General features: G+C 67.1%; 52 protein-coding genes, 1 tRNA gene and 1 pseudogene. 21 read left to right on the top strand and 33 right to left on the bottom strand.

From position 1 onward, the window contains the following. Nucleotides 1–128, top strand: a pseudogene (locus HHL27_RS20645) (IS481 family transposase); the annotation flags it as partial. A gap of 60 nt (nucleotides 129–188) precedes the next feature. Then, a protein-coding gene (locus HHL27_RS20640; protein WP_169495277.1) for an IS5 family transposase occupies nucleotides 189–946 on the top strand; the annotation gives its coding sequence in 2 pieces (ribosomal slippage) (nucleotides 189–522 and nucleotides 522–946; 759 coding nt in all). A 405-nt stretch (nucleotides 947–1,351) separates the two neighbouring features. Here the strand turns inward: HHL27_RS20640 and HHL27_RS20635 are convergent. Continuing rightward, nucleotides 1,352–2,155, bottom strand: coding sequence for a winged helix-turn-helix domain-containing protein (locus HHL27_RS20635; RefSeq protein ID WP_169495276.1), 804 nt, complete (start codon nucleotides 2,153–2,155; stop codon nucleotides 1,352–1,354). A gap of 373 nt (nucleotides 2,156–2,528) precedes the next feature. Between HHL27_RS20635 and HHL27_RS22580 the strand changes: the two genes are divergently transcribed. Beyond that, nucleotides 2,529–4,088 carry a sugar transferase gene (locus HHL27_RS22580; protein WP_240960127.1) on the top strand — a complete coding sequence of 520 codons (1,560 nt, stop codon included), beginning with the start codon at nucleotides 2,529–2,531 and terminating at the stop codon, nucleotides 4,086–4,088. 84 nt (nucleotides 4,089–4,172) lie between these two features. On the opposite strand, the gene HHL27_RS20625 is transcribed toward HHL27_RS22580, so the two are convergent. The 3 genes from HHL27_RS20625 to HHL27_RS20615 form a co-directional block, all read right to left on the bottom strand. Beyond that, nucleotides 4,173–4,832, bottom strand: coding sequence for a GntR family transcriptional regulator (locus HHL27_RS20625; RefSeq protein ID WP_338114977.1), 660 nt, complete (start codon nucleotides 4,830–4,832; stop codon nucleotides 4,173–4,175). Nucleotides 4,833–4,898: 66 nt separating this feature from the next. Further along, the gene (locus HHL27_RS20620) at nucleotides 4,899–5,984 is read right to left on the bottom strand and encodes an aromatic ring-hydroxylating oxygenase subunit alpha (RefSeq protein ID WP_169495275.1); all 1,086 of its coding nucleotides are present in this window, start codon (nucleotides 5,982–5,984) and stop codon (nucleotides 4,899–4,901) included. Nucleotides 5,985–6,335: 351 nt separating this feature from the next. Beyond that, a tRNA-Gly gene (locus HHL27_RS20615) sits at nucleotides 6,336–6,410 on the bottom strand. A 195-nt stretch (nucleotides 6,411–6,605) separates the two neighbouring features. Here HHL27_RS20615 and HHL27_RS20610 point away from each other — a divergent pair. After that, nucleotides 6,606–7,514, top strand: a complete 909-nt coding sequence (locus HHL27_RS20610; protein WP_169495274.1) for a tetratricopeptide repeat protein — start codon at nucleotides 6,606–6,608, stop codon at nucleotides 7,512–7,514. 5 nt (nucleotides 7,515–7,519) lie between these two features. After that, nucleotides 7,520–8,149 (top strand): LON peptidase substrate-binding domain-containing protein, encoded by a 630-nt coding sequence (locus tag HHL27_RS20605; protein WP_206069759.1) that lies wholly within the window; start codon nucleotides 7,520–7,522, stop codon nucleotides 8,147–8,149. Between the two features lie 8 nt (nucleotides 8,150–8,157). Here the strand turns inward: HHL27_RS20605 and HHL27_RS20600 are convergent, their stop codons facing one another. Next, nucleotides 8,158–8,340, bottom strand: a complete 183-nt coding sequence (locus HHL27_RS20600) for a type II toxin-antitoxin system antitoxin (RefSeq protein WP_169495273.1) — start codon at nucleotides 8,338–8,340, stop codon at nucleotides 8,158–8,160. A 7-nt stretch (nucleotides 8,341–8,347) separates the two neighbouring features. Beyond that, nucleotides 8,348–9,259 (bottom strand): SPFH domain-containing protein, encoded by a 912-nt coding sequence (locus HHL27_RS20595; protein WP_169495272.1) that lies wholly within the window; start codon nucleotides 9,257–9,259, stop codon nucleotides 8,348–8,350. Nucleotides 9,260–9,550: 291 nt separating this feature from the next. Here HHL27_RS20595 and HHL27_RS20590 point away from each other — a divergent pair, with 291 nt between their 5' ends. After that, nucleotides 9,551–9,745 carry an HP1242/YdcH family protein gene (locus HHL27_RS20590; protein WP_169495271.1) on the top strand — a complete coding sequence of 65 codons (195 nt, stop codon included), beginning with the start codon at nucleotides 9,551–9,553 and terminating at the stop codon, nucleotides 9,743–9,745. Here the strand turns inward: HHL27_RS20590 and recQ are convergent. The 4 genes from recQ to HHL27_RS20570 form a co-directional block, all read right to left on the bottom strand. Next, a complete protein-coding gene (recQ, locus tag HHL27_RS20585; RefSeq protein WP_169495270.1) occupies nucleotides 9,729–11,627 on the bottom strand; it encodes a DNA helicase RecQ in 1,899 nt (632 codons plus the stop codon). The two genes, HHL27_RS20590 and recQ, sit on opposite strands and share 17 nt — an antisense overlap. 42 nt (nucleotides 11,628–11,669) lie before the next feature. Then, nucleotides 11,670–12,149: a nuclear transport factor 2 family protein gene (locus HHL27_RS20580; RefSeq protein ID WP_338114976.1), complete on the bottom strand. Its 480-nt coding sequence runs from the start codon at nucleotides 12,147–12,149 to the stop codon at nucleotides 11,670–11,672. A gap of 65 nt (nucleotides 12,150–12,214) precedes the next feature. Then, the gene (locus HHL27_RS20575) at nucleotides 12,215–12,772 is read right to left on the bottom strand and encodes a DUF3592 domain-containing protein (protein ID WP_169495269.1); all 558 of its coding nucleotides are present in this window, start codon (nucleotides 12,770–12,772) and stop codon (nucleotides 12,215–12,217) included. A 25-nt stretch (nucleotides 12,773–12,797) separates the two neighbouring features. Further along, nucleotides 12,798–13,991, bottom strand: coding sequence for a cation:proton antiporter (locus HHL27_RS20570; protein WP_169495268.1), 1,194 nt, complete (start codon nucleotides 13,989–13,991; stop codon nucleotides 12,798–12,800). 268 nt (nucleotides 13,992–14,259) lie between these two features. Here HHL27_RS20570 and HHL27_RS20565 point away from each other — a divergent pair, with 268 nt between their 5' ends. Both HHL27_RS20565 and fumC read left to right on the top strand, forming a co-directional pair. Next, nucleotides 14,260–14,508: a hypothetical protein gene (locus HHL27_RS20565; RefSeq protein ID WP_169495267.1), complete on the top strand. Its 249-nt coding sequence runs from the start codon at nucleotides 14,260–14,262 to the stop codon at nucleotides 14,506–14,508. Nucleotides 14,509–14,596: 88 nt separating this feature from the next. Beyond that, a complete protein-coding gene (gene fumC, locus HHL27_RS20560) occupies nucleotides 14,597–15,973 on the top strand; it encodes a class II fumarate hydratase (RefSeq protein ID WP_169495266.1) in 1,377 nt (458 codons plus the stop codon). A 4-nt stretch (nucleotides 15,974–15,977) separates the two neighbouring features. Here fumC and metH read toward each other — a convergent pair whose 3' ends face one another. Genes metH through HHL27_RS20540 form a run of 4 tightly spaced genes read right to left on the bottom strand, consistent with a single transcriptional unit; the run spans nucleotide 15,978 to nucleotide 21,534 of the window. Next, nucleotides 15,978–18,611 carry a methionine synthase gene (metH, locus tag HHL27_RS20555; protein ID WP_169495265.1) on the bottom strand — a complete coding sequence of 878 codons (2,634 nt, stop codon included), beginning with the start codon at nucleotides 18,609–18,611 and terminating at the stop codon, nucleotides 15,978–15,980. Between the two features lie 36 nt (nucleotides 18,612–18,647). Further along, nucleotides 18,648–19,706, bottom strand: coding sequence for a homocysteine S-methyltransferase family protein (locus tag HHL27_RS20550; RefSeq protein WP_169495264.1), 1,059 nt, complete (start codon nucleotides 19,704–19,706; stop codon nucleotides 18,648–18,650). Next, entirely contained in the window at nucleotides 19,706–20,611 is a 906-nt protein-coding gene (metF, locus tag HHL27_RS20545; RefSeq protein ID WP_169495263.1) for a methylenetetrahydrofolate reductase [NAD(P)H], read from the bottom strand. The genes HHL27_RS20550 and metF overlap by 1 nt, the downstream gene beginning before the upstream one ends. After that, on the bottom strand, nucleotides 20,608–21,534 hold the full coding sequence (locus HHL27_RS20540) for an ArsR/SmtB family transcription factor (protein WP_240960132.1): 927 nt from the start codon (nucleotides 21,532–21,534) through the stop codon (nucleotides 20,608–20,610). Before HHL27_RS20540 ends, metF begins: the two co-directional genes overlap by 4 nt. A 238-nt stretch (nucleotides 21,535–21,772) precedes the next feature. Between HHL27_RS20540 and HHL27_RS20535 the strand changes: the two genes are divergently transcribed. Both HHL27_RS20535 and HHL27_RS20530 read left to right on the top strand, forming a co-directional pair. Further along, the gene (locus HHL27_RS20535) at nucleotides 21,773–22,102 is read left to right on the top strand and encodes a hypothetical protein (protein ID WP_169495261.1); all 330 of its coding nucleotides are present in this window, start codon (nucleotides 21,773–21,775) and stop codon (nucleotides 22,100–22,102) included. A 9-nt stretch (nucleotides 22,103–22,111) separates the two neighbouring features. Continuing rightward, nucleotides 22,112–22,348, top strand: a complete 237-nt coding sequence (locus tag HHL27_RS20530; protein WP_169495260.1) for a hypothetical protein — start codon at nucleotides 22,112–22,114, stop codon at nucleotides 22,346–22,348. Between the two features lie 44 nt (nucleotides 22,349–22,392). Here HHL27_RS20530 and arfB read toward each other — a convergent pair whose 3' ends face one another. From arfB to pabB, 4 genes are read right to left on the bottom strand one after another with little or no spacing between them, the layout of a single operon-like run. Beyond that, nucleotides 22,393–22,776, bottom strand: a complete 384-nt coding sequence (gene arfB, locus HHL27_RS20525; protein ID WP_206069758.1) for an alternative ribosome rescue aminoacyl-tRNA hydrolase ArfB — start codon at nucleotides 22,774–22,776, stop codon at nucleotides 22,393–22,395. Nucleotides 22,777–22,805: 29 nt separating this feature from the next. After that, the gene (locus HHL27_RS20520; RefSeq protein ID WP_420874089.1) at nucleotides 22,806–23,456 is read right to left on the bottom strand and encodes an RluA family pseudouridine synthase; all 651 of its coding nucleotides are present in this window, start codon (nucleotides 23,454–23,456) and stop codon (nucleotides 22,806–22,808) included. Further along, nucleotides 23,456–24,628, bottom strand: coding sequence for a pyridoxal phosphate-dependent aminotransferase (locus HHL27_RS20515; RefSeq protein ID WP_240960126.1), 1,173 nt, complete (start codon nucleotides 24,626–24,628; stop codon nucleotides 23,456–23,458). The genes HHL27_RS20520 and HHL27_RS20515 overlap by 1 nt, the downstream gene beginning before the upstream one ends. A gap of 9 nt (nucleotides 24,629–24,637) precedes the next feature. Next, nucleotides 24,638–26,425, bottom strand: a complete 1,788-nt coding sequence (pabB, locus tag HHL27_RS20510; protein ID WP_169495257.1) for an aminodeoxychorismate synthase component I — start codon at nucleotides 26,423–26,425, stop codon at nucleotides 24,638–24,640. A 173-nt stretch (nucleotides 26,426–26,598) separates the two neighbouring features. Between pabB and HHL27_RS20505 the strand changes: the two genes are divergently transcribed. Beyond that, nucleotides 26,599–28,173 (top strand): helicase HerA-like domain-containing protein, encoded by a 1,575-nt coding sequence (locus HHL27_RS20505; protein ID WP_169495256.1) that lies wholly within the window; start codon nucleotides 26,599–26,601, stop codon nucleotides 28,171–28,173. A 6-nt stretch (nucleotides 28,174–28,179) separates the two neighbouring features. Here the strand turns inward: HHL27_RS20505 and HHL27_RS20500 are convergent, their stop codons facing one another. From HHL27_RS20500 to HHL27_RS20480, 5 genes are all read right to left on the bottom strand, one after another. Further along, nucleotides 28,180–29,685, bottom strand: coding sequence for an ATP-binding protein (locus tag HHL27_RS20500; protein WP_169495282.1), 1,506 nt, complete (start codon nucleotides 29,683–29,685; stop codon nucleotides 28,180–28,182). An 86-nt stretch (nucleotides 29,686–29,771) separates the two neighbouring features. Beyond that, nucleotides 29,772–30,503: a response regulator gene (locus HHL27_RS20495; protein ID WP_169495255.1), complete on the bottom strand. Its 732-nt coding sequence runs from the start codon at nucleotides 30,501–30,503 to the stop codon at nucleotides 29,772–29,774. Between the two features lie 31 nt (nucleotides 30,504–30,534). Then, entirely contained in the window at nucleotides 30,535–31,236 is a 702-nt protein-coding gene (locus tag HHL27_RS20490; protein ID WP_169495254.1) for an EF-hand domain-containing protein, read from the bottom strand. A 214-nt stretch (nucleotides 31,237–31,450) separates the two neighbouring features. Further along, nucleotides 31,451–31,825, bottom strand: coding sequence for a VOC family protein (locus HHL27_RS20485; protein WP_169495253.1), 375 nt, complete (start codon nucleotides 31,823–31,825; stop codon nucleotides 31,451–31,453). 88 nt (nucleotides 31,826–31,913) lie between these two features. Beyond that, on the bottom strand, nucleotides 31,914–33,713 hold the full coding sequence (locus HHL27_RS20480) for an aminopeptidase P family protein (protein ID WP_169495281.1): 1,800 nt from the start codon (nucleotides 33,711–33,713) through the stop codon (nucleotides 31,914–31,916). 73 nt (nucleotides 33,714–33,786) lie between these two features. Between HHL27_RS20480 and HHL27_RS20475 the strand changes: the two genes are divergently transcribed. Together HHL27_RS20475 and HHL27_RS20470 are read left to right on the top strand one after the other, a co-directional pair. Continuing rightward, entirely contained in the window at nucleotides 33,787–35,874 is a 2,088-nt protein-coding gene (locus HHL27_RS20475; protein WP_169495252.1) for a S9 family peptidase, read from the top strand. A gap of 5 nt (nucleotides 35,875–35,879) precedes the next feature. Beyond that, complete coding sequence (locus HHL27_RS20470; RefSeq protein WP_169495251.1) at nucleotides 35,880–36,284, top strand: acyl-CoA thioesterase; 405 nt, start codon at nucleotides 35,880–35,882, stop codon at nucleotides 36,282–36,284. On the opposite strand, the gene HHL27_RS20465 is transcribed toward HHL27_RS20470, so the two are convergent. Both HHL27_RS20465 and ald read right to left on the bottom strand, forming a co-directional pair. Then, the gene (locus tag HHL27_RS20465; RefSeq protein WP_206069754.1) at nucleotides 36,281–38,041 is read right to left on the bottom strand and encodes a sensor domain-containing diguanylate cyclase; all 1,761 of its coding nucleotides are present in this window, start codon (nucleotides 38,039–38,041) and stop codon (nucleotides 36,281–36,283) included. The two genes, HHL27_RS20470 and HHL27_RS20465, sit on opposite strands and share 4 nt — an antisense overlap. An 18-nt stretch (nucleotides 38,042–38,059) precedes the next feature. Further along, nucleotides 38,060–39,175 (bottom strand): alanine dehydrogenase, encoded by a 1,116-nt coding sequence (gene ald, locus HHL27_RS20460; protein ID WP_169495249.1) that lies wholly within the window; start codon nucleotides 39,173–39,175, stop codon nucleotides 38,060–38,062. A 135-nt stretch (nucleotides 39,176–39,310) separates the two neighbouring features. Here ald and HHL27_RS20455 point away from each other — a divergent pair, with 135 nt between their 5' ends. Next, nucleotides 39,311–39,772 carry an Lrp/AsnC family transcriptional regulator gene (locus HHL27_RS20455; protein ID WP_169495248.1) on the top strand — a complete coding sequence of 154 codons (462 nt, stop codon included), beginning with the start codon at nucleotides 39,311–39,313 and terminating at the stop codon, nucleotides 39,770–39,772. Here the strand turns inward: HHL27_RS20455 and HHL27_RS20450 are convergent. The 3 genes from HHL27_RS20450 to HHL27_RS20440 form a co-directional block, all read right to left on the bottom strand. Continuing rightward, on the bottom strand, nucleotides 39,735–40,175 hold the full coding sequence (locus HHL27_RS20450) for a hypothetical protein (RefSeq protein ID WP_169495247.1): 441 nt from the start codon (nucleotides 40,173–40,175) through the stop codon (nucleotides 39,735–39,737). The genes HHL27_RS20455 and HHL27_RS20450 overlap by 38 nt on opposite strands. 214 nt (nucleotides 40,176–40,389) lie before the next feature. Further along, a complete protein-coding gene (locus HHL27_RS20445) occupies nucleotides 40,390–42,816 on the bottom strand; it encodes an FtsK/SpoIIIE family DNA translocase (protein ID WP_169495246.1) in 2,427 nt (808 codons plus the stop codon). A 102-nt stretch (nucleotides 42,817–42,918) separates the two neighbouring features. Then, nucleotides 42,919–43,473: a thiamine phosphate synthase gene (locus HHL27_RS20440; RefSeq protein WP_206069753.1), complete on the bottom strand. Its 555-nt coding sequence runs from the start codon at nucleotides 43,471–43,473 to the stop codon at nucleotides 42,919–42,921. On the opposite strand from HHL27_RS20440, the gene HHL27_RS20435 reads away from it, so the two are divergent. Together HHL27_RS20435 and HHL27_RS22830 are read left to right on the top strand one after the other, a co-directional pair. Beyond that, nucleotides 43,472–44,170, top strand: a complete 699-nt coding sequence (locus tag HHL27_RS20435) for a YggS family pyridoxal phosphate-dependent enzyme (protein WP_169495245.1) — start codon at nucleotides 43,472–43,474, stop codon at nucleotides 44,168–44,170. The genes HHL27_RS20440 and HHL27_RS20435 overlap by 2 nt on opposite strands. Nucleotides 44,171–44,322: 152 nt before the next feature. After that, nucleotides 44,323–45,630, top strand: coding sequence for a diguanylate cyclase (locus tag HHL27_RS22830; RefSeq protein ID WP_169495244.1), 1,308 nt, complete (start codon nucleotides 44,323–44,325; stop codon nucleotides 45,628–45,630). Nucleotides 45,631–45,657: 27 nt separating this feature from the next. Here HHL27_RS22830 and pyk read toward each other — a convergent pair whose 3' ends face one another. After that, nucleotides 45,658–47,151 carry a pyruvate kinase gene (pyk, locus tag HHL27_RS20425; RefSeq protein ID WP_420874088.1) on the bottom strand — a complete coding sequence of 498 codons (1,494 nt, stop codon included), beginning with the start codon at nucleotides 47,149–47,151 and terminating at the stop codon, nucleotides 45,658–45,660. Between the two features lie 83 nt (nucleotides 47,152–47,234). Between pyk and HHL27_RS20420 the strand changes: the two genes are divergently transcribed. Then, entirely contained in the window at nucleotides 47,235–47,558 is a 324-nt protein-coding gene (locus tag HHL27_RS20420; RefSeq protein ID WP_169495243.1) for a DUF1244 domain-containing protein, read from the top strand. Beyond that, nucleotides 47,555–49,558 (top strand): acyltransferase family protein, encoded by a 2,004-nt coding sequence (locus HHL27_RS20415; RefSeq protein ID WP_169495242.1) that lies wholly within the window; start codon nucleotides 47,555–47,557, stop codon nucleotides 49,556–49,558. The genes HHL27_RS20420 and HHL27_RS20415 overlap by 4 nt, the downstream gene beginning before the upstream one ends. A gap of 7 nt (nucleotides 49,559–49,565) precedes the next feature. On the opposite strand, the gene HHL27_RS20410 is transcribed toward HHL27_RS20415, so the two are convergent. Continuing rightward, a complete protein-coding gene (locus HHL27_RS20410) occupies nucleotides 49,566–50,261 on the bottom strand; it encodes an HPP family protein (protein ID WP_206069752.1) in 696 nt (231 codons plus the stop codon). 117 nt (nucleotides 50,262–50,378) lie between these two features. Here HHL27_RS20410 and HHL27_RS20405 point away from each other — a divergent pair, with 117 nt between their 5' ends. Then, on the top strand, nucleotides 50,379–51,314 hold the full coding sequence (locus HHL27_RS20405; protein ID WP_169495241.1) for a 1-phosphofructokinase family hexose kinase: 936 nt from the start codon (nucleotides 50,379–50,381) through the stop codon (nucleotides 51,312–51,314). Nucleotides 51,315–51,402: 88 nt separating this feature from the next. Here HHL27_RS20405 and rpsI read toward each other — a convergent pair whose 3' ends face one another. From rpsI to HHL27_RS20390, 3 genes are all read right to left on the bottom strand, one after another. Continuing rightward, complete coding sequence (gene rpsI / locus HHL27_RS20400) at nucleotides 51,403–51,939, bottom strand: 30S ribosomal protein S9 (RefSeq protein ID WP_169495240.1); 537 nt, start codon at nucleotides 51,937–51,939, stop codon at nucleotides 51,403–51,405. Between the two features lie 3 nt (nucleotides 51,940–51,942). Next, nucleotides 51,943–52,422: a 50S ribosomal protein L13 gene (rplM, locus tag HHL27_RS20395; protein ID WP_169495239.1), complete on the bottom strand. Its 480-nt coding sequence runs from the start codon at nucleotides 52,420–52,422 to the stop codon at nucleotides 51,943–51,945. 132 nt (nucleotides 52,423–52,554) lie between these two features. After that, entirely contained in the window at nucleotides 52,555–53,607 is a 1,053-nt protein-coding gene (locus HHL27_RS20390; protein ID WP_169495238.1) for a COX15/CtaA family protein, read from the bottom strand. A 155-nt stretch (nucleotides 53,608–53,762) separates the two neighbouring features. Here HHL27_RS20390 and HHL27_RS20385 point away from each other — a divergent pair, with 155 nt between their 5' ends. Together HHL27_RS20385 and thiS are read left to right on the top strand one after the other, a co-directional pair. Further along, nucleotides 53,763–54,134 carry a MerC domain-containing protein gene (locus HHL27_RS20385; protein ID WP_169495237.1) on the top strand — a complete coding sequence of 124 codons (372 nt, stop codon included), beginning with the start codon at nucleotides 53,763–53,765 and terminating at the stop codon, nucleotides 54,132–54,134. Between the two features lie 69 nt (nucleotides 54,135–54,203). After that, nucleotides 54,204–55,202: a sulfur carrier protein ThiS gene (thiS, locus tag HHL27_RS20380; protein ID WP_169495236.1), complete on the top strand. Its 999-nt coding sequence runs from the start codon at nucleotides 54,204–54,206 to the stop codon at nucleotides 55,200–55,202. Nucleotides 55,203–55,375 lie beyond the last annotated feature (173 nt).

Below are 55,375 nucleotides of genomic sequence, written 5' to 3'. Positions count from 1 at the left end.
ACTTTGCCCGCCGGCTCAAGACACTCAGCGGGCTCACGCCCTACGAATACATCGCAAAAATCTGGACCTCAGAGCCAGAACGCTTCATCGTCAATCCGATCCACCAAATGCCGGGACTGAACAGCTAGGCTCAGGACCCATTGATTGGCAGAGAGGGATGTGATTCAGGCTCCGCGAGGAGACTGAGTATGAGCGACCTGTATTGGCTGACGGACGAGCAGATGGCGCGTTTGTCGCCTTATTTCCCCAAGAGCCACGGCAAGCCCCGGGTTGATGACCGGCGGGTGCTGAGCGGGATCATCTTCGTCAACCGGAACGGCCTGCGCTGGCGTGATGCGCCCAGAGAATACGGGCCGCACAAGACCTTGTATAACCGCTGGAAACGGTGGGGTGCGATGGGCGTGTTCACCCGGATGATGGAGGGCCTGTCTGCCGAGAAGGCTGAGCCTCAGACCGTCATGATCGATGCAACCTATCTCAAGGCTCACCGCACGGCTTCCAGCCTTGGGGTAAAAAAGGGGATCTTGGCCGTCTGATCGGCCGGACCAAGGGCGGCATGAATACCAAGCTGCACGCTGTCACCGATGCCAACGGCCGCCCCTTGAGCTTCTTCATCACGGCCGGCCAGGTCAGCGATTACACCGGCGCGGCTGCCCTGCTCGATGATCTGCCCAAAGCGCAGTGGATGCTGGCTGACCGGGGCTATGACGCCGAATGGTTCAGGGACGCGCTGGAGCAAAAAGGCATCAAGCCCTGCATTCCGGGCCGGAAATCCAGCTCTTTTCCCGTCAAATACGACAAGCGCCGATACAAAAGGCGCAACCGCATCGAGATCATGTTCGGCCGTCTGAAAGACTGGCGTCGCGTGGCGACCCGCTACGACCGCTGCCCAACGGTATTCTTCTCCGCACTCGCTCTCGCAGCCACCGTGCTCTTCTGGCTGTGATCAACGAGTCCTGAGCCTAGCTGGGCTTCCCTGCAGTCGGTGCTGATGCGGTTAAGTCGAATCCGCCAATTCCGATCAATATATTGCATCTTGCAGATAAACGCCCGGCATCAACTTGAATGCAGGCGCCTTGTTCGTGATCTCGATCTGGAAGATAATCTTGAGATTGAGTCGGTCCAGACGGCAAAATCGTCGTTTGGACGACGCGCGCTTTCCAGGTTTATGAGTGCGAAGGCGTAGGTGGTTGCCCTCGGGCCCCATCTTTCGAGACGAACAGCGGCCCGAGCTTCCCCCCACGCTGCCGCTCCACTTATTGCAATGATCTCGCAGTCCTTGCAGACTTCTGCGCTCAAACTGCCTTAAAGCAACCGGAATTTTTCGTTGCGGACACGCGATGAAGCGCGGTCAGGGCTTCAGTTTCTTCACGCTGCTGAGACTGATCGAGTAGCCTCGACCGGAGTGGGATTTTATCTGCACGCCGGGCACCAGCTTCTTTCGCAGGTGGCACACCAGGACTCGCACGGCGTTGGGCGACATGCCCAACCGATCGCCGGAAAGTGCAGTCGAAATATCGGGCACGGACAGGACTTTCTTGCTCTGCTCGATCAGCAGGGTGAGCAGGGCCAGCTCGCGACGCCTCAGATCCGTGCGAGTAAGGCGCCGGGCCATAGCTTCGGATGTCACCGGCGCGTGATCGGCGCCGTCATTAAGGCGATAGCGTCGCAGGATCGCCTCGGCCCTGGCTCGCGCTTCCGGCATCTGCATCTCTGATATGTCGAAGACATCGTCGAACCCGGCCGCCAGCGCCTGCGCGATGTCACGCGGGCCAGCCTGGCGGACGACATTCATCTTCGGGATATCGCCAATGATGCCCCGCAGATTGCGGAAATGGCGATAGAGGCCGGGCAGGTCGTCACCGCAGACGAAGACCATGCTCAGGAATTCGATCGGCACAGCATCGGAAACGGCTAGCAAGTCCCTGAAGGTCCAAAAAATCGAGCCGGGAAAGCAGGCCTGGGTCCACGCTGTGAGATCTGCATCTTCTGTTGACGATGACGAAAGGATGCATCCCAACGCTGGCGTGGCGAACGATGCGCCGCTTTCGATCAACTCTTCTGTATCGCGCCAACGAGTTCTCGACCCGCCAATGGCAGGCTCTGACGAATCCAACTCGGGAAACTTGCTTGAGAGGTGCACCTGCTCAGGCATCGACGCGCTTTTGTGAGCGGGGGCACTCACGGCTGGCGCTGCGAGGAAGACAATCGGTCACTCCAAGGAGGTCCGTCGCGGACCATCGGAGTCCCCCACAGCCGGCCAACCCAAGATACGCGCGCGCCATCGATCCAACCTGTAATAGTAAGTACCGGACATGGCGGTTATCTAAAGATAACCTCAACCTTTAAACCTCGCCCGAATGTTCTTTCGAGAGCATTATTTGGCGATTTTCGCAAAACTCATCCAATACATCGGGAATTTCTGAAAGTTCAGCTTCAGTACGAAATCCGTCATCGTCCCGGTGCATTGCTGAGAGTGAAGTATAAGCTTATTCTCGTTCAAAAAGGTGTAGCCCTAAAGGCTATTTTTGCACCTGCGAGATGACCCTAGATCTTCTGCTTATTGGATCATCCCGTCACGGTGCTGCCATGCAACATGCGGGCAATATTTCTTCGAATTCATGTCACCTGGAGCGTGTGCCCAGTCACCGGCATCAAGTCCGTGGGCACCACTGCGGCCGACCGAGAACACATCTCTCGGGTTGAAAGAGGTTAGCATGAGCGCTGAAGCAAACAGTCCGAAGCTCGTTTCGTGGCCGAGACTGCTACCCGCGACCGACCTCGTCCCGCCCAGGGCTCTGGCGGCCCTGGCCCTGATCCTCATCGATCTTGTCGCTTTTTACGTCATGGCTGAACTGGTCAGTCGCAACTTCGGCTCGACAAACATCGCCGGCAAGTTCGCGTCGGCCTACTTCGCATATGTCCCGCTCGCGCTTCTAAGCGGGGCATATTCCCCATCCGTCGTCACGAGTGGGCTGCGCGCCTTGCGTGCCGCCGCAATCGCATCGATCGGCGGCGCCATTATGCTGACCCTGATCGGCTTCGGATTAGGCGAACGGTTCCTCGGCGAAACCCTTCTTCTTGCTGCGATGTGCCTCGGTTCGGCCGTGCTCGCCGCGCCCGCGCGCACCCTCGTGGCGCGCATGTCGACCGTTGCGGAATCGGACAAGGGTTATTTGCGGGCCATGGCTTACGATCGCTGGGTCGATTGCTCCCGATCGCCAAAGACCGGCACATTCCCGGTACGCTTCGATCCATCCTGCGCGACAGCCGAAGACTATGACCGCCTCGGCAGGGCGCTGGCTGGGATCGATCGGGTTCTGGTCAATTGCAGCGCCCCCCTGCGACCGCAATGGATCGACGCGCTCCGCGGGATGAATGTCGACATCGAGGTTCCCGTCGAGAATGTGGACCAGCTCGAATCGTGCCCGATGCGCCTGGTTGGCGGAAAGCCGGTCGTGGTGCTGTCGGGTGCGCCCTTCCCGCTTCGCAAGCGTATTCTCAAGCGCATCTTCGATGTCGCGTTCTCGCTGGCGGCGCTCCTGTTCCTCGCACCGCTGATGGCGCTGATCGCAATCGCGATTAAGGCTGAGAGCAAGGGTCCCGTCTTCTTCCGCCAGCCGCGGATCGGCCAGGGCAACCGCCTGTTCCACGTGCTGAAGTTCCGTTCGATGCGCGCTGAAGCCTGCGATACCCGTGGCGCCCAATCCACCTCGCGCTCTGACAACCGGATCACCCGGGTCGGAAATTTCATCCGCCGCACGAGCCTCGATGAACTGCCGCAGCTTCTAAACGTCCTGCTAGGCGACATGAGCGTGGTCGGCCCCAGGCCCCATGCCGTCTATTCAACTGCAGAGGGCAAGCTGTTCTGGGATGCAGACCAGCGGTACTGGCAGCGGCATTCGTCGAAGCCGGGCATCACGGGGCTGGCGCAAGTGAGCGGCTATCGCGGGGCGACCGACCGAGAGGTCGACATCATCAACCGCGTGACCAAGGACATTGAATACACCTCGAAATGGTCGCTGCGGGGGGACATTGGTATCATCCTGGCCACGGCCAAGGTGCTCGTCCACGATAACGCCTACTGAGCTTCGGTTCGCGGGCCAAAGACCGCCGCAGGCCCGAAGCGCTGTCGCCGATCCACATCCGGTGGTGTGGCCCGCCCCTCCACTCTATACTCGCAACCCCTTGAAGATTCGCCCGTTGCTGATGGCGGCCCTTGCGTGGTCACGCATCAGGCGTTCGGCGAGCACCGCGTTCCCGGCGCATATAGCATCGAACACGGCCATGTGCTCCTCGTGCGCATGGCGCAGATGCACGTATTCCGCATCGAGATCGTCCCAATCGAGCGCGAGGGCAGCCGCCGATGCGAACGGCAGATGGTTGTTCCGCTCGAGCGCCAGGGAAATCGACGGATTGCTGCTCAAGGCCAGCAGAAGCTCGTGGAAATCGAGATTGTAGCGATAGAACCGGTCGAGGTCCTCCGAGACGAAATGGCCTTTCTCGAAGATGGCGTTGCCGCAAGCCAGCACCTGCGCCAGACGAACCCGCTCTTCGTCCTGCAAATGCCGCGCCGCCACATGCCGGGCAGCAAGGCCTTCGAGCACCCCGCGCACCTCGATCGCGCCGCGGATTGTTTCCGCGTTCACGGCTCGCGGGGTATAGCCTCGCGCGCCCAGCTTGACGACCAGCCCTTCGTGCTCAAGCGCCCGCAGCGCCGTGCGCACCGGCATGCGCGACACGCCGAGCCTTTCGGCAGTCGCAATCTCGCCGATCCGCATACCGGGCTTGATCGTGCCGTCCGCGATCAACCGTCGCAGCGCGACCAGCACCTGCTGGCCGGGCTTGGCTGACCGCGTCACCCGCGTTGCCTCATCGCGACGCATGCGCGCGCCGGTTCAAACCATTTGGTGGAGCGTATCACGCTCACGCGCAATGGCCCGGTCGATCAGCAGGCGCGACCGCACGCCGCCCGCGTCTATGTTCAGCTTCATGAGCTTGCGATCGGGATGAGACGAAAGATTCTGTTGCTGTCGTTCCAGCATCTCGAGATCCTCGCCGAAGATCCTCCTCTGACCTTCGCGGATGGAGTCCGTCAATGCTGCATCGCCAACGGCGAACCGTCGCGCCATTCCCCAGAAGTAATGGTGCGACGTTGCGCTTTCGGGGGTGATGAAATCGACCACCGTGGCATAGACCCTGACCTCGTCCGGCGCATCGTATCCGCCATGTCCGGCAAGAGCCACGCCCACTTCGATCATCACGTGGCTGGGCAGGTGGAAGTGGCAGATCTGCCAGCGGTCGACCGGTTGGTCATCGGGCAATCCGGCCCCACGCAGCGCCATCTTCCAGAACGGTGGTGCCTCGACACCGTTCATGAAACGCCGCGTGATGACGCGCTCTCCCACGACGTGCGTTTCGACCGGCGCTTCGTCGATCTCCTTCTGGCCGATACTGCTGCCGTGGACGTAAGTCTCGTGAGTCAGATCCATAAGGTTGTCGATCATCAGGCGATAGTCGCTGGCGACGTGATAATATCCGCCCCCATAAGCCCATTGCGGGCTATCCGCCCACGCAAGCGGGTGGAGTTGATCAAGATCGGCGCTCTCGGCGGAACCGGGCCAGATCCAGATAAAGCTGCCGCGCTCGACAACGGCAAAACGCCGCGCGCCGGCGAACTTCTCCACCGTCTGCCCGGGCATGCCCGAAACCTTTCCGGTGCACCCCATCACGAGCCCATGGTAGCCGCAGACGAGTTCTCCGTCGCGCACGAACCCCAGCGATAGCGGAGCCCCCCGATGGGGGCAGAAATCGTCCAGCGCGACCGGATGCCCGTTCCTGTCACGGAAAAACACCACTCGCTGCCCGCAGATGGTCCGCGCCAGCGGGGTCGTGCCCAGCTCCTCGCTCATCGCGGCAACGTACCAGGCATGCAAAGACCAGGGCTGGAGCTGGCCGGATTGGGGAGTGTCGGGCGTGGGCATCTTCGATCCTGGTTGGTGTTATTGGATCCAATAATCGCACCCCGAGCGCTCAGGTCAAGAACTGATGAGGATCAGCGCCGGTAGCCCGCCATCGATTCGCCACCCGTAGGGTCCGCCCTGATCGCAAGTGCCGGTGCGCCATGAGCGCGCGCGACAGGCCGGCCCGCCGCCCAGACGTCGAACATGGATGGTCACCCGGCACGGCAGAGCGATGGGGGTCGCGATCGTGGCCATCTGCAGGCCGAACGCTCGGTGCGGCTATGCCTGCCGACAATCGATAGGAAATGGGCGGCGACCCCGGAGCGGGAGGGAACTCTGCGCTCGATCTTGGGCTGAATGCTGAAGAGAAACTGGAGCGGGCGAAGGGATTCGAACCCTCGACCCCAACCTTGGCAAGGTTGTGCTCTACCCCTGAGCTACGCCCGCTCGTGCGTTTCTGGCCGGTCGGTAATGCCCCGTCCGGCTGGGGTGTGGGGGCCTCTAACGGTGACTCGAACGCGGCGCAACCCCCCAAATGCACTTTCGCGCCGAATGGTCGCTGCCCTGCGCATGGCCCTTGCCGAACGGCCGTGCCATCCCACATGAAGGCGATACGACCTCGCACCCATCCGGAGAAGTTCATTGGCAAGCCTCGGCCTCAGTCTCGACGAACAGAAGGCGGTAGACCGCTTCCGCAAGACCGTGGTCGAACCGTCGATGACCAAGCTGGTGATCCTCGATTTCTGGGCGGAATGGTGCGGGCCCTGCAAGGCGTTGACGCCCGTGCTCGAAAAGGTCGCGGCCGAATATGCCGACAAGGGCGTGATACTCGCCAAGGTCAACGTCGATGAGGAGCAATTCATCGCCGCGCAGTTCCAGGTGCGCTCGATCCCAACCGTGTACGCGCTTTTCCAAGGCCAGCCGGTTGCCGACCTGACCAACGCGCGCAGCGAATCGCAGCTCAAGCAGTACCTCGACCAGATTCTTTCGCAGATCCCGGTTCAGGCTGGAGACGAGCCGGCGCAGGATATCACGCCGTTGCTGGCAATGGGCGAGGATGTGCTGACCGAAGGCGACGGGGAACGCGCCGCCGGAATCTTCTCGCAGATCGTCGAGATCGCGCCCGATAGCGCGGCTGCCCAATCGGGCCTGATCCGCGCCCTGCTCCTTGCCGGGCATCGCGAAGAGGCGGCAGAGATCCTCGCCGCGCTCGATCCCAAGCTGGCCGATGACCCGGCGCTCGCGCAGGCGAAGTCCGCGCTGGCGCTGGCCGAGGACGCCCCGGAGGCGACCGAGCTCGCCGCGCTGCGCGCCGCAGCGGCGGAGCGTCCGGCGGACATGGAGGCGCAGCTTGCCTTCGCCAACGCGCTCTATGCCAGTGGCGATCGCGATGGCGCAGCCGAAAAGCTGCTGGCGATGGTCGCTGCCGACCGCGCCTGGAACGACGGCGCCGCGCGGGCGCGCCTGCTGCAGATCTTCGAGGCGATCGGGCTGGAGGATCCGTGGGTCGCGGCGACGCGGCGCAAGCTTTCCACCATCCTGTTCGGCTGACGCAGATGGGCATCACGCAGGATTCGGTGCGGCTGTCGATCTTTCCGCTCGGCGGGGTGATCCTGTTCCCCGGCCTGCAACTGCCGCTGCACATTTTCGAGCCACGCTACCGCGCGATGGTGGGAGATGCGCTGGCCCGCGACCGCAAGATCGCGATGATCCAGCCGCAGACCTCGATCGAGGGCGCGCCGCTGTTTCAGGTCGGCTGCGTGGGCAAGATCGTCGACGTGGAGGCCATGGAGGACGGACGCTTCAATCTCGTCCTCGAAGGGCAGTCGCGTTTCCGCCTGGTGCGCGAGCTCGACGTCACGACCCCGTTCCGGCAGGTCGAAGCGACTCTGATCGACGATCCCGAGAATCAGGTGCTGAGCGCGGTCGAGCGCGCGGGATTCGAGCGCGAGGCGCGCAGCTTTGCCAATGCGCAGGGCTATGCCGTCGATTGGGACTCGGTCGGCCGGCTCGATGACGAATCGCTGATAAACGGCGTGTCCCAGATCGCCCCGTTCGATGCGGCGGCAAAGCAGGCGCTGCTCGAAGCGCCGGACCTTGCCACGCGCTGCGAACTGCTCGTCCAGCTGATGCAGTTCTTCGGCCGCCGCGAAGGCGACGACGACGGCCAGGTCACCCTGCAGTAGGGCGCAGGCTAACGCTCGTCCTCGTCCTTGTCCGCTCCGACACGGACACCGCGCCGCGCCAGCGCCTCGCGCAGCAGGCATTCGATCTCGGCATTGACCGAACGCAAATCCCGGGCCGCCGCGCGCTCGACCGCTGCGTGCAACGCAGGGTCGAGCCGCAGCGCGAAGGCCTTCTTGCCGGGCGAGGCCATCGCAGGCTTACTGGTACAGCGTGCCGGTGTTGACGATCGGTTGCGTTTCCCGTTCGCCACATAGCACGACCATCAGGTTAGAAACCATCGCCGCGCGGCGTTCGTCGTCGAGGTGCACCACGTTCTTTTCCGACAGTTGCTGCAGCGCCATCTCGACCATGGTTACGGCGCCTTCGACCAGCTTCTTGCGCGCGGCGATCACCGCTTCGGCCTGCTGGCGGCGAAGCATCGCCCCGGCGATCTCGGGCGCATAGGCAAGGTGCGTCAGGCCGCATTCGTCGACGGTGATTCCCGCCAGCGAAAGCCGGGCGTTGAGTTCGTCGCGCAGTTCGGCGTTGATCACCTCGTGATGGCCGCGCAGGGTCACTTCGTGGTGTTCGATATCGTCGTAGGGGTAGCGTGAGCCGATCGAGCGCACCGCCGATTCGATCTGGACGAGAACGAACGCCTTGTAGTCATCGACGTCGAACAGCGCCTGCGCGGTATCCGCCACACGCCAGACCACGTTGGTCGCGATCTCGATCGGGTTGCCGCGCAGATCGTTGACCTTGAGCTTTTCGGAAACGACGTTGTTGGCGCGCACCGAAATGCGTGTCTTGCCCATCCACGGCCAGACCCAGCGCAGACCCGCATTGCGATCGGTGCCGCGATACGAAGCAAACAGGGTGATCGCCGCCGCCTGATTCGGCTGGATCATGTAGAAACCCTTGGCAATCACCACGAGCGAGATCGGCAGCAGGAAGATCGAGCCGAGGAACGTCGCCACCTCGCTGTCGGTGGGTTCGCCCCCGGCAAAGCTGGTCAGGCGCCACAGGAACAGCGCCGCAAGGATCAGGAACAGGACCAGCATGAGATAGCCGCTCGTGCTCCAGGCGGGGCGTTCGCGGGTGGTGGACATGGCAACAGGCGATTCGGACATCGCACTTCCCCTTAAAGTGATATCACTTCGATATCACATCACGCCAGCAACACAACATAACTTGATTGCCCGACCGCGTGGCCTACCTTGGGTCTTGCGGTACCGGGCCCCTCTGGCGCGGCGCACAAGTCCAACGAGCCCCCCAGCCCCCGGCCCGGACTTGTCGCCACGTGATGTCGGACCGCATCGGGTCATGCCGATGCCGAAGGTCCGGAGCCTTGCCCCCGCTTCCCGGCCCAAGGCTCGGCAGACCCGATCGAACGCAACCGTTCTGATCGAGGAGCAATGCTAATGTCCAATCTCACCTTCCGCCTGCTCGAACGCCACCAGAAGCTCGATGCCGCGCTGCGCCTTGCGCAGACGCGCCGCTGGGTCGATCCGTTCGAGATCGCGCGGCTCAAGAAGCTGAAGCTGATGGTGAAGGACCGCCTGTCGCGGCTGGCGCGCCGTTCCCGCGCCAAGTCGAGCCTCAGTACTGGCGGATGACGCTCAGGAACGCCTCACCATAGGCGTCTAGCTTGCGCTGCCCGACCCCGCCGATCGCGCCGAGCTCGGCCCGGCTGGCGGGGCGGATGGCAGCCATCTCGCGCAGGACCGAATCGTGGAACACGACGTAGGGCGGCACGCCCACCTCCTGCGCCAGATCGCGCCGGAGCGCGCGCAGCGCATCGAACAGCGGATCGCCGACCGGATTGAGCGCGGCGCCATCGCTCCGCCCGCGTCGGCCGCGTCCACGCTCCACCTTGGCCGGCAGGATCACGTCGACGCTGGCCTCACCCTTCAGGATGGCGCGCGCATCGCCGCCGAGCGCCAGCCCGCCATGCTCGTTGGCGATCAGGCTGCCACGCGCCTGCAAGGCACGCGACAGCGCGCGCAGCAGCGGCGCGTCTTCGGCCGTGACGATCCCGAACACCGATAGCTGATCGTGCCCGCGCTGCAGCACGCGCTCGTCGGAAACGCCGGTCAGCACTTTCTCGAGATGGCCGAAGCCATAGCTCTGCCCGGTGCGATAGACGGCAGAGAGCAGCTTGCGCGCAAGCTCGGTCGCATCGGTCGATGAAGGCGGGGACAGGCAGTTGTCGCAATTACCGCACGATGCCGGCGGGTCTTCGCCGAAGTGCCGCAGCAGCACCGCGCGGCGGCAACCGGCGGTTTCGACCAGTCCGGCGAGCGCATCGAGCCGCGCCCGCTCGCCCACGATGCGGCTTTCGTCCAGCTCGCCCAGCCGCTGCCGCGCCCGCACGAAATCGTCCGCCCCCCACAGCAGCACCGCCACCGATGGATCGCCATCGCGGCCGGCGCGGCCCGTTTCCTGGTAATAGCCTTCGATCGACTTGGGCAGCGCGGCGTGGGCGACGAAGCGCACGTCGGGCTTGTCGATGCCCATGCCGAAGGCCACGGTCGCGACCATCACCATGTCTTCGCTCGCCACGAAAGCCGCCTGGTTGGCGGCGCGGACATCTGCCGCCAGACCCGCGTGATAGGGCAGCACACGCCGCCCCTGCGCGCCCAGCTGCTCGGCCAGCCGCTCAACTTGCGCGCGGGTCGGGGCGTAGACGATGCCCGGCCCCGGATTTTCCGCCATGATCTGCTTCAGCTGGCGCAGCGGGTTGTCGCGCGGGGTGATCGCATAGCGGATGTTGGGCCGGTCGAACCCGGCAACGATCAGCCCGTCGGCGGGAATGCCCAGCTGTTCGAGGATGTCGGCACGAGTGTGCCGGTCGGCCGTCGCCGTCAGCGCCAGACGCGGCACCTCGGCGAATGCGTCCATCAGCGGGCGCAGCAGGCGATAGTCGGGGCGGAAGTCATGGCCCCATTCCGAAACGCAGTGCGCCTCGTCGATGGCGAAGAGCGAGATGCGCGCGCGGCTCAGCAGTTCGCGGAAATGTGGCTGGCTGGCGCGTTCGGGCGCGACGTAGAGCAGGTCGAGCGCGCCGGCGCGGAACTTTGCCAGCGTCGCCTCGCGGTCGGTGTCGACGCTGGTCAGCGTCGCGGCGCGAATGCCGTTGGCCCTCGCCGAGCGCAACTGGTCGTGCATCAGCGCGATCAGCGGCGACACGACGACGCACGTGCCTTCGAGCATCACTGCGGGCAGCTGGTAGGTGAGCGACTTGCCCGCCCCGGTCGGCATCACTGCCAGTGTAGAACGCCGATCGAGCACCCGCGCCACGACCTGGTCCTGCACGCCGCGAAAGGCGTTGAAGCCGAACACCGCATGCAACGCATCGACCGGATCGGCGGGCACGTCCGGGCGCGGCTCGAATGCGGGGGCATCGGCCGGGTACAGGTCCTCGGGCCCCACCGGCTCATAGCCGGCGAAGTCGTCCTCGAAGGGGTAGTCGGGTTCCTCGGGCCAGTCTTGCGCCATTGCCCTGCGGCCTATGGCAGAAGCGCCCGCCCGATCAAAACCTCATTCGCCCAATATCACGTGGAGACGGGTGATCCGGGAATTGACGATGCGCCAGGCGCCGGCGTCCTTGCCGTAGGTTTCGTGATAGTGCCCCATGCCGTGCAGCGTCAGCGTGGCGCCGGTTTCGTCCCAAATCTGGTCTTCCATCGCGATCACGCCCCGTGCCTCGGTGTCGGACAGGATCTCGATCTCGTGGCAATGGCCGTGATGGACGGTGCGCTGGGTACCGATCGCCGCCTGGATGAAGTCGACGATCACGTCGCCGCCCGAATAGACCCATTCGTTGCTTTCGGCCGCACGGCCGGATTCGCCATTGCCGTCGATCGACAGCGAGGCGCGGGCATCGAACACGGCATCGTCGGCGAAGACATCGCGCAACGGCCCCCACTGCTTGGAGTCCATCAGGCGGAAATAGCGCGCCTTCAGCTGCTTGATCTCCTCGATGGCGATCAGGCGGGCGACAGGGTCGATCTGGGTCACGTGCGGTTGCCTCTCCAAGCGTGTTTGCAAGGCAGCCTAGTCGACGGCGCCACGCTTTCGCCCTGTCACTTGTGCGAGACGGCCTGGTCCACGCGCTCCCAAAGGGTTTGGGGCGGATCACTTGGCGTGTCGGCCAGCGCCGCGAGCCAGGGCGGCGGCGTTCCGGTTCGCGCCCAGTCCAGCCCCCAGACCGCGATGGCCGCCACGAAGCCGAGCGACATGGCCGCCATCAGGCTCCAGTACCAGGGACCATAGGCGGTCACCCGCGCTGGGTCGGCAGGATCGTACCAGATGCGAAAGACAGAGGACGGCTTCCACGCGCGCGTCACCTGCCGGCCGACGATGGCGCGGCAGGTCCGGCCGTTCTCCACCTCGAAGGCGACCTCGTCCTTGATCCAGCGCTTGCCTTCGCCATCGCGCCAGTCCCAGCCGCGCCGCGTGCCGAGCGAGGCTCCCATGCTCAGCAGATCGTCGAGCCGTTCGGCATCGCTGTAGCCACCCCGCATGACGGTCGCCACGGCGGGACGCCAGCGGGCGAACAACGTGGCAGCCCGCCACACGCACCAGCACGTGCCGAGCATCAATGCGGCAATGGCAAGCGTGAGCAGGTCGAGCGCGGTCATGCCCCGCGCTTATAGGCAAAACTGCTTAATGAACCGTCGGCCTGGCGAGCCTTGCCAGCCGCGGACGGACCATCGGCGTAGTGAGCGCGGTGGAGCCGACCGCCATCAGCAGCAGCGCGGTGAACGTCTGCGCGGTGATCACCTCCCTGTCGAGCAGGACGTTGACGAAGATGATCATGATCAGCGCCTTGGTCTGCAGCATCCAGCCGATCACGCTCGCCTCGCCCCTTTGCCAGCCGAGCAGTCGCCCGGCGAGATGAACTCCCAGCAGCTTCCCGGCGACCGACGCAATCAGCAGCACCCCGGCCGCCGCGAAGACCATCGCACCGTTGACGCCGAAGCTGGTGCGCAGGCCGGTCGAAAGGAAGAACACCGGCATGATGGTCAGCAGCAGGAAGTTGCGCATCGCGTCGAGCCGCGCGGTATCGAACCAGCGCGCGTCGAGCACGGCGCCTGCCAGGAACGCGCCAACCATGAAGTGCAGGCCGGACCAGTCGGCGCCGAACGCCACCACCGCAAGCCAGACCAGCGCCACATACCATCGATCGTCCTGAGGCAGCCGCTGCATCGCCTTGCGCATGACGAAGGCCGCGACAGCGAAGGCGGCAAGGAACAGACCTTGCCGGCCGAGCCGCGACCAATCGAGCAGGATCAGCGCCAGCACCCCCCAGATCGCCACGTCGTCCAGGCTGGCATAGCGCAGCAGCCGCTGCCCCAGCGGCTGGCGGAACAGCCCGAGCTTTTCCATCAGCAGCACCAGGATGGGCAACGCGGTAACCGCGCATGCCATGCCTACGCCCAGCACCGCCTGCGGATAGGTGCCTTTCGGGCCGATCCAGCCCGGCTGTGCCAGCAGGACCGCCGCAGCAGCAGCACCCAGCAGCAGCGGGGCAACCAGCGCACATCCCGCGGTCAGCGCCGTTTCGCCGCGGTGCCGCCATGCGTCTGCCAGGTCCAGCTCCAGCCCCGCCACGAACACGAACATCATCACCGCCCACCACGCGATGCCGTTGAGCGCGGCAATCACCTGCGGATTGAACACGAAGGCGTAATAGGCGGGATAAGCTGCGCCCAGCACCCCGGGCCCGAGCAGGATGCCGCCGATGATCTGCACCACCACCAGCGGCGCGAAGCGGTCGGTTCGCGCCAGCCGCCAGACGGCGTAAGGCACCGCCAGGATGATCGTCAACGCGATCAGGTAAATCTCGGTCGTGCCCATCAAGCTTCCTGCCCCCTGCCCTCACCCAGCTTGCCCGTTTACCCGGGTCCGCAAGGGCCGTCCCTGATCGCCATGCCGATGCGCGGCACAAGGGCGAATACGAATTCAGCCCGCTTCCGGCCAGTCCAAAGCCCCTGAGGGCGGTCGAGCCGGCGTGGTTGACGCGATCTTGCGTTATGCGACCGGTGCCGCCCTCTGGGTGTGCTTAAGGGCTGTGGCCGCACCTTCCTGTTAGCCCTGTGTCCTACGACATAAGGGAGACCGACCGATGGGCCATCACCTGCACGAGAACTTCAACGCGGCCGAGGAATGGAAGGCCGCGCGCCTGACCGAGATCGAATTCGAGGAAATGGCCCGGGCGTTGAAGGCCGTGGCAAAGGCCCACGACCGTTCGTTTGACGACCTGCTCGATACTTTCGCGCGCCAGGGCCTTGCCGCCGCGCTCAGCCTGCTGGCCGCCAGCGACGGCGCCAGCACCACGGCCGAATACTACAACTACCGGTCGCCCGCCGCCTGACAAACCGCTTGCGGAACGCTCGTGCGCCCTGTCCATTGCCCCGATGATCTTGCCGTTGTCGGCAGGGACAAGGAGCACGAGCAGCCCGATGGCCCGCAGCGAAACCGATTCGATCGGCGCGATCGACGTTTCCGATGACGCGTATTGGGGCGCACAGACCCAGCGCAGCATCGAAAACTTTCCCTTCGGCGCGATGGAGCGGATGCCGCTCGGGATCGTCCACGCGCTGGCCTTGGTCAAGCAGGCGGCCGCGCGGGTCAACCGGACGCACGGGCTCGACCCGGCGCTTGGCCAGGCCATCGAAGCCGCCGCGGCCGATGTCGCCGCCGGGCGCTTCGACGACCAGTTTCCGCTGGTGATCTGGCAGACCGGCAGCGGCACGCAGAGCAACATGAACGTCAACGAGGTGATCGCCGGGATCGCCAACGAACGCCTTTCCGGCCAGCGCGGCGGCAAGAGCCCGGTGCACCCCAACGACGACGTCAATCGCGGCCAGTCGAGCAACGACAGCTTCCCGACCGCGCTCCACGTCGCTGCGGTCATCGCCCTGCATCGCGACCTGCTCCCTGCACTCGACCGGCTTCACGCCGCCCTAGATGCCAAGGCGCGGGACTGGGCGCACCTCGTCAAGATCGGCCGTACGCACCTGCAGGACGCAACGCCGCTGACGCTGGGGCAGGAATTTTCAGGTTACGTCCGCCAGCTCGCGGCCACGCGCGAACGCCTGTCCGATGCCGAGCGGCACCTGCTGCAACTCGCGCAAGGGGGCACGGCCGTCGGCACGGGCCTCAACGCGCCCGAAGGCTTTGCCGATGCCATCGCCAATGAACTGGCGCAGTTGACCGGCCACGCCTTCGATACCGCGCCCAACAAGTTCGAAGCGCTCGCCAGCAACGATGCGCTGGTCCAGTTCTCGGCCACGCTGGCGACGCTCGCCGTGGCGCTGACCAAGATCGCCAACGACATCCGCCTGCTCGGCTCCGGCCCGCGTTCGGGCCTTGGCGAACTCGATCTTCCCGCCAACGAACCGGGCAGTTCGATCATGCCGGGCAAGGTGAACCCGACGCAGTGCGAAATGCTCACGATGGTCGCCGCGCAAGTCATCGGCAACCACCAGGCCGTCACTGTCGGCGGGCTGCAGGGCCACCTCGAATTGAACGTGTTCAAGCCGATGATCGGCGCCGCCGTCCTCCGCTCGGTCCATCTCCTGTCGGTCGGCATGGCGAGCTTTGCCGAACGCTGCGTCGAAGGGCTGGAAGCGAACGAGGCACGCATCGCCGAGCTGGTCGAACGCTCGCTGATGCTGGTGACCGCGCTTGCGCCCGAGATCGGCTACGACAACGCCGCGAAGATCGCCAAGACCGCGCACGCCGAAGGCCTCTCGCTGCGCCAGGCGGGCCTGAAGCTTGGCCTGGTCGATGCCGCCACCTTCGACAGCGTGGTGCGGCCGCAGGACATGGTGTGACGCGTCAGCTGAGGTTCGGGCGCAACCAGCGCTCGGCAACAGCGAGATCCATTCTGCGCCGCGCGGCGTAGTCCTCCAGCTGGTCGCGCCCGATCGTGGCGACGCCGAAGTACTGGCTTTCGGGGTGCGCGAAGTAGAAGCCGCTCACCGCCGCGGTCGGCAGCATCGCCTGGCTTTCGGTCAGCGTGATCCCGGCGTTGGCGGGGGCATCCAGCAGGTCGAACAGAATCGGCTTCAGGCTATGGTCGGGACATGCCGGGTAGCCGGGCGCCGGGCGGATGCCGCGATACTGTTCGCGGATCAGCGCCTCGTTGGTCAGCTGCTCGCCGGGCGCATAGGCCCACAACGTGGTGCGCACGTGGGCGTGCAGGCGCTCGGCAAAGGCTTCGGCAAAACGGTCGGCCAGCGCTTTCAGCAGGATGTCCTGATAGTCGTCGTTGTCCGCCTTGAAGCGGGCGAGGTGCGGCTCAATGCCGTGGATGCCCACGGCAAAGCCGCCGATCCAGTCGCCCGCCGGATCGATGAAGTCGGCGAGGCAGAAGTTCGCACGGCCGCGGCTCTTGGCGAACTGCTGGCGCAGGAACGGCAGATGCAGCGGCGGCTGCGGCCCTTCCAGATGCAGCACCACGTCATCGCCGTGCCGCGCGCAAGGCCAGAAACCCGCCACGGCCTTGGCCGTCAGCCACTTTTCGGCAACGATCCGCTCCAGCATTGCGCGCGCATCGGCATAAAGGCTCCGCGCACTTTCGCCCACGATCTCGTCGTCGAGGATCGCCGGATAGGTGCCCGCCAGCTCCCAGGCGCGAAAGAACGGCGTCCAGTCGAAGTATTCGACCAGATCGGACAGGTCCCAATCGGGAAACACGTGCAGCCCGGGCTGCTCGGGCGGCGGCGCCTTCTCGGTGAAGTCGGGCGCATAGGCGTTGTCGCGCGCTTCCTCCAGCCGCAGCAGCTTGGATTCGCCCTTGCCCGCCCGCGCCTCGCGCACGTGCTGGTAATCGGCGGCGGTCGCCTTGACGAAAGGATCGCGCTGCGTGTCCGACAGCAGCTGGCTGGCAACGCCCACCGCGCGGCTGGCATCGAGCACGTGCACCACCGGCCCGTCGTAGGCGGGGTCGATGCGCAGTGCGGTGTGCACCTTGCTGGTGGTGGCCCCGCCGATCAACAACGGGATCGACAGCCCGGCGCGGCTCATTTCCTCGGCCACGGTCACCATTTCGTCGAGCGACGGGGTGATCAGGCCCGACAGGCCGATCATGTCGACGTCTTCCTTGATCGCCGTGTCGATGATCGTGGACCACGGCACCATCACGCCAAGGTCGATGACCTCGTAGCCGTTGCACTGCAGGACCACGCCGACGATGTTCTTGCCGATGTCGTGAACGTCGCCCTTCACGGTCGCCATGATGATCCGGCCCTTGGCCTTGGCGCCGGCTTCCTTTTCCGCCTCGATGAACGGGATCAGGTGCGCGACCGCCTTCTTCATCACGCGGGCGGACTTGACCACCTGCGGCAGGAACATTTTGCCCGATCCGAACAGGTCGCCGACCGTGTTCATGCCTTCCATCAGCGGGCCTTCGATCACCTCGATCGGCCGCCCGCCGCGCGCCGCGATCAGCGCGCGCGCTTCCTCGGTATCCTCGACCACGTGGGCGTCGATGCCCTTGACCAGCGCGTGTTCCAGCCGGCGCACGACGTCCCAGCCGCGCCATTCCTCGGCCGCCTTCTCGGCGACCGCATCCTTGCCCTTGAAGCTCTCTGCCAGGGTGATGAGCCGCTCGGTCGCGCCTTCATCGCGGTTGAGGATCACGTCCTCGCAGGCTTCGCGCAGCGCGGGGTCGATCTGGTCGTAGATGTCGAGCTGCCCTGCATTGACGATCGCCATGTCCAGCCCCGCCGGGATGGCGTGGTACAGGAACACCGAATGCATCGCCCGGCGCACCGTCTCGTTGCCGCGGAACGAGAACGAGAGGTTGGACAGCCCGCCCGAGAAGTGGACGTGCGGGCACGCCACGCGGATTTCCTTCACCGCCTCGATGAAGTCGACCGCGTAGTTGTTGTGCTCCTCGATCCCCGTCGCCACGGCAAAGACGTTGGGATCGAAGATAATGTCCTCAGGCGGAAAGCCGATCCCGGTCAGCAGCTTGTAGGCGCGGGTGCAGATCTCGACCTTGCGCTGCTTGGTATCCGCCTGGCCCTTCTCGTCGAAGGCCATGACCACCACCGCCGCGCCATAGTCCATGCACTTGCGCGCGTGGTGAAGGAACGGCTCCTCGCCTTCCTTCATCGAGATCGAGTTGACGATCGGCTTGCCCGAAACACACTTCAGACCTGCCTCGATCACCTCCCACTTCGAACTGTCGATCATCACCGGCACCCGCGCGATGTCGGGCTCGGCGGCGAGCAGCTTGAGGTAGGTGGTCATCGCCTCGACCGCGTCGAGCAGACCCTCGTCCATGTTGACGTCGATCACCTGCGCGCCGTTTTCGACCTGCTGGCGCGCGACCTCGATCGCCTTGGTATAGTCACCGGCAAGGATCAGCTTCTTGAACGCCGCCGAACCGGTGACGTTGGTGCGTTCACCAACGTTGACGAAGCGGGCGCCCGAAGAGGCGGCGGAGGTGGTGGTCTGGGTCACGTCAAAAACTTCCGTTGAAAACCGGGCGTTGCAAGATCAGGCAGGCATCAGGAACGGTTCGAGCCCGGCGAGGCGCGTCACGGTTTCGACCTGCGGCAGCGCGCGCGGGGCAAGGCCCGCGACCGCCCTCGCCATCGCCGCGATGTGCGCCGGCGTCGAACCGCAGCAACCGCCCAGCACGTTGACCTGGCCTTTGTCGGCCCATTCCTTGACCAGCCCTGCCGTCGTTTCCGGCAGTTCGTCATAGGCGCCCAGTTCGTTGGGCAGGCCGGCGTTGGGATAGACCATGATCAGCGTATCGGCATTTTCCGCCAGAGTGCGCACGTGCGGGCGCAGCTGCGTGGCGCCGAAAGAGCAGTTGAGCCCGATCGTCACGGGCCTCGCATGGCGCACCGCGTACCAGAACGCCTCGACCGTGTGGCCCGACAGGTTGCGGCCCGAAAGATCGGTCAGCGTCATCGACAGCATCATCGGCACTTCGCGGCCCAGTTCCTGTTCGAGCTGCTTGACCGCCATGATCCCAGCCTTGGCGTTGAGCGTATCGAACACCGTCTCGATCAGGATGAAGTCGGCGCCACCTTCCACCAGCGCGGCGGCCTGCTCCTTGTAAACGTCGACCAGCGTGTCCCAGTCGATCTCGCGAAAGCCCGGATCGTTGACGTCGGGCGACAGCGACAGCGTCTTGTTGGTCGGCCCGATCGCGCCGGCGACGAAGCGCGGGCGGCCGTCCTTAGCCTGATATTCATCCGCCAGCCGCCGCGCGAGCTTCGCGCTCTCGACGTTGATCTCGCGCACCAGATGCTCCGCGCCATAATCGGCCTGGCTGATGCGGTTGGCGGAAAAGGTGTTGGTTTCGGCGATGTCCGCGCCCGCCTCGAAATAGGCGCGATGGATCGCCTCGGGCACTTCCGGCTTGGTCAGCGCGAGGATGTCGTTGTTGCCCTTCTGATCCTTCGACAGGCCCAGCGTGCCGGCATAGTCCGCTTCGGCGAGCTTCCAGTTCTGGATCTCGGTGCCGAACGCGCCATCGGTGATCAGGATGCGCTGGGCGGCTTGCGCGAGGAAATCGGCGCGCGCTTTCGAGGGAGTGAGCATCAGGCGGTCTTTCCGGTTACGGGGCGCAGGCCGAGCAGGTGGCAGGTCGCATAGGACAGGTCGGCGCGGTTGAGCGTGTAGAAGTGGAAGTCGCGCACGCCGCCCGCATAGAGCCGGCGGCACAAGTCGGCAGCCATCACCGCCGAAACGAGCCCGCGCGGGCCGGGGCGTTCGTCCAACCCTTCGAACATGGCTTCCATCCACGCCGGGATTTCGGTGTTGCCACTCATCCGGCGGATCGCGGCGAAGTTGGTCACTGGCATGATGCCCGGCAGGATCGGCGCGGTGATCCCCGCGGCCAGCGCCTTGTCCTGGAAGCGGAACCAAGCGTCGGTCGAAAAGAAGAACTGGCTGATCGCGCGGGTCGCGCCCGCATCCAGCTTGCGCTTCAGGTTGTCGAGATCGGCCTCTAGGCTGACCGCATCGGGATGGCCCTCGGGATAGGCGGCCACCGAAATCTCGAAGTCGTGGCGCTTCTTCAGCCCTTCGACCAACTCGGCGGCATTGCGATAGCCTTCTGGATGCGGCGCGAAGCGCCCGCCATCCGACGGCGGCGGATCGCCGCGCAGCGCCACGATGTGGCGCACGCCCGCGTCCCAGTACTGGTCGGCGATCTCGTCGATCTCGGCCTTGCTCGCCGCAACGCAAGTCAGGTGCGCGGCGGGCACGAGGTCGGTCTCCTTCACCAGCCGCGCCACCGTCGCATGGGTGCGTTCACGCGTGGTGCCGCCCGCGCCATAGGTTACCGAAACGAACTTGGGCGCAAGCGGGGCCAGCGTGACCACCGTTTCCCAAAGCTGCGCGGCCATCGCCTCGCTCTTGGGCGGGAAGAATTCGAACGACACCGCGATATCGCCGGGGAGCCCCCCGAACAGCGGCTGGTCGAGCACCTGGTCCTTGGTCATCCTGTCCTCCGGAGCGGGGTCGCTCCTGCATCCTGTTCGCGCACGCCGATCCAGATCTTGACGATCAGTTCGTGCCCGGCGAGTGCGCGCTCGGCTTCCATGCGGTAGCCGGCCTCGTTGAAAAGGGTGTTCATCTGCGCATCGGAAAACCCGAGGCGCGCGTGGGCGTGGCGCTCGCGCAAGTCCTCGCGACCGTGCGCGGCAAAGTCGATGATCGCCAACCGTCCGCCGGGACAGGTCACGCGCGCGGCTTCCGCCAGCACGAGTTCGGGCGCCTGCGCATAATGCAGCACCTGGTGCAGCAGCACGGTATCGAAGTTCGCGCCATCGAATGGCAGGTCGGTGAAATCGCCACGTACCAGCTCGAACCGGTCGGTCGGCAGGTCCTGCAGGCGCGCGCGGGCAAGCCGCAGCATTTCGGGGCTGCGATCAAGACCCGTCACCTTGGCGGCACGATCGGCAAACAGTTCGGCCATGCGGCCCGTGCCGGTGCCGATGTCGAGCAGTCGGCCGAGGCTGTCGGCGCCCAGCAGTTCCGCCAGCGCCAGCTCGACCGGCCCATCGGCGATGTGAAGGCTGCGCAAGCTGTCCCATTCCTCGGCATGGGCGGCGAAATAGTCCTCGGCGCTGGCCTGCCGCGCGGCACGGATCGCGTCGAGGTGATGGCGATCGCCCGCACATTCGGCGGCGAAGGCGGGATCGCTCGCCTCGCCCACCGCGAGCAGGCCGGCGAGCGCTGACTTCAGGTTCGCCTGCCCCTCGCCCGATGCCGCGCGCAGGAACACCCAGCCGCCTTCGCGACGGCGTTCGGCAAGGCCGGCATCGCACAGGATCTTGACGTGGCGCGATACGCGCGGCTGGCTCTGGCCCAGCACTTGCGCGATTTCGCCCACGGCCAGTTCCATGCTTGCAAGCAGCCGCATGATCCGCAAGCGTGTCGGATCGGCAAGGGCGCGAAGGGAGTCCAGCAGGGTCACGCAAGGGGCATATAAAGCATTCTTTATATGGGTCAACAAACGGACGCTCCGCCCGTTGTCGTTTTTGGCGCGCGTCGTCTTTGTCCACCGCATTTTTGTGGCCTTGATGGTGGCAGGGCGATAGAACCGGGCCCGAGCCGGCAGAAGGCCGGTCAAGTCCATGATTTCCTTCGAGAGGGACCCGATGAAGAAGTTCGCCATCACGGCTTTCGCTGCTGCCGCTGCGCTTTCGCTCGCCGCCTGCGGCAAGTCCGACGATGCCTCGCAGGAAGCCGCGCCCGACAACGTCGAAATGCCTGCTGACGATCTTCCGGCGGTTGAACCTTCCGCCGCCGCGCCTGCGCCGCAAAGGGAAGTCGCCCCCGCTGCCGATGCCTCGCAGGCTGCACAGAGCGCCGAGGATGCCGCCAAGAGCGCGGCCGACAGCGCAGTTTCGGCGGCCGAGGCTGCCCGTGCGGCCGCTGCCGCTGCGGAAACCGGCACCGACAAGCCCGCCGCTCCGCCGCAGCAGTAAGCGCGTCCGATGCGGGGGGCATTGGCTGCCGCGCTTCTGGTGCTGCCACTGGCGTTGCCACTGGGGCTGGGCGCGTGTTCGAAAGACACCGACCCCGGCCCCGGCGGCACCACGGTGGGCGAGGCCAAGGCGCTCGACAAGGCGGCCGAGCGGCTCGAGGCGCGCCCGCGTCCCCCGCTCGACGAAGCGACCGTGCCCGCCGACCTCGCCGCGATTCCCGGCGTTGCGGCGAGCGATCAGCCCTGAGCGTCAGGGTCTTCGCGGCAGGCTTTGGCGTCCGGGCTTGAACGTCAGTCGAACGATACCTTGCCGCGCCCGGCCTTGATCGCGCCGCGCTTCTTCTTGCCTTCCAGCCGCGCCGTCTTGCCCACGCGATTGAGCCGCGACTTGGCGCGCCTTGCCGGCAGGTTGCACGCCTCGCGCAGCAGGTCGGCCAGCCGCTTGCGCCCGTCCTCGCGGTTCTGTTCCTGCGTGCGATAGCTGCGCGCGGTCAGCACGATCTCGCCCTTGGCGGTCATCTTGGACCCGGCGAGGTCCTTCAGGCGATGGAACACCTCGGGGGGCAGGCGCAGCGCAAAGACGTCGAGCCGCAGCTGCGCCGCCGTCGCCACCTTGTTCACGTTCTGCCCGCCCGGTCCCGCCGCGGCGATGAAGCTCTCCTCGACCAGCGCCATGGCCCGGCCGACCAGGGCATCGGCATCGATCACAGCGTGAAACCGAGCGCCCTGAAATCGTCTGGGATCGGCGCTTCGGCCACGACCGGCGGCTTGCCGTCGCGCGGCACTTCGAGCCGCAGCGCATGCAGCAACGTGCGCCCGGTGCCGTCACCATCGCCATAGACCGGATCGCCGACCAGCGGCTGGCCCAGCCCTTCCAGCGCATGGACGCGGATCTGGTGGGTGCGGCCGGTTTCGGGCCGGAACTCGACCAGCGAAAGGCCATCGTGTTCGGCCAGCACCTTCCAGTGCGTGCGCGCGGGCTTGCCCTTCTTCGCCGCGATCATCCGCCAGCCGTTCGCCGCCGAGCTGATCTTGGACAGCGCCAGGTCGATCGTGCCGTGCTTCAGCTCGAACGTCCCCTGCACCACGCCGAGATATACCTTGGTCACGATGCGCGCTTCGAACGCCGCCGAAAAGCGCTTGAGCGCCTTGGGGTTGCGCGCCAGCAGCAGGCAGCCCGAGGTATCGCGGTCGAGCCGGTGCACCGGCGCCGGCGCGCGCTGGAAGCCGAAGCGCAGTTCGTCGAGGTAATCGTCGAGGCTCACGCCCCCGGCGCGCGGGGTATCGAGCGGCAGGCCTGCCGGCTTGTCGATCACCAGCGCTTCACCGTCTTCGAACAGGATCGGGAAATCGATCACGCCACCGCTCCTGCAATGCGCCGCAGCGCTTCATCGAGCCGCGCGTCGTCCGCGGCAAAAGAAATGCGAAAACCGTCGCGCCCGCCAAAGGCCGAGGCCGGCACGATCGCAACGCCGTGTTCGAGCAGGTGCATCGCCAGCGCGTCGTCATCGCCAAAGCGGGCCATCAGAGGCGCGGCATCGACCATGCAATAGAACGCGCCATCGGGCACCGGCGCCGCAAGGCCCGGAATCGCGTTGATCGACGCGACCACCCGGTCGCGCCGCACGCGGAAACGCTCGCGCCAGTCGGCCAGGAAATCCTGCGGCCCTTCGAACGCGGCCACGGCGGCGGCCTGGCTGATCGAGGCGGGATTGCCCGAAGAATGCGACTGCAGCTTGGCCATCGCCTGGATCAGCCACAGCGGCCCTGCCGAAACGCCGATGCGGAAGCCGGTCATCGCATGGCTCTTCGACACGCCCGAGACCGTCAGCACACGTTCGGCCAGGTCCGGACATTCCACCGCGAGCGTAGCATGCGCCCCTTCGACGTAGCGCAGCGGGGCGTAGATATCGTCGCTCATCGCCAGCACGCGCGGATGGCGCCGCAGCACCTCGCCAATCGCGCGGATTTCCTCGGCGGAATAGGTCGCGCCGGTGGGATTGCCGGGGCTGTTGAGCAGCAGCCAGCGCGTGGCAGGCGTGATCGCCGCCTCGAGCTGCGCCGCGCTGATGCGAAAGCCGCTTGCCGCCGTCGTCGGCAGGTCCACCACCGTGGCGCCGGCAAAGCGCACGATCTCGGGATAGCTGACCCACCACGGGCTCGGCACCAGCACTTCGTCACCGGGATCGAGCGTCGCCAGCAGCGCGTGGAAGATCGCCTGCTTGCCCCCGGCGCTGACGATCACCTGCGCGGGCGGGACGACCAACCCCAGGTCCCGCTCAAAATGCAGCGCCGCCGCCTTCCTCAGCGCCGCCGTGCCGGCTACGGCGGTGTAGCGCGTGTCACCGGCATCGAGCGCCTGCTTGGCCGCCTCTATCACGTGCACGGGCGTGGCGAAGTCGGGCTCACCCACCGACAGCGAGATCACGTCCTTGCCCTCGGCGCGCAGCTCCATCGCGCGGTCGGTCATGGCCGTGGTGCGCGAAGGCGCGATGCGCGAAAGCGCGGCGGAAAGCGGATGGGACATGGTCTTGCGTTACTCGCCGTGGAACCGCGCCGGGCACAGCCCGCGCACGGCGTTGCCGACGAAGAACCCGCCGGAAAGATCTTCAAGGGTCAGGTCGGCCTCTTGCGCGCGGCCTTCTTCGATCAGGCTGCGCCGCAGGACACCCGGCAGCAGGCCCGACGCGGCGCGCGGCGTCAGCAGCCGGCCGTCGCGCTCAACGAACAGGTTGGTGAAGCTGCCTTCGGTGACAAGGCCATCGTCGCGCACCAGCACGGCTTCGCCGGCCCCGGCGCGCCTGGCCACCTTGAGCGCCTCTTCGTAAAAGCCGCGATCGCTCGACTTGTGGCGCAAGCGCCAGTCGCCGCTAGAAACCGGCAGCGGCAGCGCGATGCAGCCGACCGGCCCGGCAAACGGCGCCGGCATGGCGCCCGCTTCCAGCGCATAGGCCCCGCTGCGAGCAATCACCAGCCGCACCTTCGACGGCGCTTCCAGATCGAAGCACAGCGCATGGATCGCGTTGCGCACGGCGTGTCGGTCGAACGTGAAGCCCAGCTCCGCCGCACTCGCCTTGAGCCGTTCGAGATGGAGTTCCAGCAGCGCGATCCCGGCGACGGGATCGAACGCCATGGTCTCGATCAGGTCGGCACTGCCCGCAGAAAGACGCAAGAAACTCCCCTTCACCACGCATTCGCGCCACTCGCGCGCTGGGGTTGAATCGGCCACGAGACCGGATCCGACCCCCATGGTGGCGCGACCCCCCTGGGCGCCCCCGTGATCGGGGACGAGACGTAGCGTCCGAATTGCCACATTGAACGCCGCATCGCCAGTGCTGTCCAAACGGCCCACCGCACCGCAGTAGTTTCCACGCGCGTCGCGCTCGACCGCGTCGATCAGCTCCATCGCGCGGATCTTGGGCGCGCCGGTGATCGATCCGCAGGGAAAGATTGCCCGCAGCAGGTCCGCCGCACTCCGGTCGGGCTGCAACTGCGCCCGCACCGTGGTCACCATCTGGTGGACCGTAGGATACGTCTCGACCGCAAAGGGTGCCTCCACCCGCACCGATCCCGGCTCTGCCACGCGCGACAGATCGTTGCGCATCAGGTCGACGATCATCAGGTTTTCGGCGCGGTCCTTGGGGTTGGCGGCCAGTTCCTCGCGCAACGCTTCGTCTTCGGCCACATCGCGCCCGCGCCGCGCGGTGCCCTTCATCGGCCGCACGCTGACCGCGCCATCGCGCAGCTTGAAGAACAGCTCGGGCGAAAACGACAGGTGCCAGTGCGCCCCGTCCCAGATCAGCCCGCCATAGCCCGCGCGCGCATCGGCGCGGATCGCGGCGTAGATCGCCAGCGGATCGCCACTCCACGTGCCGCCAAGCGGAAAGGTCAGGTTCGCCTGGTAGATGTCGCCGGCACGGATCGCCTGGGCGATCTGGTCGAACGCAGCCCCATAGCCCCCGGGCGACACCTGCGGATCGAGCGGCCCGAGCCGGCCCGCGCCTGCCGATTCCTGCTTCAGCCAAACCTCAACTTCGCTTGAGGTCATCTCCAGCCACGTGGAAAACCGCGCAAACCACACCAGCGGCCCCGCCGCACCCGTGCGCCGTGCGGCCAGTGGCTGCAATCGCGGTTCGAGCGCGAGCCCCGCTTCATAGGCGATGAATCCCGCCCATTCGCCCGGCGTCGCGGCAATCCGCTCGAGCGCGGGCAGCACCTCGTCGGCGCGGCGCGCGACGACGATCTCCTGCGCGCCGGTATAGAGCCGCGAAGGACTGGCGCCCTCGGTGCGGGCATCGTCGAGCAGGATGAAGGGTGCGCGCATGGAAACAGCCGCGCGCTTTAGCGGCTCGCGCGCACCGATGCAAAAGCGCGATCCGGCCGCTGCCCCAAGGGCCGGACAGGGACGTGCTGCCCGATCCGGCCCTTCTTCCCCGTTTGCAAACGCCCGCGCGCGACCTAAACCTTCCTGCTGACGGCAGTGAAGGACTGGGACTGATGGGCGAGATCGTGATCGGGCTGGGCGCGGACGGGCAGCAGCAGGTGCTGCGGCTCGATCGGGCGAACCGGCACGGGCTGGTGGCGGGCGCAACCGGCACGGGCAAGACGGTGACGTTGCAGGGCATCGCCGAACAGTTCAGCCGCGCCGGGGTGCCGGTGTTCCTGGCCGACGTGAAGGGCGATCTGTCCGGCATCTCGATGCCCGGCAGCCCCACCTTCAAGAACGCCGACAAGCTGGAGGCGCGGGCCAAAGAAGTCGGCATCGCCGACTACGCCTATGCCGATAACCCGGCGGTATTCTGGGACCTTTATGGCGAAGCCGGCCACCCGATTCGCACGACCATTTCGGAAATGGGCCCGGTGCTGCTCGCCCGCCTGCTCGGTCTCAACGAAACGCAGGAAGGCGTGCTCAACATCGCCTTCCGCTATGCCGACGATAACGCCCTGCTGCTGATCGACCTTGCCGACCTGCAATCGGTGCTGGTCGCCTGCGCCGAAGCGGCGAGCGAACTGGCGACGAAGTACGGCAACGTGTCGAAAGCCAGCGTCGGCACCATCCAGCGCCAGCTGCTCGCCTTCGAAAGCCAGGGCGCGGACCGCTTCTTTGGCGAACCCGCGTTCGAGATCAACGACTTCCTCAAGCTCGACGACCAGGGGCGCGGCATGGTCAACGTGCTCGCCGCCGAAAAGCTGATGCAGAGCCCCAAGCTCTACGCCACGTTCCTGCTCTGGCTGCTGTCCGAACTGTTCGAGGCGCTGCCCGAAGTCGGCGATCCCGAAAAGCCTAGCCTCGTGTTCTTCTTCGATGAAGCCCACCTGCTGTTCGACGATGCCCCGCAGGCGCTGTTCGACAAGGTCGAGCAGGTCGTCCGCCTGATCCGGTCGAAGGGCGTGGGCGTCTACTTCGTCACGCAGAACCCGATCGACATTCCCGAAAAGATCGCAGGGCAACTCGGCAACCGCGTGCAGCATGCCCTGCGCGCGTTCACCCCGCGCGACCAGAAGGCGATCCGCGCGGCAGCGGAAACCTTCCGCATCAATCCCGATCTCGATGTCGAAAAGGTGATCACCGAGCTCAAGGTGGGCGAAGCGCTCGTTTCCACGCTCGATGCCGATGGCGCGCCTGGCGTGGTCCAGCGCACGCTGGTGGCGCCGCCGCGCTCACGGCTTGGCCCGGTCACGCCCAAGGAGCGTGCGGTGATCCAGTCGGTCAGCCCGTTCGACGGCAAGTACGACACCGCCGTCAACCGCGAAAGCGCCGCCGAAGTGCTGGCGCAGAAGGCGGCCGATGCGGCGGCGGCGGCCAAGCAGGTGGAAGAACAGGGCGAAGTCGCCCAGCGCGGTGCCGCGCGCCAGAGCCCCAGCCTGTGGGGCAAGGCGGGCAAGGCCGCCGTCGGCGCGGTGGCAAGCTCGGCAGGCGCGGTGATCGCGGCCGAGATCATGGGCAAGAAATCGCGCGCCTCGCCGGTGTCCTCGGGCCTTACCGCGGTGGTCGGCACGGTCGCCACGCAGATCGGCGGCGCCGCCTTCGGCCGCTTCGCGCGCGGGCTGCTCGGCGGCTTGCTGCGGTAAATCGCGCTACGACAAAGGAAGCCGCAGTTCGGCGGTAAGCCCGGCGATCCGCCCGCCGCCGACCTGCCCGCCTTCGCGGCGGTTGATCAGCACCAGACTGCCGCCGTGCTGTTCGGCAATCGCCCGCGCCAGCGCAAGGCCCAGCCCTGCGCCGCCGGTGGCGCTGTTGCGCGATGCTTCCAGCCGGGTGAACGGCTCCATCATCCGCGCGATGTCGGGATCGGGAATGCCCGGGCCATCGTCCTCGATGCGCAGCACCGCATGGCGCCCGTCGCGCGCCAGTGAGACGCGCGCCCTGGTGCCATAGCGCAGCGCGTTGGAGACGAGGTTGCGCAAGCCCCGGCGCACCCAGGTGGGGCGCAGGCGCAGCACCATGCGCTCGGTCTCGCCCAGTTCGACGTCCTCGCCCATGTCCTCGTATTCGCCCACCACGTCGGCCACGAGCGCGGACAGTTGCGTGCTTTCAACGGGATCGGTCGGGCGGCCGACGCGCGCGAGCGAGAGGATGTCGTCGAGCGAGCGGGTAATGTCCTCGATCGTTGCCGCCATCCGCGCGCGCTCGGCATCGTCGTCCACCGCCTCGATCCGCACGCGCAACGCGGCGAGCGGGGTCTTCAGGTCATGGCCGATCGCGCCCAGCATCACGTCCTTTTCGTCGAGCAGCGAGACGATGCGATGTTCCATCGCGTTGTGCGCGTCGATCAGCCGCTGCACGTCCTCGGGCCCTTCGGGCGCCAGCTGTCCGTCGATCGAACGGTCCGCGGCGAAGCTTTCCACCCGGCGGGTCAGCGCCTTCAAGGGCCGCGCGATGCGGCGCAGGATCAGGGCGGTGGCGCCAACCAGCGCGATGTAGATGAACACCGTCTGCAGCGCGATCGACATCAGAATGCGGCGTTCGTCGGCAGGAACCATCACGCGGGCGACCAGCCAGCGGCCGTCGGATTGGCGCAGCGCAGCGATCGCCAGGCGTGGCGGATCTTCGCCGCTGTCAGCCAGCGGTCCTCGCCGGCTGCGCATGTACCACCGGCCAATGAGTGGATCGGCCCAGGGCCGGCGCTCCAGCACCACCACCTGCGGGGCCGTCACGCCTTGCGCTTCCAGCATGTCGTGCAGCAGGCTTTCGGCATCGCTGCGGCGGCGGTCGGTCGCGGCGGGGGCGAAGTTCGGCTCGACCGTCAGCCGCAGGCTGCGGGGCAAGCGAAACAGGTCGTTCGGCGGACGACGCAGGCGCGCCTCAGGATCGCCCGGCAGCGTCGGCGGGCCCGCCCGCCTTGCCCGGGGCGGTCCGGCGGGGGGGCCATCGAGCGGTCCTCTTCCATCGAGACCCGGTAGGCCTTCGGGCCGAGGGGGACCATCCGGAGGAGGAGGCCCTTCTGGCGGCGCCTGGCCGAGCAGGCGGAAGGCGAGCCCGCTGACCATGGCATTGATGTGCCGTTCGCGCTGCGCCCGCCAGATCAGCCCGGAGGAGAGGCCCTGCGCAACCAGCAGCGCCAGCGCGATGGCGAGCAGCATCTGGCCCTGCAGGCTGCGCGGCCAGATCGGCAGGGCACGCACGCGGCGCGCGACGTTTGAAGCAAGGCCGATCACGGGACGCGCGGTCAGTCGGTCGCCGGGCGTTTGCGTACTTCGGCGGCCAGCATGTACCCCCCGCCCCAGACGGTCTGGACGAGCTGAGGATTGCGGCTGTCCACCTCGATCTTGCGGCGCAGGCGGCTGATCTGGTTGTCGATCGCGCGGTCGAACAGATGCGCTTCGCGGCCCTGCACCATGTCGAGCAGGCGGTCGCGGTCGAGCACCTGGCGCGGATGGTCGAGGAAGGCGAGCAGCAGGCGGAACTCGGCCGAGGAAATCGCCACGACGGCGCCTTCGGGATCGGTCAACCGGCGCTTGAGCGGATCGAGGCACCAGCCTTCGAACTCGTAGACGAAGGCGTCGCTGGTCTCGGCTGGCTGGCGCGAGGCGCGGCGCAGCACGCTGCGGATGCGGGCGACCAGTTCGCGCGGATCGAACGGCTTCACCACATAATCGTCGGCGCCGATTTCCAGCCCGACGATCCGGTCGGTCGCTTCGCCGCGCGCGGTAATGAAGATGACCGGAAGGTGCCGGGCCTCCACCAGATGGCGGCAGAGCGACAGGCCGTCCTCGCCCGGCATCATGATGTCGAGCAGGGCGATGTCGGGCAGCCCCTCGGCCAGACGGCTGCGCGCTTCCGCCGCGGTGCCGGCCTGCGTCACGGCGAACCCCTGGCGGCCAAGATAGTCCGCCAGGGGTTCGCGCAGAGCCGGTTCATCGTCGACAAGCAGGACACTGATGGGCGTGGTATCGTTCATCGCACCGGCTTATCGCATTTCCCGCAGCAGATCACTCTCCCGGGGGCGGGGGCGGCATGTCGCCCATTCCGCCCATCGGTTCACCGTCGCGGGCGCGCGGACGCATCGCCTGGAATGCGGCGCGGCGCTCCTCGCGCGTGATCTTGCCGTCGTGATTGGTATCGACCTTGTCGAAGTGCGCCTTCACCGCGGCATCGTATTCCGCCCGGGTGACGACGCCATCCTTGTTGGCATCGGCCATCATCGCCACCATCGGCCCACCCATCATGTCGCCGCCAGGACCGCCATGGCCGGGTCCGCGCATGCCGCGGTGGCCGCGCATCGGGCCATCGGGTCCGCCAGCCATCGGGCCACTGGCACCAGCAGTAGGTGGCGGCGGAGCCCCGGGTTCGCCGCGTCCGGGGCCATCCATCGGCCCCTTCATCGCGCGGTGATGGGCAACGAATTCGTCGCGGCTGATCGATCCGTCATGGTTGGTGTCGATCTCGTCGAACTTCTTGGCCAGCTTCGCGTCGCGGTCGGCCTGGTCGAGCTTGCCGTCGCCGTTGACGTCGAGCTTCGTCCACATCTCGTCGGCCTTGGCCTTCGCTTCGGCCCAGGTCACTTCGCCATTGCCGTCGGCATCGGCGCGCATCGGGCGAGCCTTGCCATCGGGCGCGGCGGCATAGAGGGCACCAGCGCCCAGCAGCATCGCTGCGGCGGACAGGCCCAAGGTATATTTCTTCATGGTCATCGGCTTCGGTCCCCAAGGGAAGAGGGAGGAAGCTGCAGCAGGCGGCGCCGGGGCGGCGGCCGAAGGGGGAGTGTCCGCCTGCCCTACCGTACAGATGGGGGAGTGGGACCGACCGCTGCAGCTTCCTTGAAAGCCGATATAAGCACCGCTTGTCGCGCAACTATGCCGCGAGCCCATCGATTTTGTCGCAGTTTGTCGCGCGATGCGGCGCGCCCTACCCCATGACGAAGGCGTTGAGCTTGTTGCCATCGGGATCGCGGAAGTAGGCGGCATAGAACCCGTCGCCATCGCCGCGCGGACCCGGTGCGCCCTCGCACGAGCCGCCGTTGGCGAGCGCGATGGCATGGAGCCGGTCGACCTGCGCCTTGTCCTTCGCTTCGAGCGCGACCATCACGCCGTTGCCCACGCTGGCCGGCTGACCATCGTACGGCAGGGTCAGGCCGATCCCGGCGCCACCGTCGGGCGTGCCCCAGGCGATCGCGCCGGCCCATTCCATCATCCGCCCGGTGCCGAGCTCGGCGGCGATGGCGTCATAGAACACCGCACCGCGGGCAAGATCGCTGGTGCCGAGCGTAACGTATCCGATCATCGTGGTTCTCCATCATGTCCGCCCGACTCGCTGCGGCGGACGCCATGATTGAGAACATATCACGAACATCTTCACTCGCAAGCGGCACTCAGAGCGGAGCGCACGCCGCCTTCAGCCAATCGAGATCGGCGCCGGAAAGCTGGGGCGAGAGCAGTTCGAACGTGCGCGCGTGATAGGCATTCCACCAGTCGCGCTCCTCGCGCGTCAGCAGGCTTTGGTCCACCAGCGCGCGCTCGATCGGCACGTGGGTCAGCGTCTCGAAGCCATAGAATTCGCCCTCGGCGCCAGCGATCTCGCGCCGTTCGACCAGGATCAGGTTCTCGATGCGGATGCCGTATTCGCCGGTCTTGTAGTAGCCGGGCTCGTTCGACAGGATCATGCCGGGCACCAGGTCCTGCCCGGTGCCGGCCTGTCCGCCCGCCGCCTTGGCGATGCGCTGCGGCCCTTCGTGCACCGACAGGAAGCTGCCCACGCCGTGGCCGGTGCCGTGCGCGTAATCGAGCCCCGCTTCCCACAGGAACTGGCGTGCGAAGGCGTCCAGCTGGCTGCCCGCGGTGCCCCGAGGGAACACCGCACGGGCGAGCGCGATATGGCCCTTGAGCACGCGGGTGAAGCGGTCCTTCACCTCGGCCGGGGGCGCATCGGGGCCGATCCACACGGTGCGCGTGATGTCGGTGGTGCCATCGACGTACTGCCCGCCCGAATCGACCAGGTAGACGCTGTTGGGTTCGAGCGCGCGGTTGGTCTCCTCGCTGACGCGGTAGTGCACCACCGCCCCGTTCGGCCCCGCGCCTGATATGGTGTCGAACGACAAGTCGCGCAGCAGCCCGCCCTCGGCGCGGAACGCCTCCAGCTTGTCCGAGGCGGAAAGTTCGCTCACCCCGCCCTGTGGCGCGGTCGTCGTCACCCAGTGCAGGAAGCGGGCGACGGCAGCGCCATCGCGTTCCTGCGCCGCCTTGTGCCCGGCCTGTTCGACCGGGTTCTTGATCGCCTTGGGCAGCACGGTGGGATCGGTCACCGCCACCACGCTGGCGCCCGCGCGTTCCAGCGTCTCGAAGATCGCGGCCACCGCGCGCTCGGGATCGGCGGCCACATTCTTGCCGGCCAGCGCCTGCAGCGCGGGCACGAAGCCATCGCGCGGGGCGATCCGCACGGCGTTGCCCAGGTGCGCGACAAGCTCCGGCGTCACCTTTTCGGGCGCGATGAACAGGTCGGCGGTGCCATCGGCATGAGCCAGCACGAACGAGAGCGCGACCGGCGTGCGCTCGACATCGCTGCCGCGCACGTTGAGCAGCCAGGCGATCGAATCGAGCGCCGAGATCACCGCCGCATCGAGCTTGTTGTCGGCCAGCCATTCGGCCACGGCGGCGCGCTTTTCGTTGCCCGATTGCCCGGCGTGGGCATCGGCATGGACCAGCGCGGGGGCGAGCGAGGGCGCGGGCTGGTCTTCCCACACCGCGTCCACCGGATTGCCTTCGACCGCGACGAGCTTGCCGCCGTTCGCGCCGAGCGCCTTGGCCACGCCACCCGCCCAGCCCTTCGAATGGAGCCACGCGTCATACCCGATGGTCGCGCCTTCGGGCGCGTTTTGCGCCAGCCACGCCGCCACCGACGTCTGCGGCACCGACTGGTATTCCCAGAAGCGCCCATCGACCTGATCGCGCACCTGCAGCGTGTAGCGCCCGTCGACGAAGATCGCGGCCTTGTCCTTTAAAACCACGGCGGTCCCCGCCGAACCGCCGAAGCCGGTCAGCCAGGCGAGCCGCTGGGCATAGCCGCCGACATATTCGCTCATGTGTTCATCGGAAATCGGGATGACGAAGCCGTCGAGGCCGCGCGCCGCCAGTTCCTTGCGCAGCGCATCGAGGCGGGCTTCGTGGGTGTGCATCAGCATGGGTCTTGTCCTGTGCGCAAATGTCGTTCGCCTTGCGGGCGTGATGCGGGGAACATAGATGCGAGGGATGGAACAAACCACCCCTGCAACTCCGCCAGCCACTCCGCCAATCGCGCCGAAGAAGCCGTCCAGCTTCACCCGCCACGGCATCACCGTGTCCGACGATTACGCCTGGCTGCGCGATCCGGGCTATCCCAAGGTCGAGGATGCCGAGGTGCTCGATCACCTCAAGGCGGAAAACGCCTGGTTCGAAGCGCGGATGCAGCCGCACCAGGGCACGATCGACGCGCTGTTCACCGAAATGCGCGCGCGCGTGAAGGAAGCGGACAAGTCCGTGCCGCAGAAGGACGGCGATTTCCTCTACTGGATCGAATTCGAGGAAGGCGCCGAATACAAGAAGTGGTGGCGCCGCCCGGTGGGCGCGGCGGACGATGGCAGCGCCGACGAACTGATCCTCGACGAAGTCGCGCTCGCCGCCGGCCACGACTATTTCCGCCTCGGCGCGATCTCGGTCTCCAACGATGGCAGCAAGCTTGCCTGGAGCGTCGACGACAACGGCTCCGAACGCTTCACCGCGCGAATCAAGGTGATCGCCACCGGCGAAGTCCTGCCCGACGTGATCGAAGGCACCAATTCGGGCCTGATCTGGGTCAAGGGCGACAGCGGCCTCGTCTATTCGCTCGCCAACGAAAACTGGCGCACCGACAACGTCCGCCTGCACTGGCTCGGCCAGCCGGTCGATCAGGATGTCGAACTCTATCACGAAGACGACGAAGGCTTCCGCGCCGGTGCCGCGCTGTCCGCCAACGAAAAGTGGCTGATCCTGTCGACCGGCGACCATGAAACCAGCGAAGTGCGGCTCGTCCCCGCCGACGATCCGCTGGCGCCGCTCAAACTGGTCAAGGCGCGGCAGGCAGGCGTGGAATACGATGTCGACGTGCGCGACGACACGCTGTTCGTCCACACCAACGACACCCACGAAAACTTCCGCCTCGCAACGGCACCGCTTGCCGCGCCCGGCGAATGGACCACGCTGATCGAAGGCAGCGACGATTTCTACCTGACCGGGTTCGACCTGTTCCGCGATTTCTACGTCGTCGAAGGCCGAGTGCGCGGGCTCGACCGGATCGAGGTGCGCTATTACGACGATCCCGCCCGGATCGAGCCGATCACCTTCCCCGAAGCGAGCTACGAGGCGAGCCTTGGCGACAATCCCGAATGGGCGGTCGAAAAGCTGCGGGTGAGCTATGAATCGATGGTCAGCCCGGCCTCGGTCTATGACTACCACGTCGCCGACAAGTCGCTCGAACTGCTCAAGGTGCAGGAAATCCCCAGCGGCTACGATGCCTCGCTCTATGAAACCGCGCGGCTCGAAATCACGGCGCGCGATGGCACGCGCGTGCCGGTCTCGGTGGTCTGGCGCAAGGATCGCGCACAGGGTGGCCCGCTCCACCTCTACGGCTACGGTGCCTATGGCATCGCCATCGGCCCGGGCTTCTCGACCACGCGGCTCAGCCTCGTCGATCGCGGCTTTGCCTATGCCATCGCCCACATCCGCGGCGGCGACGATCTCGGCCGGCGCTGGTACAAGGACGGCAAGCTCGACAAGCGCACCAACACCTTCAACGATTTCGTCGACGTCGCGCGCGGCCTGATCGATCGCGGCTTCACGCAGGAAGGGCGCATCTCGATCTCGGGCGGCTCGGCCGGGGGCGAGCTGATGGGCGCGGTGATCAATTCCGATCCGCACCTGTTCGGCGCGGTGGTGGCGCACGTGCCCTTCGTCGACGTGCTCAACACCATGCTCGATGAAAGCCTGCCGCTCACGCCCGGCGAATGGCCCGAATGGGGCAACCCGATCGAGGACGCCGCCGCGTTCGAGCTGATCCGCGCCTATTCCCCCTATGACCAGGTGAAGCCACAGGCCTACCCGCCGCTGCTGGTCACCGCCGGGCTGAACGATCCGCGCGTCACCTACTGGGAGCCCGCCAAGTGGGTCGCACGGCTGCGCGAACTGAAGACCGACGACAACGAGCTGCTGCTCAAGACCAACATGGGCGCCGGGCACGGCGGCAAGTCGGGCCGCTTCGAAAGCCTGAAGGAAATGGCCGAGGAGTTCGTCTTCGTGCTGTGGCAGCTGGGCGTTCCGGCCTGACCGTAATGAGCAACCGCCACACCCTGACCTTCACCGCGTTGCCCGAACACATCGACGTAATGGGCCACGTCAACAACGCGGTGTGGGTGCAGTGGATGGAAGCGCTCGCCGTCGCCCATTGGGAGGCGGTGGCGCCGCCAGAGCACCTGGCCGCCTATGTCTGGGTCGTGACCCGGCACGAGATCGACTATCGCGGCAACATCGGCGAAGGCGAAAGCGTGACGGCGGAAACCTTCATCCCGCACGCACCTTCGGGTGCGCGGTTCGATCGCTGCGTCGAATTCCGCGATCACCGGGGCAAGGTGATCGTCGCGGCGAAGACCACCTGGGCACTGCTCGACAAGGCCAGCGGCCGGCTGCTGCGCGTGCCGGCCGACGTCGCCGCACCGTTCCTGCCCGAGGCAAGCTAGCCGGCGGCGGCCGCGGCCATGGGCGCGGGCGGCACGAAGGCGATCATCCGTTCGCGCATCGTGCGATTGCGGCCGAGCCGCTTGGCTTCATAGAGCAGGCGGTCGCAATGCGCGTAGAGCGCGTCGAAATCAGCGGACAGGTTGCCGCGTGGATCGTGTTCGACCAGCCCCATGCTCGCCGTCACCACCCGGTCCAGCCCCGGCAGTTCGGCCGCGACGCGCGCGCTGATCGCGCGGCGGCGGCGCTCGGCGCGCTCGGCCGAATCGCTGCCGCGCAGCAACAGCATGAACTCCTCGCCCCCCAGGCGCACCGCGCGGGTATCGCCATCGCCCGAAAGCGCGGTTGCCGCCGCCTTGAGCACGGCATCGCCCATGGCATGGCCGTGCAGGTCGTTCACCGCCTTGAAGTGATCGAGATCGAGCACCGCCATCGTGCGGAAACCGCTGGCGAACAGGTCGGCGAAGCGCTTCTCGATCGAACGACGGTTCCACAGCCCGGTCAGCGCATCACGACCGGCAACGCCCTCCATTTCCAGCGCCAGCGCAGTCGCGCGGTCACGCTGCAGGCGCAGGTCGAGCAGACGGCTGAGGATGCCGAGCGAGCTGACCAGCACCTCTACCGCCAGCGCCAGCTGCTGCGCTGCCACCGAGTTGGTGGGCTGCGCATCGGGCGAGACATAGCGCGCGATGCGATAGACCGCGACGAGCAGCGCGGGCGTCCAGCCCACGATCTGGTACCACACCAGCGAGCTTCCCCGTCGCCAGGCCTCGATCATGCTGGCCATGATCAGCAGGATCGACAGCCCCATGCCAAGATAGAGCTGCATCGTCGAATAGGGTCGCAGCGCGTCCAGCGGCAGCGCGGCGACCAATCCGCAGCCCAGGGTGATCACCGCGCCCAGCCGGATGGCAAGGCCCACACGCGGCCCCAGCATGCCCGGCTCGACGAAGGTCGCGCTGAACATCAGCGCGCTCGCCCCCATCACGCTGTAGCACACGCACGATATCGCGCCTTCGACGAAGATCGGCAGCTCGCCCAGGATGTGGAAGAAGCCCGTGCCCATCAAGGCCTGCACCAGCATCGAGAAGATCAGCAGCGCGTGCCACACCACATAGGGCTGGCGCAACACCACCCAGTACCCCCCAGCCATCAGCAACGGCACCGCCAGCATCCCGCAGATCGCGGCAACCGCCACGATCTCGCCCAGCGACCAGCCGGTCCCTGCGGGCAGCGTGTCGAGCCGCGCATCGCTCGCCAGCGTCTTCGACCAGGGCCCGACGATCCGCGCGACCACGAAGCGGCTGTCCGGGCCGACCGGCGGCAGCGCGGCGGCGATCATCGGCCCCACGCCCATGTGGTGCGTTTCGGCGGCGGTGTAGCGCAGCGCGCGACGGCTGCCGTCCGCGTCGACCACCCACAGGTCGATTCGCTCGAACGTGACCGCGTGGGAGACGAATCCTGCCGGCCGCGGTGCGGCTTGGTCAGGCTTCAGCCGGAAGCGGACGAAAATGACGTCGCTCGCAATGCTGTAGTGGTCGTCGGTGCAGATCCACCGGCTTTCCGCAAATGCCGCAAAGTCTTCGCCCAGCGCGGCATTGGCGTGGCAGATCTGCTCCACGGGAACCGTGGCGGCCTGCGCCGGCAATGGCGTGGCGAGCAGCGCGCAAAGCAGCACGATCGTGCAGGCGATGATGCGCCTCCACCCTCGTTCATCCCGCTTTGACTTCGATGCCATGGCGTCCTGATAGAACGCCAAGTCTTATTCCAAGTTAAATTACATAAGTAAATCTGCGTAGTGGGCGAAGTCGTAGCCGAGTTCGCGGGCCACCGCTTCATACGTCACCTTGCCGCCATGGACATTCAGGCCCGCCGCCAGATGGGCATCGCGGCGCAGCGCTTCCTTCCAGCCGAGGTCGGCAATGCGCAGCGCGTGCGGCAGGGTCACGTTGTTGAGCGCATAAGTGCTGGTGCGCGCGACCGCGCCCGGCATGTTGGCCACGCAATAATGGACGATGCCATCGACGATATAGGTCGGATCGGCATGAGTCGTGGCGTGGCTCGTCTCGAAGCAGCCGCCCTGGTCGATGGCCACGTCGACCAGCACCGCGCCGGGCTTCATCGTGCCGAGCATTTCGCGCGTCACCAGCTTGGGCGCAGCGGCCCCGGGGATCAGCACCGCGCCGATCACCAGATCCGCCTCGGCCACGGCCGCAGCCAGGTTGGCGCGGTTGGAAAAGCGGGTCTTGGCGCGCGATTCGAAGTGGATGCCCAGCCGCTCCAGCACATCGGGATCGCGGTCGAGCACGGTTACGTCCGCGCCCAGGCCCGCCGCCATCTGCGCCGCGTTGAAGCCGACCACGCCGCCGCCGATCACCGCGACCTTGCCCGGCAGCACGCCCGGCACGCCGCCCAGCAGCACGCCGCGCCCGCCGTGCGCCTTTTCCAGCGCGGTGGCGCCCGCCTGGATCGACATGCGCCCGGCCACCTGGCTCATCGGCTTGAGCAGCGGCAGCGACCCGTTGGGGCCGGTCACCGTTTCGTAGGCGATCGCGGTGACGCCCGACTTGACCAGATCGGCGGTCTGTTCCGGATCGGGCGCAAGGTGGAGGTAGGTATAGAGCACCTGGCCTTCGCGCAGCATCGCGCGCTCGACCGCCTGCGGCTCCTTGACCTTCACCACCATTTCGCAGCCATCGAACACGGTCTTCGCATCGGGCTGGATCTTGGCGCCGGCCGCTTCGTAGTCCGCATCGCTCGCGCCGATGCCAAGGCCCGCGCCCGTTTCGACCCACACCTCGTGCCCGTGCACCACCAGCTCGCGCGCGCTTTCGGGCGTCAGCCCGACGCGGTATTCGTGGTTCTTGATCTCGCGAACGGTGCCGACACGCATGGGTTCTTCTCCGCAAATCCTTCGTGCGGGAAGGATACGCGCAAGCCAGTGCAATGTTTCACCTCATTGGGGCTTGCCGAAGGGGCCAATCGGGAAATATCGTTGCACATCGACCCTCAATCGGGAAAAACGTGCATGGAGCGTGCCGACATTGCGCTGATCGAAGCGCTGCAGCGTGATTCGTCGCGTTCCATCGCCGATCTTGCCGAAGCCATCGCCCTGTCGCCCTCGGCGTGTCACCGCCGCATCCGCGCGCTGGAAGAAAAGGGCGTGATCGAAGGCTACGCCGCGCGGCTCGACCCGCGCCGTCTGGGCCTCAGCGTCGAAGTGTTCGTCGAGATTACGCTGACCAGCCAGAGCCGCGAAGCGATGGACCGCTTCGAGCGCGCGGTCGGCGATTTCGACGATATCCTGGAATGCCACCTGATGAGTGGCAGCGCGGATTACCTGCTGCGCGTCGCCGCCGCCGATCTCGAACAGTACGATGCCATCCACCGCGATTGCCTCGCCCGCCTGCCCGGCGTGTCGGCCATGCGGTCGAGCTTCTCGCTGCGGCGGATCAAGCGCTTTTCCGGCTATCCGGTGCGGCGCGGCTGACGCCCGCGCGGCGCGGCGCCGTCTGCGTGCGCACGCGGGGGCGCGGCGTGCCGCCGCTGTCGAGCAGGCGCAGCGGCGATCCCGGCTCGTCCATCGCGTATTGCGCGGCGACCTGCTTCTTGAACGCCTCGATCGCGGCCTCGTCGTTCAGGTGGGTGACCGAAAAGCGGTGCAGCAACATGTCCTCGGACACGTCGACCAGCGTCAGCGTGCGTCCGCTGGCGGTTTCAGCCAGGCGGCTGACGTTGAAGCCGTCGGCCAGGTACCACGCCTCGCGGTCCCAGCTGACGATGCGGCGCTCGCAATAGCGGCAGGTGGAAAGGTGCGAACCGTCCTCGTCGTGCTCCATCCAGCGTTCGGGGCGGTGCGTGCGAGTGAACCAGCACTGGGTCAGGGCTTGCATGGCGCGGAAGGCTCCCGGGCTTGCTCTGGACAGGATGGATCGGCCCGCCGGCTGGAGACGGAGGAAGAACAGGACGCCGCCGCGCCGATCCACACCCAAGGACGGCGCGCCCCGGCGATGGTTAAGGGCGGAGGTTAAGGGCGGGGGTTAAGGCAAATTGGCGAGATGGGGTTAAGGGCGGGTTGGCACGGCACCGAAGCCCGCGCCGCCCCCGTCAAAGCGGATTGCCGTCCTTGTCGCGGTAGATGTCGCGGCGGCCGACGTGGTTGGCCGGGCCGACAAAGCCGTCGGCTTCCATGCGCTCGATCCATTTCGATGCGGTGTTGTAACCCACGCCCATCTGGCGCTGGATCCAGCTGGCCGAAGCCTTCTGGCTTTCGAACACCAGCTGGCACACCTGCCGGTACTTGCGCTCTTCGGGATTGTCGCTGGCGGTCGCGTCCAGATCGTCGAAGCCGAAGCCGCCGTCTTCGGGCTCCTCGGTCACCGAATCGACGTATTCCGGGCTGCCCTGCCCGCGCCAGTGGTTGGCCACCTTCTCCACCTCCTCGTCGCTGACGAAGGGGCCGTGGACGCGCTTGATCGGGTCGGTCGCGGGCTTGTAGAGCATGTCGCCCTTGCCCAGCAGCTGTTCGGCGCCCTGTTCGCCCAGGATGGTGCGGCTGTCGATGCGGCTGGTCACGGCAAAGCTGATGCGGGTGGGCAGGTTGGCCTTGATCACGCCGGTGATGACGTCGACCGACGGGCGCTGCGTCGCCATGATCAGGTGGATGCCCGCCGCGCGGCTCTTTTGCGAAAGCCGCTGGATCAGGACTTCGATTTCCTTGCCCACGGTGACCATCAGGTCGGCCAGCTCGTCGACGATGACCACGATCTGCGGCAGCACCTGGTAATCGAGCTGCTGCTCCTCGAACAGCTCCTCGCCGGTATCGGGATCGAAGCCCACCTGGATGCGGCGGCCCAGCGGCTTGCCCTTCGATGCCGCGGCGCGGACCTTCTCGTTGAACCCCGACAGGTTGCGCACGCCGATCGAGGACATCTGGCGATAGCGCCGCTCCATTTCCTCGACCGCCCACTTCAGCGCACGCACCGCCTTGGCGGGTTCGGTCACCACCGGCGAGAGCAGGTGCGGGATGTCGTCGTAGGACTTCAGCTCCAGCACCTTGGGATCGACCAGGATCAGGCGGCACTGCGCCGGGGTCAGGCGATAGAGCAGCGACAGCAGGATGCAGTTGAGGCCCACCGACTTGCCCGAGCCGGTGGTGCCGGCGACGAGCAGGTGGGGCATCGTGGCAAGGTCGGCGACGATCGGATCGCCCGAAATGTCCTTGCCCAGGATGATCGGCAGCAGCGCCTTGGAGCTGGCGAACTTCTCGCATTCGACCAGCTCGCGGAACGAGACCATGTCGCGCACCGCGTTGGGCAGTTCGATGCCCATCACGGTGCGGCCGGGAATGGCCGAAACGCGCGCGGAAATCGCGCTCATGTTGCGGGCGATGTCGTCGGCAAGGCCGATCACGCGGCTCGCCTTGGTGCCGGGTGCAGGCTCCAGCTCGTACATGGTGATGACCGGCCCGGTCCGCACCGCGGTGATCTCGCCCTCGATCTTGAAGTCGCCGAGCACGTTTTCGAGCAGGCGCGCGTTCCTTTCGAGCGCGAGCTTGTCGATCTTGGGCTGGGCGCTGGGCGCGGGTTCTTCCAGCAGGCCGGTCGATGGCAGCTCGAACTTGTCGAACAGGTCGCCCTGGCGCAGCTTGGCCCCACCGGCGAGCGGGGTGGGCGCGGCCGGGCGGCTGGGATCGGTGATCTCGGTCGGGCGGCGCGGCGCGGCATCGGCTTCGGGCGCGGCGAGGATGGCAGGCGCTTCGGCGGCCTTGGCCTTGCGCGGGCGGGCAGGCGTGGTCAGCCCCGCATCGTCGGCGGGCACGACGCTGGCGGGCGCGCGGCGCAGCAGCGACGGGATGGTCAGCAGGCGCTGCCATTCGAAGGCGAAGACGCGGCTGAGGAAGAACACCCCCACGCCGAACGCGGCGAGCGCCAAGGCGAGGATGATCCACCCTTCGACCGCGGGGACCGGGTGCGAGACGGTGCGGATCGCCGCGGCGCCGACAAGGCCGAGCAGCCCGCCGACGCCCGCCGGCAGGGTTCCCCCCGGCGCGGTAAAGGCGAGTGCCAGCGTGGTGCCGATCAGCGCCATCGCGATCGCAAGGTTGATCGCAAGCCGCCACCACGCGGGCTCGGCCTCGAGCTCTTCGTCCTCGTCATCGGCGCCATCGTCGATCAGGTCGCCCGCGGCATCCCACAGGCGGCGGGCATAGACATAGAGCAGCGGCAGCAGCAGCCCGCCGGGCAGGCCGAACAGCATCAGCACGCGTTCCGCCGCCCAGGCGCCGGGCAGGCCCATCCAGTTTTCGACCGGGCTGCCCGATGCGGTGCTGCCCGAAGGATCGGTCTGGGTATAGCTGGCGAGCGCCAGCGCAAGGAACACCATCGCCGCGAACAGGGTCGCCCCGCCGATCAGTTCGGCACTGCGGCGCAGGCTGCGGCGCAGGATCGAACGCCAGTCGCCGCGCGGGCCGGCGGAGCCCGATCCGCCGCGCGCGCGGGATGCCCTCGCAGGTGATAGTGCCCGGCTTGCCATTGCGATCCCTTCCGTCCCTTGCGGAACATAATGCGCCCGAAGCGGGGTCAGCGTCAAGAATCCAGCGGATTCCGCAAAAGATTCCAATACGGTTAGGGCGCGTCAGGCGAGCCCGTCGATCGCCGCCCAGCCGTGGACGGCAAGCCGCTTCGCCCGCTGCCGCGTCATCCCGCCCAGCGCCAGCACCGGCAAGGGTGCAAGGCGCGCCAGCAGGCCGAACCGCACCGGGCCGAGCACCAGGCCGCCGGGATGGGTGCGGGTGGGAAACACCGGCGAGAGCAGCACCGCATCCGCGCCGGCGCGCTCCGCCTGCCCGATCTCGCGCAGCGAATGCGCCGTGGCAAAGCGCAGGCCGGGCCGGGGCAGGGTGGGCGCTGCGCCATAGGTCCCGTCGATCCGCCAGCCGCGCAAGGGGCGGCTCGCCAGCACGATGATACCGCGCGCGCGGCACAGCCGGGCGAGCCGTTCGAACCGTGCGGTGCGTTCGCGCGGCGGCAGGTGGTAATGGCGGAAAACGAACCCCGCCCCCCGGGGCAGGCGGGCGATCGCGCGTTCGAGCGCGGCATCGTTGCGCGCGTCGGACAGCAGCAGCAGGCGCGGCAGATCGGCGGGAACGGGGTGGCGGGCGGCCATCGCTTCGCTATAGCACCGCGCCATGGACACGCCAGCAAGCTCGCCCGCCCTTTCGCCGCTCGACCCCATCTCTCCGCTTGATGACGTCCGCGCGCGCATCGCGCAAAGCTGCCGGATCGCGCGGCGCGCGCCCGAAGGCGTGACGCTGGTGGCGGTGTCGAAGACCAAGCCGGCCGAAGCGGTGCTCGACCTTGTCGCGCAAGGGCAGCGCGTGTTCGGTGAAAACCGCGTGCAGGAAGCACAGGCCAAGTTCCCCGCGATCCGCGAGGCGCACCCCGACGTTGCCGTCCACCTCGTCGGCCAGCTGCAGTCGAACAAGGCCGAGGACGCGGTGCGGCTGTTCGATGCGATCCATTCGCTCGACCGCCCGTCGCTGCTGACCGCGCTCGCCCGCGCGATGGACAAGGTGGGGCGGCAAGTGCCGCTGTTCGTGCAGGTCAACATCGGCGCCGAAGAGCAGAAGGGCGGCTGCGCGATTGCCGACCTGCCCGCGCTGCTCGATCAGGCGCGCGACGCGCAGCTTCCGGTCGAAGGGCTGATGTGCGTGCCCCCCGCCGGGATCGAGGCAGCGCCGTTCTTCGCGCTGCTCGCCAAGCTTGCCGCCGACCACGGCCTTGCCGGCCTGTCGATGGGGATGAGCGACGATTTCGAGACCGCGGTGCTGCTGGGCGCCACCCACGTGCGGGTGGGGTCCGCATTGTTCGGCGCGCGCAACGGCTAGTCCCGCGGCGCCTGCCATGGCCAGGACCGTGGCCGACGGGATGGTTAGCGCGGGTTAAAGCGCCGACTCCGCATTGGTCGGGGCAATCGCTTAATCACCCTCTGGTCGTTTGCCGCTAGGTGCGAAGCAGGTCGACAAAGGATTTCCCCGAGGTGAGCACCATCCGCGCGCAGCAGGCGGCCAAGGAAGCCGTGCCCGAACTGTCGCACACGTGGCTGTTCGTGGTACACTTCACGTCGGTCCTGCTCCTGGTGCTGTGCACGGGCGCGGTGGCCTACCACAACTACCAGGACAACGCCGGCGCCTCGACCCTGCTCGCCTATTCCACGGTCGGGCTGACCCTGGCGCTGGCGCTCCAGTTCCTGCTGCACGTGCTGGCGATGCGGACACAGAAGCGCGAGAGCGCGAACCGGTCCGAGATCGCCGATTCGCGCTGGCAGACGGCCGAGCTGTTCGCGATGACCGACATGCTGCAGGCCGCCGAAACGTACGACGATGCCGGCGCCGTGCTGATGGCCACCGCGCGGCGGCTGCTGCCCAGCTACGGCACCGCGCTCTATGTCTTCAACAATTCACGCGACCGGCTCGACCTGGCGCGGGCGTGGGACCTTCCCGAAGGCTATATCGCGCCCGAAACGCTCAGCCCGCACAATTGCTGGGCGCTGAAGCGCGGAAAGCCTCAGATCAACGTGCCCGCCAGCGGCACGCTGTGCTGCGCCCACCATGCGAGCCAGGCGGCCACCATCGAAATTCCGATGATGGCCTGCGGGCAGGTCCACGGCCTGCTGATCCTGCTGCCGACCGAGCAGGACGACGCCTTCGACCGGCTCGTTGGCGTGCGCCGCCTGGGCCGGGCGCTGGCCGATTCGATGTCGCTCGCGCTGTCGAACATCGCGCTGCGCGAAAAGCTGCGCACGCAATCGCTGCGCGATCCGCTGACCGGGCTGTACAACCGCCGCTACATGGAAGACGCGCTGGAACGCTTCGTTTCGCTCGGCGCGCGTGGCGGTGGCAGCACCGCGGTGATCATGCTCGATCTCGACAACTTCAAGCATCTCAACGACGAACACGGCCATGCCAAGGGCGATGCCGTGCTGCGCGATGTCGCCGCGCAGATGGTCGGCGCACTGCGCCCCACCGACGTGCTGTGCCGCTATGGCGGGGAAGAACTGCTGGCGATCCTGCCCGACTGCAGCCTTGAAGATGCCGCCGACAAGGCCGAGCTGCTGCGCGAGCGGATCGAACTGCTGAGCGAAGTCCACGCCTGCGCGATCAGCGCCTCGCTCGGCGTGGCGGCGGTGCCCGAAGCGGCGACCACCGCGTCGGACGTGGTGCCTATCGCCGATGCGGCGCTCTATGCCGCGAAGAAATCGGGCAAGAACCGCGTCGTCTGCGCCGAACGCCGCGCCGGCCGCGAAGGCAACGCCACGCCGCGCCTTGCGGTGACCGGCGGGCGCTGAGGCTGCCGCCAGCTCGGCCGCAACGCGTCAGCTGCGGCGCTTCAATTCGTCGCCGGTCAGCGTCACCACGTGAAGCAGGTTGGTTGCGCCGGGCGTGCCGAAGGGGACGCCTGCCAGCGTGATCAGGCGCGATCCCGCCGTGCCGAAGCCATGGCGCAGCGCCATGCGCTTGCCCTTGGCGATCATCTCCTCGAAGCTGCCGATGTCGCGCGTGCGCACGGCATGCGCGCCCCACAGCAGGCCCACCTTGCGCGCGGTGCGCTCCGACGGGGTAAGCACCAGCATCGGCACGCCCGGCCGTTCGCGCGCCACGCGCCGCGCGGTCGAGCCCGAGCCCGTGAACACGATGATGCCCGAGATCGGCAGCGTCTTGGCGATCGAGGCGCAGGCTTCGGCCAGCGCGTCCGACGTCGTGGGATCGGGCTGCGTTTCGATGAAGTGGACGCGCGCGGCATAGCCCGGATCGGCTTCGACCTGCGCCGCGATGCGGTCCATGATCGTCACCGCCTCTTCGGGCCAGGCACCGGCGGCGGTCTCGGCCGAAAGCATGACCGCGTCGGCCCCGTCGTAGACCGCGTTGGCCACGTCGGACACTTCGGCGCGGGTCGGCGTCGGCGCCTCGATCATCGATTCGAGCATCTGCGTCGCCACGACCACCGGCTTGCCCTGGCGGCGCGCGGTTTCGACGATGCGCTTCTGCAGTGGCGGCACTTCTTCGGGATTCAGCTCAACGCCCAGATCCCCGCGCGCAACCATGATGCCGTCGGCCAGTTCGACGATCTCGTCCAGCCGGGTGATCGCGGCGGGCTTCTCGATCTTGGCCATCAGCGAACCGTAGCCACCCATCAGGCGGCGCGCCTCGGCCACGTCCTCGGGCCGCTGCACGAACGACAGCGCGATCCAGTCGGCGCCGTGCTCCACCGCGAAGGCGAGGTCGCGGCGGTCCTTTTCGGTGAGCGCCGGCACCGGCACGACCGCGTCGGGCACGTTCACGCCCTTGCGGTTGGAAATGACGCCGCCGACTTCGGCGCTGCACAGGATTTCGTTGTCGTCGGCGCGGATCACCCGCAGGCGCAGCTTGCCGTCGTCGATCAGCAGGCGCTGGCCCTTCTGCAGGATGCCGAACAGTTCGGGGTGCGGCAGGCAGACGCGGGTTTCATCGCCCGGCTCGGGATTGCGATCGAGCGTGAAGTGGCCCGAATGGCGGATCACCGCGCGGTCGTTCTTGAACGTGCCGACGCGCAGCTTCGGCCCTTGCAGGTCGCACAGGATGGTGATCGGCCGCGCGACCTTCTCCTCCAGCGCGCGGATCGCCGCGATCGTTTCGGCGTGGGTCGCATGATCGCCATGGCTCATGTTCACGCGGAAGGCATCGACGCCGGCGCGGTAGAGCTTTTCGAGCATTTCGGGCGCGCGGCTGGCGGGACCGACGGTGGCGAGGATCTTGACCTTGCGCTGGCGCAGGTCCTTTCCGGCCCTGGCGCTCTGGGAGGTGCGTGCGGGGGTTGCCGGCTGTGCCACGGGAATTCCTTGCCTTGGTTGCAGGCCGCCTATGGCCCAAACCCCCTTAAAACCCAAGTCGCGATGGTTTAAGGACCTTTTGCATGGATACGAATGCGTCTTACGACCTCGACACCCTGCCCGATGCCGTAGCGGCCAAGGCCTTCCGCAGGCTGGTGCGCCACCTGCAGCTGCGCCACGATGCGCAGAACATAGACCTGATGGGCCTTGCCGGTTTCTGCCGCAATTGCCTGGCCGACTGGATCATCGAAGCCGGTGCCCCGCTTGGCGTGACGCTGGACAAGGCCGCCGCGCGCGAACTGATCCACGGCATGCCGGCGGGCGAATGGAAGGCGACGCGCCAGAGCGAGGCCACCCCCGAGCAGATCGCGCGGATGGAGGAAAGCCTGAAGAAGAACTCGGCTTGACGAAGGTTGCGGAAGCCGCCCCGCACGCCGGGGCGGGCTTTCACTACAGGCCGGAGATCGATGGGTTACGCGCAATTGCGGTCCTGCCGGTGCTGCTGTTCCATGCCGGCAGCACCGTCTTCCGGGGCGGCTTCGTCGGGGTCGACGTTTTCTTCGCGATCAGCGGGTATCTGATCGCAGGGCTTCTGCTGGCAGAACTTGAACGCGGTACCTTTTCCATTGCCACATTCTACGAGCGGCGCGCCCGGCGGATACTGCCTGCGCTGTTCGTGGTCATGGCAGCGTGCATACCGTTCGCGTGGGCATGGCTGTGGCCGACGCAGCTCGACGAATTCGGCAAGAGCCTCGTCACGGTTGCGGCATTCGTGTCGAACGTCGAATTCTATCGCGAAGGAGGCTATTTCGCCAACGACGTGGCGCTCAAGCCGCTGCTTCACACGTGGAGCCTGGCGGTCGAGGAGCAGTTCTACATCGTCTTTCCGGTTGTGCTTTGGGCGCTGTGGAGCTGGGACAGGCACCGGGGTTCGGATCGCAGATGGATGCTGCTGGCCCTGTCTGCGCTGGCGCTCGCCAGCCTTGGCCTGGCGCAGTGGTATGTCGTCCATGCACCCAACGCCGGGTTCTACCTTGCGCCGGGCCGCGCCTGGGAATTGCTAGCGGGGGCAATTGCAGCCCTGCTGCCCGCGCCGACCCGGACGAGCCGGACGAGCCGATCGCGGTGGCGGCACCTGCCGGGCCTCGCGGGGCTCAGCCTGATCGGTGCATCGGCAATGGCGTTCAGCGACGAGAGCCCCTTTCCCGGCCTGATGGCGCTGGTCCCGGTCGGTGGAACCTTGCTCGTGCTGCGCGGCGGTACAGCGGACACACTTGGCGGACAGCTGCTTTCTCTCCGGTGGGTGCGCGGGATCGGCCTCATCAGCTACAGCGTCTATCTCTGGCACCAGCCACTGTTCGCGCTCGCCCGCGCCCGGTCCTCGGCGCCGCCCGGTGCCGCCGAAATGCTGGCGCTCTGTGTGCTGGCCGTGGTGGCGGGCGCCCTTTCATGGCGCTTTGTCGAACGGCCATTCCGCATGGCCGGGCAGCCGCTGCTGCGCCGCCGCCGTTCGGTGTTCCTGGCGGCGATGGCCGGGATGACGCTGCTCGGCGGTACCGGGATGGCACTGCACATCGCGCAAGGGTTTCCGCAGCGCGCTACTCCCGGCGGCACGATGGGCAGCATCGAGGACCGGCTGGCGCTCAACTTTGGCCTGGACGCGGCCTGCGACACGCCCTTCACGTTGTCGCCATTGTGCGCGACCGCTCGCCGGCCCGACACGCTGCTGTGGGGCGACAGCTTCGCCATGCACATTGCGGTAAGCCTGCGTGCCGGCCCGCACCCGCTCGCGTTGCGCCAGCATACCCTTTCAGACTGCGCCCCCTTGCAGGACATTGCCCTCACGGGCCGGGGGCGCGACTACGATCCGACCCATGCCGCGCAGTGCATCGCCTTCAACCGGCACGTTCTCGCATGGCTGCGATCCCACCAGGACGTCCGGACCGTCGTGCTTGCCTCGCCTTTTTCGATGTATCGCGACATCGCATTGGGTCCGGACGGCAGCACGCAAGCAACCACGCCCGAAGCGGTTGCCCGGGCGCTCCTTCGCCTTGTAGCCGCGATCCGCGCGACGGGCGCGCATGTCGTGGTGATCGCACCGCCACCGAACAACGGGACGAACATCGGCCAATGCCTGGCTGCGACACTGCGCGATGGCATTGCTGGCAGCCCGTGCGATTTCCCCCGGTCGAGCGCACGACGGTATCCCGAAACGCTGCTGCGACTGCTGAACGGGCAGGTTCCGGTGATCCGGCTAGACAATATGCTCTGCCCCGGCGGCATCTGCCGCACGCGGGTGGGAGACACCATCGTCTATCGCGACGACCGGCACATCTCGATCGAAGGATCGCGCTGGCTCGGGCACCGGTTCGATCTCGCCGATCGTGTCCGCGCCGCGGCACGTTGAGAAGCCCTCACTGCCCGCCCGCCTTCCATCGCGTCAGCACGCGCTGTTCGACTTCACGGAACAGCGCGTCGAGATCCTCGCGATCGACATCGAGCACTTCGTCCCAGCTTTCGAGCACGGCGTCGAGGTCCGCCGGTTCGTAGGTGCCGGCCCAGGTTCCGGGCGGGAGGGCAGGCGCGGGATGCGGGCGGTGGGGCCAGGGATGGCCGGTCAGCGTGTTGTAGGCCCAGCCGGCAAGAATCAGCAGCACGACGTTGGGCAGGAACGGCATCAGCAGCACGGCGAACGTCCAGCCGCTGGTCTTGACGCCCAGCGCGCAGAGCAGCGCGCAGGCGCCGCCCGGCGGATGCAGGCAGCGCGCCAGCGTCATCACCGCGATGGCGAGGCCCACGGCAAGGCTCGCCGCCAGCCACGGCGCGCCGATGGCATGGCCCAGCGCAAGGCCGATCGCGGCGGAAATCATGTTGCCGCCCAGCACCGACCAGGGCTGCGCCAGCGGGCTTGCCGGAACCGCGAAGACCAGCACCGCCGATGCGCCGATCGGCGCCACCAGCCACGGCGCGCTGCCTTCGGCGAGAAGTTTCGTCACCACCCCGGCCAGCGCGATCCCGATCAGCGCTCCAAGGGCTCCGCGCAGCCAGCCGAGCCGGCCGATGGGCCGTCCTTGCGCCGCAGCGATGCCCTTGCGAAGTATCGTCGGCAATCGGCCCTCCCCGGCCAGATCTTCCCGCGCCCAATGCGATTGATCGGGCGCAATACATCGCTCGCGCGTTGCTGCGACAAAGAAAACGATCTGGCCCAGCAAGATGGATGATTTGTCATGCCCGCAATCGCGACCCTGACGCTCAACCCGACGATCGACGTCGCCTATGAAGTCGACCGGATCGTGCCGACGCACAAGATCCGCACCACGCACGAATACTACAACCCCGGCGGCGGGGGCATCAACGTGGCGCGGGTGTTCGTGCGGCTGGGCGGCAATGCGCGGGTGATCTACATGTCGGGCGGGGCGACCGGGGCCGCGCTCGACGGGCTGATCGATCTGCACCAACTGGTCCGCACCCGCGTGCCGATCGCCGGGCCGACGCGCATCGCGCTCGATGCACTGGAACACGAAAGCGGCAAGGAATACCGCTTCACGCCCGCCGGCCCCACGGTGAGCGAGGCCGAATGGACCGCCTGCCTCGACGTTATCGACCGGACCCCGTGCGACTGGCTGGTGGCGAGCGGATCGCTGCCGCCGGGCATGCCGGCGGACTTCTACGCAACGCTTGCCCGTCGCCTTGCCGCGCGCGGCATTCCGCTGGTGCTAGACACCTCGGGCGAAGCGCTGCGGGCCGGCCTTGCCGGGGGCCGCATCGCGCTCGCCAAGCCGAGCCGGGGCGAGCTGGAGGCGTTGGTCGGCCACAAGCTGGAGAGCGTGGGCGCGGTGGCCGGGGCGGCGATGGGCATCGTGCAGGCCGGGCAGGCGCGTATCGTGGCGACGACGCTCGGCCACGAAGGCGCGGTGCTGAGCCACGAAGGCGGCAGCGTCTATGCACAGGCCCTGCCGATCGAGGCGCAAAGCGCGGTGGGTGCGGGCGACAGCTTCGTCGCCGGGATGGTCTATGCGCTGGCCACCGGGGCCCCGATCGAAGAAGCGTTCCGCCATGGCGTGGCCGCGGGCAGCGCCGCGGTGCTGCGCGCGGGCACCGACCTTGCCCGCCCGGCGGACATCGCGCGCCTGCTGGAGCAGGTAAGGATCACCCGCCTGTAGCGCACAAAAGAAAACGCCCGGCGTTGCGGCCGGGCGTTTCTTGTTCTGTCCGGTACCGGCGCTTCGCAAAGCGCCAGCCGAAACGCGATCAGCGCTTCGAGAACTGGAAGCTGCGGCGAGCCTTGGCGCGGCCGTACTTCTTGCGTTCGACGACGCGCGGGTCGCGGGTCAGGAAGCCGGCGGCCTTGACCGCGCTGCGCAGGGCAGGCTCGAACTTGGTCAGCGCCTGGGCGATGCCGTGCTTGACCGCGCCGGCCTGGCCCGAAAGACCGCCGCCCTTGACGGTGCAGACGATGTCGTACTGGCCTTCGCGACCGGCAACCTGGAACGGCTGATTGATCACCAGGCGCAGGGTCGGACGGGCGAAGTAGACTTCCTGGTCGCGGCCATTGACGGTGACCTTGCCCGAGCCGGGCTTCAGCCACACGCGGGCGACGGCGTCCTTGCGGCGGCCGGTGGCGTACGAACGGCCCTGGGCGTCGACTTCACGATCGCGCAGCGGCGCAGTGGGCGCAGCCGGAACGACCGGAGCATCGACGTCGGCAGCAGCAGCGGCCGGAGCGGGAGCATTGGCGGTGAGGTTCTTCAGATCCGCCAGGCTCGAAACGGTATCGGTGTCGGACATGGCTTACGCACCCACCTTGTTCTTGCGGTTCAACGAAGCGACGTCGAACGCTTCGGGCTGGGTACCGGCATGCGGGTGTTCCGCGCCGGCATAGAGATGCAGCGCACGCAACTGCGCACGGCCGAGGGGGCCACGCGGGATCATGCGTTCCACGGCCTTTTCAAGCACGCGCTCGGGGAAGCGGCCTTCCAGCACCTTGGCTGCGGTCACTTCCTTGATGCCGCCGGCATAACCGGTGTGCTTGTAGTAGATCTTGTCCTTGAGCTTGTTGCCCGTGAACTTCACCTTGTCGGCGTTGATCACGACAACGTGATCGCCGCAATCGACGTGGGGGGTGAAGCTCGGCTTGTGCTTGCCGCGCAAAAGGTTGGCGACGATGACGGCCAGACGGCCGACCACCAGGCCTTCGGCATCGATCAGATGCCACTTCTTTTCCACCTCGGCCGGCTTGATCGACCGGGTGACCTTGCTGAGAGCCTTCATGGCTGGGTCCTTAAGATTCTGGTACGCCGCTTGGGGCAAGCTGCCCGGTGCGACGAGGAAGCGCGCCTTTGTTGCAAAGCGCGCCAGGAGTCAAGCTTGCGGGCCGGTTTCCGCAGAGGTAAAATGATACCGTCAGGCTTTTCGCGCCGCCTGCCGGCCCAGCGCGTGGGCGCCCCAGGTGGTGGCGACGAGCAGCAGCGCGCCGGTCAGCTGGTGCAGGACGGCGAGCGGAATGGCGACGGCACTCCACACCGTGGCGATGCCGAGCAGGACTTGCGTGCCGAAGGTCGAATGGATGGCGATCGAGGCGGCGCGGTCGGTCTTGCGCACCCGCCGTGCCAGCACGACCAGCACGGCGACCACCGCCCAGGCCCACCAGCGATGGATGAACGGCACCAGGAAGGGATCGGACAGCATGGCGTGGAGCGCGCCCTTCGCCCAGTCGATCCCGGCGGGCACGAACGATCCCTGCATCAGCGGCCAGGCGTCCCAGTTGAACCAGCCGGCACCTGCCGTCACACCCGCGCGCAGGCCCGCCGTGAGCGCGCCCCACAGCAGCTGCAGCCCCATCATGGCGAGCGCGAGCGCGGCAAAGCCCGTCAGGCGCGCGCGCGGCTCGCCCCGGCTGAGCGCCCGCAGGTCGAGCGCGGTCCAGACGAGGCCCGCAAGCGTGGTCAGCGCGACCAGCAGGTGGGTGGCGAGGCGGAAGTGGCTGACCTTGACGTCGTGGACGATGCCCGACTTGACCATCCACCAGCCGACCGCGCCCTGCAGCGCGCCCAGCGCCAGCAGCGCGAGCAGGCGCGGCTTGTATCCTTCAGGGATGCGGCCCTTCGCCCAGAACCACGCCAGCGGCAGCGCGAAGACCATGCCGATCGTGCGGGCGAGCAGGCGGTGGACCCATTCCCAGAAGAAGATGAACTTGTAGGTGGCGAGCGTCATTCCCGCCGGGCCGTTGACGAGGATGTACTGCGGCGTCTGGCGGTACTTGTCGAATTCGGCAGCCCACGCCGCCTCGGTCAGCGGCGGCAGCGTGCCCGACACGACGTTCCATTCGGTGATCGAAACGCCCGATTCGGTCAGCCGGGTGATCCCGCCGACCACGACGATGGCCACGACCATCGCGGCGACGACGAAGAGCCAGCGGGAAAGCGAAAGCGGTGCGGATCGGTGGGCGCTGTCCATGGCGCCGCGCTCTGCGACTGCCTGCCGCGAATCGCAAGCGGTATCGGGGGGCAATGCATCGGACGGCGATGGCCCGCGAAGATCATTGCCCATGAAGACCCCGCCCACGAAGACCATTGCGTGATGATACATTGTTACATATATCGGTCGGTGCAATGACCCAAGCCCTCCTCGCCCTGCGTGCCCGACTCGACCGGTTCGGCGTCGTCCTTTCGGGGCTGTGCCTGATCCACTGCCTGGCCGGGTTGTTCCTGGTCGGCGTGCTGGGCCTTGGCGGCGGGGTGCTGCTCGATCCTTCGATCCACCGCATCGGCCTGATCCTGGCGCTGGTCGTCGGGGCGAGCACGATCGGCCTTGGCGCGCTGCGTCACGGGCACCTGCTGCCGCTGGCGGTCGGCGGCACCGGTCTTGCGCTGATGCTGGGCGCGGTGCTGGTCGGCCACGGCAGTGCCGAAGCCGTGCTGACGATCATGGGCGTGCTGATGGTGGCGAGCGCCCACGTGATCAACATGCGGCGCGGGTGCTGAGCCGGGTTGCCGGGCGGCTGATCCTTTAGCGCACTTGCACGCAGGGCCTGCGACGCTACATCGGCGCGCATGGCCAGCTCTCCCTCCCCCGCCGCCCTGCTCTCGCTCACCGTCAACGGCGAACCGCGCCGCGCCGCGCCCGGATCGGTCGCAGACCTCGTCCGCAGCCTCGAACTGGAGCCGACCAAGGTGGCGGTCGAGCGCAACGGCGAGATCGTGCCGCGCTCGACGCTGGCCGATGTGGCGATCGCCGAGGGCGACGTGCTGGAGATCGTCCACTTCGTCGGCGGCGGGCAGGATGACGATACCTGGAGCGTCGCCGGGCGCACGTTCCGTTCGCGCCTGATCGTCGGCACCGGCAAGTACAAGGACTTCGCCCAGAACGCCGCCGCGGTCGAAGCCTCGGGTGCCGAGATCGTCACGGTAGCGGTGCGCCGCGTCAACGTCAGCGATCCCAAGGCGCCGATGCTGACCGACTATATCGACCCCAAGAAGATCACCTACCTGCCCAACACCGCCGGCTGCTTCACTGCCGAGGACGCCATCCGCACGCTGCGCCTGGCGCGCGAGGCGGGCGGCTGGGACCTGGTCAAGCTGGAAGTGCTGGGCGAGGCAAAGACGCTCTATCCCAACATGGTCGAAACCATCCGCGCCACCGAAGTGCTGGCGAAGGAAGGCTTCCTGCCGATGGTCTACTGCACCGACGATCCGATCGCGGCGAAGCAGCTTGAGGACGCGGGCGCCGTAGCGGTGATGCCGCTGGGCGCGCCGATCGGGTCTGGCCTGGGCATCCAGAACCGCGTGACCATCCGCCTGATCGTGGAAGGCGCCAAGGTGCCGGTGCTGGTCGATGCCGGCGTCGGCACGGCAAGCGATGCGGCGGTGGCGATGGAACTGGGCTGCGACGGCGTGCTGATGAACACCGCCATCGCCGAGGCGAAGGACCCGCTGCTGATGGCCCGCGCGATGAAGCTGTCGGTCGAAGCCGGCCGCGCCGCGTACCTCGCCGGGCGGATGGGCACGCGCAAGTACGCCGATCCCTCCAGCCCGCTTGCGGGACTGATCTGACACGCCGCCTTATCCGGCGGCGAGCCCGGACGATAACGCCGTGGGGAAGATACGGACCTGCGCGACCGGCGCGGGCGCCATGCGTGGCGCGTGCGCGTGGAGGGCAAGAGGAACGCTGTGGCGAGTGGCCGGCGGGGCGTTGGCTATCCCGGATCGGCTCAGCCTGAATTCGG

The organism is Novosphingobium olei, assembly GCF_012927405.1.
Taxonomy (GTDB): Bacteria; Pseudomonadota; Alphaproteobacteria; order Sphingomonadales; family Sphingomonadaceae; genus Novosphingobium; species Novosphingobium olei.
The sequence above is the reverse complement of the archived record's forward strand: the minus strand, read 5'-3'. Positions and strand labels throughout refer to the sequence as shown.

What these genes read in the sequence shown, in the direction of transcription:
- pabB (WP_169495257.1), bottom strand. Translation starts at nt 26,425, where the DNA reads ATGCGCGCACCCTTCATCCTGCTCGACGATGCCCGCACCGAGGGCGCC.
- recQ (WP_169495270.1), bottom strand. Translation starts at nt 11,627, where the DNA reads ATGGCGCAAGACTGGCCCGAGGAACCCGACTACCCCTTCGAGGACGAC.
- HHL27_RS20635 (WP_169495276.1), bottom strand. Translation starts at nt 2,155, where the DNA reads ATGCCTGAGCAGGTGCACCTCTCAAGCAAGTTTCCCGAGTTGGATTCG.
- HHL27_RS20480 (WP_169495281.1), bottom strand. Translation starts at nt 33,713, where the DNA reads ATGCACACCCACGAAGCCCGCCTCGATGCGCTGCGCAAGGAACTGGCG.
- HHL27_RS20550 (WP_169495264.1), bottom strand. Translation starts at nt 19,706, where the DNA reads ATGCTCACTCCCTCGAAAGCGCGCGCCGATTTCCTCGCGCAAGCCGCC.
- HHL27_RS20515 (WP_240960126.1), bottom strand. Translation starts at nt 24,628, where the DNA reads ATGTCCCATCCGCTTTCCGCCGCGCTTTCGCGCATCGCGCCTTCGCGC.
- HHL27_RS20575 (WP_169495269.1), bottom strand. Translation starts at nt 12,772, where the DNA reads ATGACCGCGCTCGACCTGCTCACGCTTGCCATTGCCGCATTGATGCTC.
- HHL27_RS20435 (WP_169495245.1), top strand. Translation starts at nt 43,472, where the DNA reads ATGGACACGCCAGCAAGCTCGCCCGCCCTTTCGCCGCTCGACCCCATC.
- HHL27_RS20490 (WP_169495254.1), bottom strand. Translation starts at nt 31,236, where the DNA reads ATGACCATGAAGAAATATACCTTGGGCCTGTCCGCCGCAGCGATGCTG.
- HHL27_RS20620 (WP_169495275.1), bottom strand. Translation starts at nt 5,984, where the DNA reads ATGCCCACGCCCGACACTCCCCAATCCGGCCAGCTCCAGCCCTGGTCT.
- HHL27_RS20420 (WP_169495243.1), top strand. Translation starts at nt 47,235, where the DNA reads ATGGATACGAATGCGTCTTACGACCTCGACACCCTGCCCGATGCCGTA.
- HHL27_RS20570 (WP_169495268.1), bottom strand. Translation starts at nt 13,991, where the DNA reads ATGGGCACGACCGAGATTTACCTGATCGCGTTGACGATCATCCTGGCG.
- HHL27_RS20500 (WP_169495282.1), bottom strand. Translation starts at nt 29,685, where the DNA reads ATGCTGCTCGCCATCGCGCTGGCGCTGCTGGTTGCGCAGGGCCTCTCC.
- HHL27_RS20530 (WP_169495260.1), top strand. Translation starts at nt 22,112, where the DNA reads ATGCGGGGGGCATTGGCTGCCGCGCTTCTGGTGCTGCCACTGGCGTTG.
- HHL27_RS20495 (WP_169495255.1), bottom strand. Translation starts at nt 30,503, where the DNA reads ATGAACGATACCACGCCCATCAGTGTCCTGCTTGTCGACGATGAACCG.
- rpsI (WP_169495240.1), bottom strand. Translation starts at nt 51,939, where the DNA reads ATGTCCGACACCGATACCGTTTCGAGCCTGGCGGATCTGAAGAACCTC.
- HHL27_RS20440 (WP_206069753.1), bottom strand. Translation starts at nt 43,473, where the DNA reads ATGGCGCGGTGCTATAGCGAAGCGATGGCCGCCCGCCACCCCGTTCCC.
- HHL27_RS20445 (WP_169495246.1), bottom strand. Translation starts at nt 42,816, where the DNA reads ATGGCAAGCCGGGCACTATCACCTGCGAGGGCATCCCGCGCGCGCGGC.
- thiS (WP_169495236.1), top strand. Translation starts at nt 54,204, where the DNA reads ATGGCCAGCTCTCCCTCCCCCGCCGCCCTGCTCTCGCTCACCGTCAAC.
- HHL27_RS20540 (WP_240960132.1), bottom strand. Translation starts at nt 21,534, where the DNA reads ATGCGGCTGCTTGCAAGCATGGAACTGGCCGTGGGCGAAATCGCGCAA.
- HHL27_RS20565 (WP_169495267.1), top strand. Translation starts at nt 14,260, where the DNA reads ATGGGCCATCACCTGCACGAGAACTTCAACGCGGCCGAGGAATGGAAG.
- HHL27_RS20405 (WP_169495241.1), top strand. Translation starts at nt 50,379, where the DNA reads ATGCCCGCAATCGCGACCCTGACGCTCAACCCGACGATCGACGTCGCC.
- HHL27_RS20470 (WP_169495251.1), top strand. Translation starts at nt 35,880, where the DNA reads ATGAGCAACCGCCACACCCTGACCTTCACCGCGTTGCCCGAACACATC.
- HHL27_RS20385 (WP_169495237.1), top strand. Translation starts at nt 53,763, where the DNA reads ATGACCCAAGCCCTCCTCGCCCTGCGTGCCCGACTCGACCGGTTCGGC.
- ald (WP_169495249.1), bottom strand. Translation starts at nt 39,175, where the DNA reads ATGCGTGTCGGCACCGTTCGCGAGATCAAGAACCACGAATACCGCGTC.
- HHL27_RS20485 (WP_169495253.1), bottom strand. Translation starts at nt 31,825, where the DNA reads ATGATCGGATACGTTACGCTCGGCACCAGCGATCTTGCCCGCGGTGCG.
- HHL27_RS20455 (WP_169495248.1), top strand. Translation starts at nt 39,311, where the DNA reads ATGGAGCGTGCCGACATTGCGCTGATCGAAGCGCTGCAGCGTGATTCG.
- HHL27_RS20590 (WP_169495271.1), top strand. Translation starts at nt 9,551, where the DNA reads ATGTCCAATCTCACCTTCCGCCTGCTCGAACGCCACCAGAAGCTCGAT.
- HHL27_RS20390 (WP_169495238.1), bottom strand. Translation starts at nt 53,607, where the DNA reads ATGGACAGCGCCCACCGATCCGCACCGCTTTCGCTTTCCCGCTGGCTC.
- HHL27_RS20475 (WP_169495252.1), top strand. Translation starts at nt 33,787, where the DNA reads ATGGAACAAACCACCCCTGCAACTCCGCCAGCCACTCCGCCAATCGCG.
- HHL27_RS20505 (WP_169495256.1), top strand. Translation starts at nt 26,599, where the DNA reads ATGGGCGAGATCGTGATCGGGCTGGGCGCGGACGGGCAGCAGCAGGTG.
- metF (WP_169495263.1), bottom strand. Translation starts at nt 20,611, where the DNA reads ATGACCAAGGACCAGGTGCTCGACCAGCCGCTGTTCGGGGGGCTCCCC.
- arfB (WP_206069758.1), bottom strand. Translation starts at nt 22,776, where the DNA reads ATGGCGCTGGTCGAGGAGAGCTTCATCGCCGCGGCGGGACCGGGCGGG.
- HHL27_RS20600 (WP_169495273.1), bottom strand. Translation starts at nt 8,340, where the DNA reads ATGGCCTCGCCCGGCAAGAAGGCCTTCGCGCTGCGGCTCGACCCTGCG.
- HHL27_RS20535 (WP_169495261.1), top strand. Translation starts at nt 21,773, where the DNA reads ATGAAGAAGTTCGCCATCACGGCTTTCGCTGCTGCCGCTGCGCTTTCG.
- rplM (WP_169495239.1), bottom strand. Translation starts at nt 52,422, where the DNA reads ATGAAGGCTCTCAGCAAGGTCACCCGGTCGATCAAGCCGGCCGAGGTG.
- HHL27_RS20605 (WP_206069759.1), top strand. Translation starts at nt 7,520, where the DNA reads ATGGGCATCACGCAGGATTCGGTGCGGCTGTCGATCTTTCCGCTCGGC.
- fumC (WP_169495266.1), top strand. Translation starts at nt 14,597, where the DNA reads ATGGCCCGCAGCGAAACCGATTCGATCGGCGCGATCGACGTTTCCGAT.
- HHL27_RS20595 (WP_169495272.1), bottom strand. Translation starts at nt 9,259, where the DNA reads ATGTCCGAATCGCCTGTTGCCATGTCCACCACCCGCGAACGCCCCGCC.
- HHL27_RS20450 (WP_169495247.1), bottom strand. Translation starts at nt 40,175, where the DNA reads ATGCAAGCCCTGACCCAGTGCTGGTTCACTCGCACGCACCGCCCCGAA.